39 protein-coding genes, 1 pseudogene and 2 riboswitches are annotated in these 43,733 nt (G+C 67.8%); of the genes and pseudogenes, 11 read left to right on the forward strand and 29 right to left on the reverse strand.

The annotated features are described in order from the left end of the window. Positions 1–376 precede the first annotated feature (376 nt). Positions 377–1,162: a gamma-glutamyl-gamma-aminobutyrate hydrolase family protein gene (locus tag D477_RS07735; protein ID WP_081608509.1), complete on the reverse strand. Its 786-nt coding sequence runs from the start codon at positions 1,160–1,162 to the stop codon at positions 377–379. Next, a complete protein-coding gene (locus D477_RS07740; RefSeq protein ID WP_005268459.1) occupies positions 1,159–2,226 on the reverse strand; it encodes a glutathione S-transferase family protein in 1,068 nt (355 codons plus the stop codon). Before D477_RS07740 ends, D477_RS07735 begins: the two co-directional genes overlap by 4 nt. A 182-nt stretch (positions 2,227–2,408) precedes the next feature. Between D477_RS07740 and D477_RS07745 the strand changes: the two genes are divergently transcribed. Then, positions 2,409–3,779, forward strand: coding sequence for a short-chain fatty acid transporter (locus tag D477_RS07745; protein ID WP_005268460.1), 1,371 nt, complete (start codon positions 2,409–2,411; stop codon positions 3,777–3,779). 20 nt (positions 3,780–3,799) lie between these two features. Here the strand turns inward: D477_RS07745 and D477_RS07750 are convergent, their stop codons facing one another. From D477_RS07750 to D477_RS07765, 5 genes are all read right to left on the reverse strand, one after another. Further along, the gene (locus D477_RS07750) at positions 3,800–5,104 is read right to left on the reverse strand and encodes an alkaline phosphatase family protein (protein WP_005268461.1); all 1,305 of its coding nucleotides are present in this window, start codon (positions 5,102–5,104) and stop codon (positions 3,800–3,802) included. Then, on the reverse strand, positions 5,101–6,789 hold the full coding sequence (locus tag D477_RS07755) for an alkaline phosphatase D family protein (RefSeq protein WP_005268462.1): 1,689 nt from the start codon (positions 6,787–6,789) through the stop codon (positions 5,101–5,103). Before D477_RS07755 ends, D477_RS07750 begins: the two co-directional genes overlap by 4 nt. Positions 6,790–6,978: 189 nt before the next feature. Next, on the reverse strand, positions 6,979–7,833 hold the full coding sequence (locus tag D477_RS07760) for an MFS transporter (protein ID WP_005268463.1): 855 nt from the start codon (positions 7,831–7,833) through the stop codon (positions 6,979–6,981). A 3-nt stretch (positions 7,834–7,836) separates the two neighbouring features. Then, the gene (locus D477_RS21110; protein ID WP_005268464.1) at positions 7,837–8,199 is read right to left on the reverse strand and encodes a hypothetical protein; all 363 of its coding nucleotides are present in this window, start codon (positions 8,197–8,199) and stop codon (positions 7,837–7,839) included. 203 nt (positions 8,200–8,402) lie between these two features. Beyond that, complete coding sequence (locus D477_RS07765) at positions 8,403–9,407, reverse strand: iron-siderophore ABC transporter substrate-binding protein (RefSeq protein WP_081608510.1); 1,005 nt, start codon at positions 9,405–9,407, stop codon at positions 8,403–8,405. A gap of 249 nt (positions 9,408–9,656) precedes the next feature. Here D477_RS07765 and D477_RS07770 point away from each other — a divergent pair, with 249 nt between their 5' ends. From D477_RS07770 to D477_RS07780, 3 genes are all read left to right on the forward strand, one after another. After that, on the forward strand, positions 9,657–10,157 hold the full coding sequence (locus D477_RS07770) for a methylated-DNA--[protein]-cysteine S-methyltransferase (RefSeq protein WP_005268466.1): 501 nt from the start codon (positions 9,657–9,659) through the stop codon (positions 10,155–10,157). 326 nt (positions 10,158–10,483) lie between these two features. Then, positions 10,484–10,663 (forward strand): universal stress protein, encoded by a 180-nt coding sequence (locus D477_RS23195; RefSeq protein ID WP_005268468.1) that lies wholly within the window; start codon positions 10,484–10,486, stop codon positions 10,661–10,663. Continuing rightward, positions 10,664–11,512 carry a DNA-3-methyladenine glycosylase family protein gene (locus D477_RS07780; RefSeq protein WP_005268469.1) on the forward strand — a complete coding sequence of 283 codons (849 nt, stop codon included), beginning with the start codon at positions 10,664–10,666 and terminating at the stop codon, positions 11,510–11,512. A gap of 52 nt (positions 11,513–11,564) precedes the next feature. On the opposite strand, the gene D477_RS07785 is transcribed toward D477_RS07780, so the two are convergent. The 6 genes from D477_RS07785 to D477_RS07810 all read right to left on the reverse strand — a co-directional run bounded on the left by D477_RS07785 (position 11,565) and on the right by D477_RS07810 (position 17,609). Then, the gene (locus tag D477_RS07785) at positions 11,565–12,476 is read right to left on the reverse strand and encodes an aldo/keto reductase (protein WP_005268470.1); all 912 of its coding nucleotides are present in this window, start codon (positions 12,474–12,476) and stop codon (positions 11,565–11,567) included. Positions 12,477–12,597: 121 nt separating this feature from the next. Then, positions 12,598–13,518 (reverse strand): carbohydrate ABC transporter permease, encoded by a 921-nt coding sequence (locus D477_RS07790; RefSeq protein WP_005268471.1) that lies wholly within the window; start codon positions 13,516–13,518, stop codon positions 12,598–12,600. Beyond that, entirely contained in the window at positions 13,511–14,473 is a 963-nt protein-coding gene (locus D477_RS07795) for a carbohydrate ABC transporter permease (protein WP_005268472.1), read from the reverse strand. The genes D477_RS07790 and D477_RS07795 overlap by 8 nt, the downstream gene beginning before the upstream one ends. Before the next feature lie 3 nt (positions 14,474–14,476). Further along, positions 14,477–15,865, reverse strand: coding sequence for an ABC transporter substrate-binding protein (locus D477_RS07800; RefSeq protein ID WP_005268473.1), 1,389 nt, complete (start codon positions 15,863–15,865; stop codon positions 14,477–14,479). A gap of 40 nt (positions 15,866–15,905) precedes the next feature. Further along, positions 15,906–16,214, reverse strand: a complete 309-nt coding sequence (locus D477_RS07805; protein ID WP_005268474.1) for a PRC-barrel domain-containing protein — start codon at positions 16,212–16,214, stop codon at positions 15,906–15,908. A 186-nt stretch (positions 16,215–16,400) separates the two neighbouring features. Further along, the gene (locus tag D477_RS07810; protein ID WP_005268475.1) at positions 16,401–17,609 is read right to left on the reverse strand and encodes an MFS transporter; all 1,209 of its coding nucleotides are present in this window, start codon (positions 17,607–17,609) and stop codon (positions 16,401–16,403) included. A gap of 147 nt (positions 17,610–17,756) precedes the next feature. On the opposite strand from D477_RS07810, the gene D477_RS07815 reads away from it, so the two are divergent. Both D477_RS07815 and D477_RS07820 read left to right on the forward strand, forming a co-directional pair. Next, positions 17,757–18,155, forward strand: coding sequence for a hypothetical protein (locus D477_RS07815; RefSeq protein WP_005268476.1), 399 nt, complete (start codon positions 17,757–17,759; stop codon positions 18,153–18,155). A gap of 219 nt (positions 18,156–18,374) precedes the next feature. Next, positions 18,375–18,707, forward strand: coding sequence for a hypothetical protein (locus D477_RS07820; protein WP_005268477.1), 333 nt, complete (start codon positions 18,375–18,377; stop codon positions 18,705–18,707). Between the two features lie 10 nt (positions 18,708–18,717). On the opposite strand, the gene D477_RS07825 is transcribed toward D477_RS07820, so the two are convergent. From D477_RS07825 to D477_RS07870, 10 genes and pseudogenes are all read right to left on the reverse strand, one after another. Beyond that, on the reverse strand, positions 18,718–19,614 hold the full coding sequence (locus D477_RS07825) for a glucose 1-dehydrogenase (RefSeq protein WP_005268478.1): 897 nt from the start codon (positions 19,612–19,614) through the stop codon (positions 18,718–18,720). A gap of 139 nt (positions 19,615–19,753) precedes the next feature. Next, entirely contained in the window at positions 19,754–21,169 is a 1,416-nt protein-coding gene (locus tag D477_RS07830) for an L-serine ammonia-lyase (RefSeq protein WP_005268479.1), read from the reverse strand. Between the two features lie 23 nt (positions 21,170–21,192). Further along, the gene (gene glyA, locus D477_RS07835; RefSeq protein WP_005268480.1) at positions 21,193–22,503 is read right to left on the reverse strand and encodes a serine hydroxymethyltransferase; all 1,311 of its coding nucleotides are present in this window, start codon (positions 22,501–22,503) and stop codon (positions 21,193–21,195) included. After that, positions 22,500–22,880 (reverse strand): glycine cleavage system protein GcvH, encoded by a 381-nt coding sequence (gene gcvH / locus D477_RS07840; protein WP_005268481.1) that lies wholly within the window; start codon positions 22,878–22,880, stop codon positions 22,500–22,502. The genes glyA and gcvH overlap by 4 nt, the downstream gene beginning before the upstream one ends. A 111-nt stretch (positions 22,881–22,991) precedes the next feature. Continuing rightward, positions 22,992–24,128 carry a glycine cleavage system aminomethyltransferase GcvT gene (gcvT, locus tag D477_RS07845; RefSeq protein WP_005268482.1) on the reverse strand — a complete coding sequence of 379 codons (1,137 nt, stop codon included), beginning with the start codon at positions 24,126–24,128 and terminating at the stop codon, positions 22,992–22,994. A gap of 20 nt (positions 24,129–24,148) precedes the next feature. Further along, positions 24,149–27,022, reverse strand: coding sequence for an aminomethyl-transferring glycine dehydrogenase (gene gcvP, locus D477_RS07850; RefSeq protein ID WP_005268483.1), 2,874 nt, complete (start codon positions 27,020–27,022; stop codon positions 24,149–24,151). A gap of 153 nt (positions 27,023–27,175) precedes the next feature. Further along, a riboswitch (glycine riboswitch) is annotated at positions 27,176–27,274 on the reverse strand. Between the two features lie 135 nt (positions 27,275–27,409). Then, a complete protein-coding gene (cycA, locus tag D477_RS07855; RefSeq protein WP_005268484.1) occupies positions 27,410–28,873 on the reverse strand; it encodes a D-serine/D-alanine/glycine transporter in 1,464 nt (487 codons plus the stop codon). Positions 28,874–29,279: 406 nt separating this feature from the next. Then, a riboswitch (glycine riboswitch) is annotated at positions 29,280–29,372 on the reverse strand. 95 nt (positions 29,373–29,467) lie between these two features. Beyond that, positions 29,468–29,983 (reverse strand): mycothiol transferase, encoded by a 516-nt coding sequence (locus tag D477_RS07860; protein WP_005268485.1) that lies wholly within the window; start codon positions 29,981–29,983, stop codon positions 29,468–29,470. 9 nt (positions 29,984–29,992) lie between these two features. Then, complete coding sequence (locus D477_RS23680; RefSeq protein WP_005268486.1) at positions 29,993–30,427, reverse strand: protealysin inhibitor emfourin; 435 nt, start codon at positions 30,425–30,427, stop codon at positions 29,993–29,995. Beyond that, positions 30,424–31,487, reverse strand: a pseudogene (locus D477_RS07870) (M4 family metallopeptidase). Before D477_RS07870 ends, D477_RS23680 begins: the two are co-directional and overlap by 4 nt. 70 nt (positions 31,488–31,557) lie before the next feature. Here D477_RS07870 and D477_RS07875 point away from each other — a divergent pair. After that, positions 31,558–33,543 (forward strand): MFS transporter, encoded by a 1,986-nt coding sequence (locus D477_RS07875; RefSeq protein WP_043846137.1) that lies wholly within the window; start codon positions 31,558–31,560, stop codon positions 33,541–33,543. Between the two features lie 16 nt (positions 33,544–33,559). Here the strand turns inward: D477_RS07875 and D477_RS07880 are convergent, their stop codons facing one another. Then, positions 33,560–34,213, reverse strand: a complete 654-nt coding sequence (locus D477_RS07880) for a GntR family transcriptional regulator (protein ID WP_005268490.1) — start codon at positions 34,211–34,213, stop codon at positions 33,560–33,562. 189 nt (positions 34,214–34,402) lie between these two features. On the opposite strand from D477_RS07880, the gene D477_RS07885 reads away from it, so the two are divergent. After that, positions 34,403–34,654, forward strand: a complete 252-nt coding sequence (locus tag D477_RS07885) for a hypothetical protein (protein ID WP_005268491.1) — start codon at positions 34,403–34,405, stop codon at positions 34,652–34,654. A 23-nt stretch (positions 34,655–34,677) separates the two neighbouring features. Here D477_RS07885 and D477_RS07890 read toward each other — a convergent pair whose 3' ends face one another. Continuing rightward, positions 34,678–35,763: a LacI family DNA-binding transcriptional regulator gene (locus tag D477_RS07890; RefSeq protein WP_237740732.1), complete on the reverse strand. Its 1,086-nt coding sequence runs from the start codon at positions 35,761–35,763 to the stop codon at positions 34,678–34,680. Between the two features lie 174 nt (positions 35,764–35,937). Here D477_RS07890 and D477_RS07895 point away from each other — a divergent pair, with 174 nt between their 5' ends. Next, complete coding sequence (locus D477_RS07895) at positions 35,938–37,821, forward strand: glycogen debranching N-terminal domain-containing protein (protein ID WP_005268493.1); 1,884 nt, start codon at positions 35,938–35,940, stop codon at positions 37,819–37,821. A gap of 89 nt (positions 37,822–37,910) precedes the next feature. Here the strand turns inward: D477_RS07895 and D477_RS07900 are convergent, their stop codons facing one another. After that, complete coding sequence (locus D477_RS07900; RefSeq protein WP_005268494.1) at positions 37,911–39,047, reverse strand: baeRF2 domain-containing protein; 1,137 nt, start codon at positions 39,045–39,047, stop codon at positions 37,911–37,913. Next, positions 39,047–39,286: a hypothetical protein gene (locus D477_RS07905; RefSeq protein WP_005268495.1), complete on the reverse strand. Its 240-nt coding sequence runs from the start codon at positions 39,284–39,286 to the stop codon at positions 39,047–39,049. Before D477_RS07905 ends, D477_RS07900 begins: the two co-directional genes overlap by 1 nt. A 211-nt stretch (positions 39,287–39,497) precedes the next feature. Here D477_RS07905 and D477_RS07910 point away from each other — a divergent pair, with 211 nt between their 5' ends. After that, positions 39,498–41,009 carry an acetyl-CoA hydrolase/transferase family protein gene (locus tag D477_RS07910; RefSeq protein WP_005268496.1) on the forward strand — a complete coding sequence of 504 codons (1,512 nt, stop codon included), beginning with the start codon at positions 39,498–39,500 and terminating at the stop codon, positions 41,007–41,009. Positions 41,010–41,102: 93 nt separating this feature from the next. Here D477_RS07910 and D477_RS07915 read toward each other — a convergent pair whose 3' ends face one another. Beyond that, entirely contained in the window at positions 41,103–42,287 is a 1,185-nt protein-coding gene (locus D477_RS07915) for a TerC family protein (protein ID WP_005268497.1), read from the reverse strand. 285 nt (positions 42,288–42,572) lie between these two features. Here D477_RS07915 and D477_RS07920 point away from each other — a divergent pair, with 285 nt between their 5' ends. Next, positions 42,573–42,899: a hypothetical protein gene (locus D477_RS07920; protein ID WP_005268498.1), complete on the forward strand. Its 327-nt coding sequence runs from the start codon at positions 42,573–42,575 to the stop codon at positions 42,897–42,899. Position 42,900: 1 nt separating this feature from the next. Here the strand turns inward: D477_RS07920 and D477_RS07925 are convergent, their stop codons facing one another. After that, on the reverse strand, positions 42,901–43,725 hold the full coding sequence (locus tag D477_RS07925; protein WP_052510717.1) for a glycosyltransferase family 2 protein: 825 nt from the start codon (positions 43,723–43,725) through the stop codon (positions 42,901–42,903). Between the last annotated feature and the right edge of the window lie 8 nt (positions 43,726–43,733).

The following is a 43,733-nucleotide window of genomic DNA, read 5'->3' on the forward strand; positions in this document are numbered from 1 at the left end:
ATGGCTCATCCGTCATGCTGGAAGTGCCTTTCCTTTCGTTGACCGATTGGGAAGCGACACGCCGGCCGGGTGGACAGACAAGACGGTAATGGGACTCTTTCGACAGGCTCCTATGAAGTCATGTCCGCCTGGCCGCCGCGTTTACGGTGGCACCGCCGGCGGACAGATCCAATCAAGGACAAGCTTGCGCTGTCAGCCAATAGTCGAGTCACACCGGCGGCACCACTCATTCCATCATTACCGCCTATAGTGGCTGCTTTGAGGGCTGTTTTGGGGCCCAAAGCAGCCACTACAGGCCAACGGATTCGGGGACGGAGCTCAGCGGCGGGACGCGGCGGAGACGGAGCTCAGCGCTGCGAGGCGGCGGGGACGGAGCTCAGCGGCGGGAGGCGGCGGCGACGTAGCGGCAGGCTTCCACGAAGGGCTCGAACAGCGCGGCGAGCTGGCCTTCGGGCGAACCGGGCTCCTCCGGGTGCCACTGCACCGCCAGCAGCCAGCCTTCGTCCGGGCGTGCCAGCTCCACCGCTTCGACCACGCCGTCGGGAGCGGTCGCAGACACGCGCAGCCTGTCGCCGAGCCGGCGGACGGCCTGGTGGTGGCCGGACTGGACGGTCACCTCCCCGGCGCCGAGGGCGTCGGCGAGCAGCGTCCCGGGCTCAACAGTCACGGTGTGCCCGATCATCGGCGGACGCTCCTGGTGAACCTTGTGCACGGAGTCCGGCCCGAGGTCCTCGATCAGCGAGCCGGCGAAGGCCACGTTGATCAGCTGCAGCCCGCGGCAGATCCCCAGCACCGGCCGGCCGTTCTCCACCGCCCCGATAACCAGGTCGATCTCGGTCTCGTCCGCCCTCGTGTCCACGCCGTGCACCGTCGGCTCGCCCGTGTTCCCGCCGTAGCGGGACGGATCCACGTCGCCGCCGCCGAGCACCAGCACCCCGTCAAAGTCCACTGCGCTGAACACGTGGCCGGAGGCGGAGTCAATAACGACGGCGTCCGCACCGACCGCGTCGAGGCCCGCCACAGCGTGCCGGGCCAGGTCCGCCAGCTCGTCGGAGAACCACTCCGGCTGCGAGGCAGCACGGTGGGCGTAGCTGACCGCGATCCGCGGCCGCCCGCCGTCGTTATTGCCCATGGCGTCCGTGCCGGGCGCTGCGGGATTCATGCCGGGTAGAGGGGGTTGTGGCCGGCGGTCACGCGCTCGGCCTCGGACACCGGGCCGGGGGCGGTGCCGTCGCCGAAGGGGCTGCCGCCGAGGCTCTCCCGGCCGTGGTCGCTGAGCCAGCTGGCCAGGTCCGGGCCCTGCGGCACGATCTGCGTGGGATTGATGTCCTCGTGCACGATGTAATAGTGCTGCTTGATCTGCACGAAGTCGATGGTGTCGCCGAAGCCGGGCGTCTGGAACAGGTCGCGGGCGTAGCCCCAGAGCGCGGGCATCTCGGCCAGCTTGTTCCGGTTGCACTTGAAGTGGCCGTGGTAGACCGGATCGAAGCGGGCCAGCGTGGTGAATAGCCGGACGTCGGCTTCGGTGATGGTGTCGCCCATCAGGTAGCGGCGGGTGCTGAGCCGCTCCTCGAGCCAGTCCATCGCGGTCCAGAGCCGGTCGTAGGCCTTGTCGTACGCCTCTTGCGAGCCGGCGAAGCCGCAGCGGTAGACGCCGTTGTTGACCTCGGTGAAGACGCGCTTGTTAACTGCGGCCATTTCCTCGCGCAGGTGCTCGGGGTACAGGTCCGGGGCGCCTTCGCGATGGTATTCGGTCCACTCGGTGGCGAAGTCCAGCGTGATCTGCGGAAAGTTGTTCGTGACGACGGCGCCGGAGGCCACCTCCACGATGGCCGGAACGGTGATGCCGCGGGGATAGTTCGGGAAGCGCTTGAAGTAGGCCTCCTGCAAACGTTCGATGCCCAGCACAGGGTCCTTGCCGCCGTCGTCAAGGTCGAAGGTCCAGCTGCGAACATCATGGGTGGGGCCGGGCATGCCGAGGGAAATTACGTCCTCAAGCCCGAGCAGCCGGCGCACGATGATGGTCCGGTTGGCCCACGGGCAGGCGCGGGCGGCAACCAGGCGGTAGCGGCCGGGCTCCACCGGCCAGCGGCCCTCGTTCGGGTTGTCGCCGCCGCGGACGATCCGGTCCTCGATGTAGTGGGTGTCCCGGTTGAACTCTTCGCCGGTGTGTACATAGGCGCCCTTGGTGCTGTAGTCGGTGGTCGCTTCACTGGTTTGGCTCATGCCTTCAGCCTATCGCCGTTGGCTGACAGTCTGCCCCGGAAGGGCGCGATTCCGGCACGCCGGGGCTTGGCCGGCCTCGGCCGCAAATGTGATCCGGGTCGCTAGAGTGGGCCACGTTGGGGACCCTTGTCCGCGGTGCCGGCGGCTTCGCCGGCCACACTCGCACCTAAAGGAGATTCTCCATGTCCACGGTTGACCAGAAGGGCCGGCGCAATCCCGTTGCAGCAGCCATGCGGCCGATCAACAATCTGGTGGAGCGCTTCATACCGAGCGCACTCGTCTTCGCTATCATCCTGACCCTCATCGTGGCGGTCCTGGCGCTCGTGCTGACCGGCGCCGGACCGGTCGAGGTGGTCAAGGGCTGGGGCGACGGGCTGGCGGGCCTGCTGGCCTTCATGACCCAGATGGCCCTGATCCTGCTACTGGGCCACATGCTCGCCAATACCCGCCCGGTCCGGAAGCTGCTGGCCTTCCTGGCCGGCCTGCCCCGCAGTCCTGTCCAGGCCTACGTCTTCGTATTCCTTGTGGCCGCCATCGCGTCGCTGATCACCTGGGGCCTGGGGCTGGTGGTCGGTGCGCTGCTGGCCAAGGAAGTGGCCGCCCAGCTGCGGGCCAAGGGCGTGCGGCTGCACTTCCCCATGCTGGTCGCCGCGGGCTTCTCCGGCTTCGTGGTCTGGCACATGGGCTACTCCGGCTCCGGCCCGCTCACTGCGGCCACCGAAGGTTCCTTCATTGCCGAGCAACTGGGCGGCACCATCCCGATCAGCGAGACCACGTTCTCCCCATGGAACATGCTGGCAGCGGTGGCCACAGTGATCGTCGTCGGCCTGGCGCTGGCTGCGGTAGCGCCGCGCGGTGACGACAAGATCATTGAACTCGAAAAGGATGCCCGGGACGCCGGCGTCGAAATCGAGGAAGACGTGGTCACACCTGCCGACCGGCTGGACGCCAGCCGCATCCTGACGGCCGTGGTGGGACTGGCACTCGCGGCCTACCTCGTGATCCACTTCGCACAGGGCGGGACGCTGACGCTCGACATCGTGAACTGGTCCTTCCTGGCGCTGGTCTTCCTGCTGGTCCGCAACCCGTTCGAGCTGATCGCGCTGACGAAGAACGCCGCCGCCAACGTGGGCGACATCCTGCTGCAGTTCCCGCTCTACGCCGGCATCCTCGGCATCATGACCGCCTCCGGGCTCGTCGCCGTCTTCTCGGACTGGTTCGTCAGCATTTCCACGCCGCAGACCTTCGGCGTGCTGGCGCTGCTCTCCGCCGGCCTGGTCAACTTCTTCGTGCCCTCCGGCGGCGGGCAGTTCGCCGTGCAGGCGCCGATCATGCTGGACGCCGCGGACCGGCTGGGCGTGGATCCGTCCGTGCCCATCATGGCCGTCTCCTACGGGGACCAGTGGACCAACATGATCCAGCCTTTCTGGGCGCTGCCGCTGCTGGCCATCGCCGGCCTCAAGATGCGTGACATCCTCGGCTACACCACGGTCACGCTGCTCGCCTCCGGGCTGGTCTTCGCCGTCACCCTGCTGATTGTCGGAGCCGGTTAGCCCCAGCCGGCGGCCGGCGGTCAGGCGAGTGCAAGGGCCCCGGTCCGCGGTGTTCCATCGTAGCCGCCCTCCGGAACGTCCAGCCCGAAGAGGGCGGCCACAGTCGGAGCCACATCCACCGTCCGCGCGGGCTCGGAGGACACCCCGGCGAGCACAGAGGGACTGCCGCCGCCGATGAAGAACGGGATCGGCTCAGTCGCCGGATGCCCGTGGTTGCCGGGAATCGGGTTCGAGAGAATGTAGGGGTCCGAGAAGCGCCACCCCGCCCGGCAGTACACGGCGAGGTCGCCGGCTTCCGGGCCGAGCCGCAGTTCGGCCGGAGGGTGCACGGACAGCACCCCGGGGTGGGCGGCTACCACTGCGGCCAGCCGCGCCACGGACTCCTCGCGCGCAGCTGCGTCCCCGGTCCAGTACAGCAGGTCCGCCCCGCCGTTCTGGGCGATCTGCACATTCCGCCGAAGTTCCGGGTGCAGCCACAGCTGGTTGTCGATGCTGATCACGTTGGTGGGCAGGGACCAGTCCATCGAATGGTCGGCCAGCACCATGACCACGCTGTTCTCCCAGGTCCCGCGCGCCTTCAGGTGCCGAATGAAGCGGCCCACCTGCAGGTCCGTCGAGGCAAGGGCGGCGGTCCGCGCGGCCTGCAAGGTGGTCCCCGTCAGGTCGGAATGGCCCATCCGGTCGACGTCCCCGAGGTTGGTGAACACCAGGTCCGGATCCGCCGAGTCCACCATGCCGATCAGGGCGTCCACGGTGGAGGCGTCGGGCGCATGGCCGGACACGGGAACGATCGGCGCCGGCTCCCACCGGTAAGTCGCCCGGTCGCCGAAGATACCGTACAGGTACTCCTTGCTGAGCACCGTTCCGGTGGTGAAGCCGGCAGCGTTGAGCCGTTCCAGCAGCGTTACTGCCCGCAGGTCCGACGGCCGGTCCAGCCTGCGCACCGCCCCCTCGGCCCGGTCATAGACCGAGTTGGCCGGCACTCCGGTCCGGTCGGGGCGCAGGCCGGTCATCATCATGACGTGGTTCGGGATCGTCTCCATGATGGGAAGGGACCGCGCCGCCGGAAAGTTGGCACCGCCGTCGCGCATTGCCGCCAGGTTCGGCGTGAGCGCCGCGGTGATCTCGTCGGGCCGGCAGCCGTCCACTACCAGCACGTAGACCTTGGGTTTGGGAAGGTCCCCGGACCCGGCGCCTCCGTTCCTGCCGGGCGCGGCCCAGCCGGCACCCGGGGCAGCGGAAAGCACGACGGCGGCGCCCGAGGCCGCGGCCAGCTTCAGGAAGCTTCGGCGGCCAGTGCGCCCGCTGGTCTGCGCGCCGCTCATGAAAGGATCCCTCCGCTGGCGGGGCGGACCTTCTGGGTGCCGGCAGCGACGGTCCAGGACGCCGTTCGGCTGGTCGCCGAGGCGGGATCCGTCCGGTCCGCCAACCGGTACCAGTCCATCCTCACCTCGGCTGGCGTCACCTCCAGCACCGAGAAGCCGTGCGAATCGAAATCCAGGTACTTGACGTGCGGGTTCAGCGTCCGGATACCGGACTCGACCGTCAGCGACGCGGTGCGCTCGGGCACCCGAAGGATGTCGTCCAGATTGTCGCTGGTCACGGACGTGCACACGAGCTCCGTAGCGGCGGACCGGCCGTTCAAGGGGTAGGTCAGCGGGTCGACGGGCAGGTCGCAGGCCCAGCCGGAGTGGATGTCCCCGGTCAGGAAGACGGTGTCGGTCACAGCGTTGTCCCGCAGGTGCCTCAGGACCTGGTTCCGGTCCGCAACATAGCCGTCCCACTGGTCCACGTTGTAGGGAACGCCGTCGATATTGCGGTCCCCCAGCAGTTCGCTCAGCGCGTGCATTTCCTGCGTGTTCAGGGTGGACGGAAAGCGCACCGGCGTGATCATGACCGGATTCCCCACCAGCTTCCACTGCGGCGCATCATTGCTGAGTCCGGCCAGCAGCCAGTCCATCTGCTCGGCGCCGGTGATCGTTCGGTCCGGATCGTCGATCGCCGGAGCCAACTGGCTGTCAGCCTGCTGGCTCCGATACGAGCGCAGGTCCAGCATCGACAGGCTGGCCAGTGAACCGAACTCCAGCCTGCGGTACAGCTGTCCTCCGGGCTCATAGCGGACCGGCATCCACTCCGCGTAGGCCTGCTGCGCGAAGCCGGAGCGCTCCTGCCAGGTCCCCTCGGCCGGCTCGGTATGGTTCTGCGCGCCGCCGGACCAGGCATCGTTGGCGGACTCGTGGTCGTCCCAGGTAACCACGAACGGTGCCGCGGCGTGCAGGGCCTGCAGGTCCGGATCCGACTTGTACTGCGCGTGCCGGCGGCGGTAGTGCGCCAGCGTGGTCATTTCGACGGCGGGATCTTGGGCACGTACGACGACGTCACGCGCCTGGTACTCGCCGGGGGCGTATTCGTAGAGGTAGTCGCCCAAATGCAGCACCAGGTCCAGGTCGCCGCGGTCGGCCAGGTGCCGGTAGGCCGCGAAGTAGCCGGCCTGGTAGTTGGCGCACGAGACCACACCCATCCGCAGCCGGTCCACTGCTGCGCCAGCTGCCGGAGCAGTGCGGGTCCGGCCAACAGACGAGTATTCCTGGCCGAACCTGAAGCGGTACCAATAGGTCGTGGCCGGCTCCAGCCCGGCGGCCACGACCTTGACAGTGTGGTCCCGCCAGGCGCCGGTCTCCGCCCAGCCTTGTCCGACGAGCCCGGTGAAGTCTGCGTTTCGTGACACTTCCCAGCGGACCCGGGAATCGGCACCCGCACCGGAGCCCGGCATGGCCGAGTCGGCAGGCGTCAGCCTCGTCCAGAGCAGCACGGAATGCGGGTAGGGATCTCCGGAGGCAACGCCGTGCCGGAAGAATCCGGCGGCGGCAGCCTGGGCCGGGGTGCCGGTGGCCAGCAAGCCAGGCAGGGTCGCCGCGGCGGCAAAGACACCGGCGGAACGCAGCAGTTGGCGGCGTGGCAGTACAGTGCCCGAAGGACCGGGCGGCGGGAAGGAGCGGGAAGCAGTCACTCGCAGTATTCAACCCTACCGCCGGGTAATAAAACCTCGGAACCCGGGGCACTTCACCGGCATTTCCCCAAACCTTCGCCGGTTCTTCACGGACGGGGTCGCACGCCAGCCCTCCGCCGCAGCCGTCCCGGCTTCGAACCGAACCGACCCCGGGCTTGCACCCGCCCAGGCTCACGTCGGCAAACCGGCTCAGGCGGCAAAGGCGAACCTGTCCCGCCCGACAAACAGGCCGGTAACCGCTTGCGTGGCTGAAGTGGCGCACAGCAGCGCCAGCGAGGCGAACCAGCCGCCGCTGGCACCGTACAGTGCCCCGAACAGCGGCGGTCCGGCGGCCGCCAGCAGGTAGCCGACGGACTGGGCCATGCCGGAGAGCGCGCTGGCTTCGCGGTGCGTGCGCGTCCGCAGCCCGAACAGCGCCAGCGCGGTGACCAGCGAGCTGCCGCAGCCGAACCCGGCGAGCAGCACCCAGAAGAGCATGGCGCCGGGCAGCAGCATCATCCCGATCACGGCTCCGGCCACCAGCACCGGCGGCAGGGCGGCCGGGAACCGCTGGTCCGGCCCGCGCAGGAGCAGCGGGGTCAGCAGGCTGGCGACGACGCCGATCAGCTGGAACATCATCAAATCCCAGCCCGAGGCCACCTCGCCGCGCCCGTAGAACCGCTCGATCGTCGGCAGCCAGGTAATGCAGATGTAGAAGACCATGGACTGCAGCCCCATGTAGAGCGTGACCTGCCAGGCGACGCCCGATTTCCAGACCGAGCCGCGGACCGGAGCCGGCCCGGTGGTGCCGCGGCGGGCAGCCAGCCCGTGCCGGTCGCTGCGCAGCCTCGGCAGCCACAGCAGCAGCGCCGGAACCGACAGCACAATGTAGGCCGCCAAGGCGAACCGCCAGCCTGCTGCTCCGCCGTCGAACTCCACCAACGACAAGGGAACGGACAGACCGGCGCCCAGGGATGCCACGCCTCCCAGCACCGCGGAATAGGCCCCGGTGAGCGAAGCCATGCGCTCCGGGAAGTCCCGCTTGAGGATCGCCGGCAGCAGCACGTTTCAGACCGCGATCGCCGAGCCGATGATGAACGTCCCGGTCCATAGGAACGCGATGCTCCCCGGAGCCGGGCGCAGCAACGTGCCGGCGGCGAGCACCAGGAGTGCGGCGAAGACGGTCCGCTCCACGCCGAACTTCTCGCTCAGCCCGTGGGCCAGCGGCGACACCGCGCCGAAGGCCAGCAGCGGAACGGCAGCCAGCAGGCCCAACGCCGCGGCGCCCAGTCCGGTATCGGCACCGATCTGGTCCAGCAACGGGCCGACGGCGGTGAGTACCGGCCGCAGGTTGGCGGCGACGACCAGGACGCCCGCAATCAGCAGGGCGCCCGACGCCGCACGCCGGGTTCCCCTCGCAGACTCCGCCACCGGGCCCTCCCTCTTTTGCGTGGCTCCACCCTATGCCAACCTCCGCACCTGCGTGCGCTGCGCGGGAGGTGCCTGCGGGCACGGCAAAGGGGACGCCCCCGCGCCGCCAATTGGCGTACGGGGACGTCCCCTTCAAGCGGCAGGGCCGCTCAACCGGCAGCGCTGCTAAACCGGCAGGGCCGCTAAACCGGCAGCGCCGCGGATCAGCTGGCGTCGGCGGCGTCCGCACCTTCGGCCAGCATCGGCAGGAAGGTATCCAGCGCCCACGGCAGGCTCAGCGGCGAGGCCGCGGAGATGGACAGTGTCAGGGTGTTGTCCGAATCGGCCACCAGCGCGCCGTTTTCGACGGCGGGAATCTGGCCGAGCAGCGGATCGTCCAGGACCTGCTGCTTGGTCTTGGCATCGGGCACCCACGTCACGAAGACGTCGGATTCGAGCTCGTTGGCCTTCTCCGCGGACCACGGGATGAAGAATTCCTTCGAATCCCCGGTGGCTTCGGTGACCACGTCGGCCTGCTTCATCCCGATGCTGTTCAGGAACTTCGGCCGGTTGTCGTTCGCCGTGTAGACGTTCACTCCGTCGCTGGCGGCCGGCTCGAGGTTGCCGTAGATGAAGGTCTTGCCGGCAAGCTGCGGGTACTCGGCGGCCTTGGTCTTGATGGTTTCCTCGGTGCTGGCGATCAGCTCCTCGGCCTCGGCGCTCTTGCCCAGCGCCTTGCCGATCATCTCGGTCGAGGTCTGCCAGTCGGTGCCGTAGGCCGTGTCCGGGAACGCGACCACCGGGGCGATCTTGGAGAGCGTGTCGTAGTCCTCCTGGGTCAGGCCGGAGTAGGCGGCCAGGATGACGTCCGGCGTCAGCGCCGCGATTTCGTCAAACGCGATGCCGTCCGCCTCCGAGTACTGTGCGGGCGCATTCTCCGAGCCGATGGCGGCGCCAAGCTCCTCCAGCTTGGCGTCCTTCCAGGGCGTGGAACCGTTTTCGTTGCCGCCCCACTCCACCTTGGGCATGCCAACAGGAACGACGCCGAGGGCCAAGGAAACGTCGTCGTTCACCCAGGAGACGGTCGCCACGCGTTCGGGCTGCTCCTCGATCACGGTTTCGCCGTAGGCGTGCTCAATGGTGACGGGGAAGGCATCGTTGGATGCCGCGGCCGTCCCGCCGCCGGAGGAGCCGCCCGCGGGTCCGGTGGAACAGGCAGTAAGGGACATCAGGACGACGGCGGCGGCCGCAGCCACCCCGCGCAGTCGGGAAAGGGCCAACGGTGGCCTCCTTGGTCAGGTGACAGAAACAGAAGTAAGGGTAGCCTAGGCTCAGCAGGATTACGGAAAGATTATGTTGCGTATTTAGTTCTGTGACGCCGCTTACCCGCTCGCGCGACGCCTGAGGCGCGCCATGCTCACGAACTCTCCTCCGCCGTCGTTCTTAAGGGAGAAAATGGAACGGGATTGAGGAGCATCATGAGCCGCACGCACAGCACCATGGCCACGCCGATCGGCGAGTTGACCCTCGTCGCCGAGGAGGGGGCGCTCACGGCCATCTACTTTCCCTCGCACAAGCGCCTGCCGGACGCCGCTGCCTTCGGTGAACGCACCGACGAAGGATTCGGCGAGGCCAAGCGGCAGCTGTGCGAATACTTCGCCGGCGAGCGCCGCGAGTTCAGCCTCCCGCTGGCGCCGAAGGGCGACGCCTTCCAGCTCAAGGTCTGGGAACTGCTCCGTGCCATACCCTACGGTCAAACCCGCTCGTACGGGCAGCTGGCGGCGGCCCTGGGCGACCCGCATTTGGCGCAGGCGGTCGGCAACGCCAACGGCCGGAACCCGCTGTCGATCGTGGTGCCCTGCCACCGGGTGGTCGGCGCCGACGGCTCGTTGACAGGCTATGCCGGCGGGCTGGAGCGCAAGCGGTTCCTGCTGGAGCTGGAGGAACCGGCGGAAACCAAGGCCGGGCGGCTTTTCTAGCTGACAGTGGCGCATGCCACAATGAGGACGGGTGCCCCGGTGCCAGCCGCGGGCATCCAAAGGGCGGCGAGGATGCCGTTCAGTGACGATGTGCTGCCGCTAAGGAGAAGACGTGACCATACTTGTCGCCTACGCCCCGCGCCCCGAAGGCCGCGCCGCCCTCGCCAAGGGCATCCAGATGGCCACCGCCCAGAACGAGAAGCTCGTGGTCGTCAATGCCAGCCCCGGCGGCCCGCACAAGGATCCGGCCCTCGCGGACAGCCATGACACCGAGTGGGTCCGGCGTGAAATGGCCGCCTCGGGCCTCGAGACGGAGTTCAAGCAGTTTGTCCCGCGGCAAGGACGCCGTGGAGGAGATCCAGGAGCTGGCCGAAAGCCTGCCCGCCTCGCTGCTGGTCATCGGGCTGCGGAAGCGGACGCCCGTGGGCAAGCTCATCATGGGCAGCACGGCCCAGGAGATCCTCCTGACCGTGGACTGCCCCGTGCTGGCGGTGAAAGCTCGCTAGATGCGGCTCCCGGTCACGGGCCCCTTCGACGGGACAGCGCTCCTGGCGGCCCTCGCCGCGCATGCCGTCCCGGGGCTCGAGGAGGTGGACACCTTCGCCGGGACCTGCACCCGCCTGTTCGACTCCCCTGCTGGCCCGCTCGCCGGCTCCGTCCGGATCGAGCCGGATGGAGTGCAGCTGGACCTGGACACCGGAGACGCTTCTGCCATCAGCACCATTACGACGGCGGTGCGGCGCTGGCTCGACCTCGATCTGGAACCTTACCGTGTGGTGACGGCGCTGGGAGCGGATCCGCTGGTCGGCCCGTTGGTCGCCGCCCGGCCGGGGCTGCGCATCCCCGGCTACCTGGACGGCTTCGAAGGCGCCGTCTGCACCGTCCTTGGCCAGCAGGTCTCGCTGCCGGCCGCACGGACCTTCGCCGGACGGCTCGTTGCGGCGTTCGGGACCGGCCACCCCTCCGGGCTGCGCAGTTTCCCCGCTCCCGAGCGGCTCGCTGCCGCCGGACCCGACGCCATCCAAGCCGCCGTCGGCCTGACCGGCGCCCGTGCGCGGACCGTGCAGGCCCTGGCCGAAGCATGCGCCGACGGCCTCGCGATCTCACCGGACGCCGACCACGCCCTGATCCGCCGGCAGCTGCTCCGGCTCCCCGGCATCGGCCCCTGGACGGCCGATTACCTCGCCATGCGGGCCCTGCACGACCGCAACGCCTTCCCGGAAGGCGACCTCGTGCTGCGGCGGGCCCTCGGCGCGAGCTCGCTCAAGGAAGTGCGCGCGCACGGCAGCTCGTGGACGCCGCTGCGCGCCTACGCCGTCTTCCACCTCTGGACGGACCACGCCTACATCCCCTGAGCGCCGGATGGGCGGCGCCGAAGCGCTGGACTGCCGGGTCTTCAGTGCGGGCTCAGGCGGCTTTCGCTCCGGCCCCGGCCAGCTCGATCCGCTGGAGCAGTCCGGCCGGCAGCTCGATCCCCGAGGCGCCAAGGTTCGTCTGCAGGTGCTCCGGCCGCACAGTGCCGACGACGGCGCTGGTGACGTTCGGATTGTTGAGCACGTAGGCCAGGGCGATCTCGCTGGCCTTCAGCCCCTCGACGTCGTTGATGAAGCGGAACTTCCGGCCCTGGATGAACTTGTGCCGGTGGTTCTTCAGCGCCCGCAGCAGGTACCAGACGTCGCTCGGCGCGGTGATCTTGAAAATGTCCCGCGAATACAAGGTCTGGGCCAGCGGCGACTTGACCATGATGCCCGTCCCCGCCGCGCCGGCGGCCTCGATAACCGGAGCGAGCGAGCGGTCCACCAGGTTGTACTCGACCATCAGGCAGTCGAATATGCCGAGCTTCAAGGCGCGCTTCGCTCCGCCCAGGCCGGTGGATACGCCGAGCGCACCGACCATGCCCTTGTCCTTGAGCTTGAGGACGGCCTCGACGGCCGGATCGGCAGGGTTCGGGTAGCCGTGGAAATGCAGCAGCGGCAGATGGTCCAGCTGCAGCCGGCGCAGGCTCTCCTGCAGGCTCCGCTCCATCGACTGGGGTGAGAAGTCCTTCACGTTGCGCCCGTCGGACCAGAGCGAGCCGACCTTGGTGGAGATGACCAGGTCCTGGGCGCGGCCCTTCAAAATCCGGCCCAGCCGCTCTTCCGCGTTGCCGCGGCTGTAGTTGGGGCCGGTGTCGAACAGGTTCACCCCGCCGTCGAGCGCCTGTTCCACCAGCCGGGCCGCCTGCCGTTCGTCGAAGGCCTTCATGCCCCAGTAGCCACCGGCCCCGAAGCTGATTTCCGATACCGACAGTCCGGACTTCCCGAGCGCCCGCTGCTTCATCACTCTCCCTCGCTGGCCGGAACCGCCCGTTGCGGCCTTTGCCAGCTTAGGGCACCGGCGATTCCCCGGGCGGCAGGCGCGCTGCCGCCGGAGGCCTACGCAGTCCTCCGCTGGACAGGCCTCAGCCCTTGCTGCCGGTGGTGGCGATGCCGCGGACAAAGTGCTTCTGGCCCAGGAAGAACAGGATGATCATGGGCACGGTGGTGATCACGCTGGCCGTCACCACGATCTCCCAGTGCCAGTTTCCGCCGAACCCGAACTGGTCCAGCAGCGCCTTCAGCCCCCGCGGAATCGTGAAGGTGGAGGAATCGCGCAGATAGATCAGCGGACGCATCAGGTCCGTCCAGGCCGCCTGGAACTCAAAGAGCAGGGTCACCACCAGCGCCGGCTTGCACAGCGGCATGGCGATCCGGGTGAACAGGTGCCAGTTGTTGGCCCCGTCCATCCTGGCGGCTTCGAACAGCTCGCGCGGCAGCCCGAGGAAGAACTGGCGCAGCAGGAAGATGTAGAACGCGCTGCCGAAAAGGTTGCCGGCCCACAGCGGAGTCAGCGTCCCCACCTGGCCCAGCCCGTTCCAGATCAGGAAGGTCGGGATCATGGTCACCGCCCCGGGCAGCATCATTGTCGCGAGCACCAGCCCGAACAGCAGGTCCCGCCCGCGGAACCGGAAGTAGGCGAAACCCCACGCCACCATGGCACTCGACAGCGTCACCAGCACGGCGGACAGCACGGTAACGACGGCGGTGTTCCCCAGCCAGAGGGCGAGCGGGGCTTCCTGCCACACCGTCAGGTAGTTCTCGAAGGTGAAGGTCTCCGGGATGAGCTTGTTGTCGAAGACATCGGACCGCGGCTTGAACGACGCGCTCACCAGCCACAGCAGCGGATAGGTGAACATGACCGTGGCCAGGCCCAGGCCGGCCCAGGTCAGGATGCGGGCCAGCGGATTACCGCGCCGGCGCCGCGGCGGCCGGGTGCGTGGGCGCTCCTTGGCAAGATCCGACGGCGGCAGCGCCACCGCCCGTTCCAGCTGGGTCTCAGCCATTGCCGTCTCCCTCGTAGTAGACCATCCGCCGGCCGACGACCATCTGGATGATCGTCACGACCAGCACGATCACGAACAGCAGCCAGGCCATCGCCGAGGCGTAGCCCATGTGCAGGAACTCGAAGGCCTGCTGGAACAGGTAGATGGCGTAGAACAGGGCCGCATCGTTCGAGTAGGTCGAATTCCCGGAGCCGAAGTAGGCCGTGTAGGCCTCGGTGAAGGTCTGGAAAGCGGCGATGGTGTTGACGATGGTCAGGAAGAACAGGCTGCCGCTGATCATCGGAAGCGTGATCCGCCACGTGGTCTGCCAGCTGTTCGCTCCGTCCACGCGCGCCGAATCGTAGAGTTCCTGCGGCACGTTCTGCAGCGCGGCGAGGAGGATGATGGTGGAGGCGCCCAGCGTCCAGAGGCTCATGATGATCAGGCCCGGCTGGATCCAGGCCGGATCCGTGGTCCAGGACGGGCCGGGTATCCCGAACCAGCCCAGCACACCGTTGACCAAGCCGTTCTGCCCGTTGAACAACAGCAGCAGCAGGATGCCGATTGCCACAGGCGGCGTCATCTTGGGGAGGTAGAACACCGTGCGGAAGAACCCGCTGGCCCGCCCGGTCACCCGGTTGAGCAGCATGGCCAGCAGCAGCGACACGATGATGTGCACCGGAACGGAAAACACCGTGTAGATGAAGGTGTTCCACAGCGCCAGCCGGATCTTCGGGTCCTCCAGCATCTGCCCGTAGTTCTCCAGGCCGATGAAGTTGGGATCGTTGATCACGTCGTAGTCGGTCAGCGACAAATAGCCGCTGTAGAGCACCGGCCAGAGCGTGAACACCAGGAAGCCGAGGATCCAAGGGCTGATGAACAGCAGCGCCGCCCGCAGGTTCCGCCGGCGGTTGCGCCGCTGTTGGGGCCGCAGTTCCTGGTCAGTGCGGCTGCGGCCGAGCGGGAGGACACTCATTGCTTACTCCCGCTGGTCCCACTGCTCCCACGCCGCGTCGAGGGCCTGTTGGGCTTCCTGCTGCGCCTGCTGGAGGGATTCGGCCGGTTCGGCCTGGCCATTGAGCACACGGTTGACGGCATCCAGCCAGGCCGTCTTGAACTCTGCGTCCGCGGGGTTGGCGGGCAGCGAGAACGAGTTCTCGTTGGCCTCATAGGAGGCGTTGATGGCGTCGTCCCACTTCGCCTCGTCCACCGGCTTCACGAACTCGGACCGGATCTGCTCATCCGCGGTCGCGTTGCCGGTAAAGAGCCCCGTGAACGGCTTTCCTTCCTCGGCGCGCACGTCCGCGCGAGCCTTGGCCGCGGCCATCCACGTGTCGGTCTGCGTCATCGTCTTGATGAACCGGCAGGCCGCCTCGGGGTTGGCACTGCCGGACGGGATGGCCCAGGCGGATCCGCTGGCGAAGCTCAGCGGCGTCCCGTCCTTGGCCTTGAACGGGGTGAAAGCCAGCGAAGCATCCGGCGACACGTCGTTGAGGATGTTGATGTACCACTGCTCCATCGGCATGGCTCCCAGGCTGTTGCTGGCGAACTGGTTGCCGGCTCCGAAGAAGTCCGCTGAATCGCGGAACGATTTCACGGCGCTGAAGCCGCCCTGCTCTTCGTAGATTCCGACGGCGAATTCCAGTGCTTCGACCACCTTGGGGTCATCCAGCTGCGCGGTCCGGCCGTTCGCCGAAATCAGGTCGGCACCGTTTGCTTTGGCCCAGAGCGGCAGGAATTCAGGCAGTTTGCTGTCGTAGCCGATGACGGACAGCTTGCCGCCGTCGTCCTTGGCCAGTTTTGCCGACGCCGCTGCGAGGCTGTCCCAATTCGAACCGTCCAGCTCCTCCAGCCCCACGCCGGCATCCTCCAGCAGCCCGGCATTGGCCATGACCACCTGCACCTGGTTGAACTCCGGAATGCCATAGACCTGGTCCTCCAAGGTCACCTGTGCGATCGCGGGCTCGCGGAAATCACCGATGGAGATGCCTTCGCCCTCGATGCAGCGGTCGAGGGGAATGATGGCCCCGCGGGAAGCAAAAGTGCCCAGCTGGTCGCGGTTGGCATAGATCAGTTCGGGCGGCTCTCCGGTGGCGACGGCGGAGAGGAACTGCTGGATGTCCAGATCCCCCTCCACCAGGCTGATGTCCACCTCAGGCAGGGCCTCCTTGGCGAGGTCCAGCCGGGTCTCGGCGATCTCGTCGTTCGTGCCGAAGCCCATGACGCTCAAGGCCCCCGCGACCTCGGCCTCCGGATCGAACTCGGCCTCGCTGGCTGTATCGGAGCCGCCGGTCCCGGTGGCGCAGGCCGTCAGCAGCAGTGCTGACGCGGCAACGGAAAGGATGGCTGCGGACGGTCTTCTGGACATCGGTGTCTCCCCTTCGAGAACGGTGCGGTGACTGGACGGGCTAGAGCCCGTAGTGGCTGGCGAGCATCGCTTCCTGCTCGGCGGAGAGGCCCTCTTCTGGATCCGCGTCGATCTCGGGCGAGTCCTTGATGGTTTCGTCGTCGTAGGCGACGAACACGTCCGTGCCCTCCACCCGCGCTCCGGCCATCGGAACGAAGCGCGGCTTGGTTTCCAGCAGGCCCAGGGCCACTGTGATCCACGTGATCCTGCCCGTGTCCCTGTCGCGGTGCACCTGGCCGACGAACCCCAGTTTGCGGCCTTCGCTGTCCCAGGCGGTGGCTTCCTGCAACTCGTGGATGTCCTGGCTCATTCGAATGCTCCTTCGGTCAGTGGCGGACGCCTTCCGAACTGGAAAGCAAGCTTCCTTCTGAACGTAGCAGTCCAGAAGCGCTTGTCAATGAATCCCGCCGTACCGCAGCCAGCCGCCGGCCATGGAACACCTTGGATTGGGGGCGGCCGCCCACGTGCCTGACCCTTCGGCCCGTCCGGAGCCGGATCAGCGCGGGACGCCGGCCCGGTTGCCGTGCCGGCGCAGGACCAGGGCGAGCAGCACACAGAGCAGGTAGCCGACGCCGACCAGCACCCAGCCAGGCCGGAAGCTTCCGGTGCTGTCGAGCAGCAGGCCCATCAGCAGCGGCCCGCTGGCGAACCCGGCGTACATGCCCATGGCCACCACGCCGGATGCCGAGCCGACCCGGGCTGCCGGCACGACCTTCATCACGCCGGCCATGACCACGACATTGGTGCCCAGCACGGTGGCTCCGTGCAGCGCCACGCCCAGCCAGAGCAGCGCCGGTGTCCCGAATTCGCCGGCAGCCAGCAGGGCGGCAGCGCCGAGCAGCGCTCCGGCGCCCAGCAGGATCAGCAGCGTCGACGCGCGCCTTCCCTTGGCCATCTGGCGTCCCCACATGATGCGCGAGGTGACGCCGACGATGCCGGAAACGCCGGCGGCGATGCCGCCGAGCAGCAGCGAAAACCCGAGCTCGCGGACGGTGAACAGCGGCAGGTAGACGTTGGTGGCCTGCATGCCCAGCCCGGTCAGCAGGGCGTACCCGGCAAACAGCCACACCGCCGGCGGAAACGCTTTGGCCTGGCCCGCCGCCGGTTCCCCCGCCGCCGCAGCGGGCACCGGCGTCGTTATTGGCCTGGGTTCCGGCAGGTGGCGCAGACCGTAGAACAGCAAGGCAAGTGCGACGACGGCAGCCAGCGCGGTGGCGCCCTGCCAGCCGATCCAGAGCGACACCGCGGGAAAGAACAGGCCCGCGAAGAGCTGGCTGCCCTGGACGCCGGACTGCTTCACGCCGATCCAGCCCGGACGCTTCGGGGGCGCCACATGGTGGATGATGACGCGGTTGGTGGTCGGGTTGGAGATGGCCTGGGCGGGTCCGGCGAGCAGCGCCGCGATGAGCAGCACGGCGTAGTGCTGGGCCAAAGCGCCGACGACCAGCGCGACGGCGGTGCCGGCGAAGATCAGGATCAGCTGGGCGCGATTGGAGATCCGGTCGCTGAGCTTGCCCAGCCACATGCTCGAGACGGCGGCGCTGGCGAAAATCGCCGTGGCCAGCAGCCCGAACTGCGCTTCGCTGATGCCCAGGTCCTCGATGATCAGCGGGCTCGTTGCGCTCAATCCGTAGTTCAGCAGCGGCCCGACGCCCATGGCACAGGTGAGGACAAACAATAAGGCGCCGGCCGGCTGCTTCGTCATGGTGCTGCGGATCTCCTGGTTCGCGGAGCGGAATGCCTCCTCATGCAGGGTACACGCGCCACGGCATCCGGCTGCCCGGAAATACCATGCCTGCCCGGCTAGGATCAAGCTGGTTCTGGTGGGGGCTTTCGGTTGGGGGACGATCACATGCACACAGGCAAGGCCACGGCTGCCGGCTCCCGGTCGCTCATGCGGTTCCGGCGGGCGCGCATGGTGCTGGCCCTGGTGGCCGCGTTCTGGCTCTGGCTGGGTTTCGGCGGTGCGGACGCAGTTGGTCTGCTCTTCGCTTCGCCCAAAGACCTTGTCCTGGCGCTCTATGCCGGAGCCGTCCTGGTGCCGGTCTCAGTCCTGGCCGGGCTCATGTCGGCCGCCATCGTGGTGGCCGACCGGCCGCGACGCGCTGCCCGGCCTCGGGTGGAGCCGCCGCAATCCCCGGACCTGCCGCATCGGGGTCAGGTGCGGATTCCCGCGAGGCCCATGAAGATTCCCGCGAGGCCGACGCGTCCCCCTGGCATCGGCAGGGGCGAGGACAGCATCGCCTCCTGAACGCGCGCTGCCTTCCGGCGGGGACCCAAGGAGCAGCTTCAGCGGCGGACGCGGCCGGAGCGGTGCCGGCGGTCACAGCAGGCTGAGGCGAAATTCACCCTCCGGGGTGGCAGGATTCACCGCGGAACCACGCGGATCGGTGCGGCGCCGATCCTACAATTGAAGTGCCCCCAACATCAAGGCAGGCACACTCTTTTACAAACTTTCCGGGAGACCCCTATGCTTCGTACCCGTCAGCGTGTTGGCCACGACATCCTGTTGGCCCGCCACGGCAACACCATCAGCAGCATGCGCCTCGACCGCCGCACCAACTCCGTGGTGGCCGTCCTGGACAACGGCACGGTGGACCGGGCGCCGAACCTGATCTCCCCGGATCTTCCGCAGCCCGTCGGCCCCTCGGGGCTCACCGCGGATGACCGCAAGCTCCTGGGACTGGTGACCGGAGCCTTCGCCGGCCTCGGCGCCGTGATGGTCGGCGGCGTGCTGGCCATGGCCCATTTTGGCCAGGAACTCGGCCTGACCGAGGCCGCCGCGTACTTCCCGGCCTACTGAGCCCGCGCGGCTACGGCGAGGGCATGCCTCCGTTGACGTTCAGCGTCTCGCCCATCACGTAGCTCGACTCCGAGGACGCCAGGAATACGTAGGCCGGCGCCAGCTCGGTCGGCTGGCCCGCACGTCCAATCGGCGTCGATTTGCCGAACTCCGGCAGCTTTTCCTTCGGCTGGCCGTCGCTGACCTGCAGCGGCGTCCAGAACGGCCCAGGCGCCACCGCGTTCACGCGGATGCCGCGCGGGGCCAGCTGCTGCGCCAGGCCCTTCGTGAAGTTGTTGATCGCACCCTTCGTGGCGGCGTAGTCGAGCAGCGTCGGCGAGGGCATGTACGCCTGGATCGAGGTCGTGTTGATGATAGACGATCCCGGCTGCAGGTGCGCCAGCGCCGCCTTGGCGATCCAGAAGAACGCGTAGATGTTCGTTTTGAAGGTCCGGTCGAACTGCTCGTCGCTCAGGTCTTCGAGCTTTTCGACGGCGATCTGCCGGCCGGCGTTGTTGACCAGGATGTCCAGGCCGCCCAGCCCGTCGGCCGCCTGCTGGACCACCTGGCGGCAGGTCGCCGCATCCGTCAGGTCGCCCGGCAGCTGCACCACCTTGCGCCCTGCCTTCTCGATCAGCTCCGCGACGACCTTGGCGTCCTCTTCCTCCTCGGGCAGGTAGGACATGGCCACGTCGGCGCCTTCCCGCGCGAAGGCGATGGCCACGGCGGCGCCGATCCCGGAATCCGACCCGGTGATCAGCGCCTTGCGGCCTTCCAGCCGGCCCGTCCCCCGGTAGCTGTCCTCGCCGCGGTCGGTCTGCGGGACCAGCTCCTTGTCCAGGCCCGGCTCGGGCTGGTCCTGCTTCGGCGGTTCAATGCTGGGATAGCGCTTGACGGGGTCCTGGAAGGTGTACTGGTCCTGGCCCATGGGGCATCTCCAATCCGATCGGGGGAATACTAAGCCTGCTTTCCACCCTACGGCCGCTGCCCCATGTGTCAACGCCCGGCAGGAAAAAGGCCCGGCCTCCGCAATGCTGCGGAGACCGGGCCTGAGGCGGACCTGCCGGTCAGCACTCCACGACGTTGACGGCGAGGCCGCCCATCGCGGTTTCCTTGTATTTGTCGCTCATGTCCTTGCCGGTCTCGCGCATGGTGATGATGACTTCGTCCAGCGAGACCCGGTGCGTGCCGTCGCCCCACAGCGCCATCTTGGCCGCGTTGACGGCCTTGGCGGCGCCGATCGCGTTGCGCTCGATGCACGGCACCTGAACCAGCCCGCCGATCGGATCGCAGGTGAGCCCGAGGTTGTGTTCCATGGCGATCTCGGCGGCATTCTCCACCTGGGCAGGGGTGCCGCCCAGCACCTCGGCCAGGCCGGCGGCGGCCATGGAGGACGCGGAACCGACCTCGCCCTGGCAGCCGACCTCGGCACCGGAAATCGACGCCTGCTCCTTGTAGAGCACGCCGACGGCGGCGGCGGCCAGCAGGAACTTGACCACCACGTCTTCCTTGTCCTGCTGCGTGGCGTTTTCCATGCCCGGCGCGTAGTGCGTGGCATAGAACATCACCGCGGGGATGATGCCGGCGGCCCCGTTGGTCGGAGCTGTGACAACCCGGCCGCCGGAGGCATTCTCCTCATTCACGGCCAGGGCGACCAGGTTGACCCATTCCTGCCAGTACTTCGGGTCCCGGTCCTTGTCCTCCTTGCGCAGGCGGGTGTGCCAATCAGGAGCACGACGGCGGACGTTCAGTCCCCCGGGCAGGGTGCCTTCGCGCTTGATCGCCGAATCCTTGCAGTCCTCCATGACCTGCCAGATATGCACCAGGCCCTCGCGGATCTCCGCTTCGGACCGGGAGGCCTTTTCGTTGAGCATCATGATGTCGCTGATGCCCAGACCGGTATTGCGGCAGTGCTCCAGCAGCCCGGCTGCCGTGCGGAACGGGTACGGCAACTGCTGCTTGGACTCCTCGAGTTCCTCGGCGGCGGCGTCCTCCTCGCCCTCGCGGACGATGAAGCCACCGCCCACCGAAAAGAACGTTGCCTCGTGAAGCACGCCGCCGGCGTCGTTCTTGGCCTGGAACTTCATGCCGTTGGTGTGCCGGGGCAGCACCGTCAGCGGATGCAGGACCATGTCCTCGACCTTGTAGCCGATGGTCCGGCCCTCGGTCCCCTCGACCTGGGAGCACAGCTGCAGCTTGCCGGTGGCCTCCATGTCGGCCAGCCGTGCATCGACCTCGTCCGGCAGGATCAGCTCCGGGTGGAAGCCTTCCAGGCCGAGCAGGACCGCCGTGAAGGTGCCATGGCCGCGCCCCGTGGCAGCCAGGGAACCGTAAAGGTCCACGCGCAGATCCGCCAGCTGGCCGAGGACTCCGGTGGAAACCAGCTCCTCGGCGAAGACGGCGGCCGCCCGCATCGGACCCACAGTGTGCGAACTGCTGGGCCCGATGCCGACGGTAAAGAGATCGAATACACCTACAGCCATGGTGGCCTCCTAGTGCCCTTCGGTTACTTGGAAACGGGAGCCAGGTCCGGGTACAGCGGATGCGCTTCGGCCAAGGCCTCGACCCGCGTCTTGAGGCCGGACAGGTCGGCCTCCGGACCGGCAATGAGGGCTTCGGCGATGATGTCCGCCACCTGGCGGAACGCCTCCTCGCCGAAACCGCGCGTGGCCAGCGCCGGGGTGCCGATGCGCAGGCCGGAGGTGACCATCGGCGGACGCGGATCGAACGGCACCGCATTGCGGTTCACGGTGATGTCGATCGCTGCCAGCAGGTCCTCGCCCTGCTGGCCGTCCAGCTCCGAGTTGCGCAGGTCCACCAGCACCAGGTGCACGTCGGTGCCGCCGGTGAGCACGGTGATGCCCTTGGCTGCGACGTCCGGCTGGGACAGGCGCTCGGCCAGGATCCGGGCACCGGCCAGCGTGCGCTGCTGCCGGTCCGCGAACTCCTCGGACGCGGCGACCTTGAAGGCCACCGCCTTGCCGGCGATGACGTGCTCCAGCGGACCGCCCTGCTGGCCCGGGAACACCGCCGAATTGATCTTCTTGGCGATGTCCGCATCGTTGGTCAGGATGATGCCGCCGCGCGGACCCGCGAGGGTCTTGTGCGTGGTGGACGTGACCACGTGGGCGTGCGGCACCGGGCTGGGGTGCAGGCCGGTGGCCACGAGGCCCGCGATGTGCGCCATGTCCACCATGAGGTAGGCCCCCACGGAGTCGGCAATGCGGCGGAACTCGGCGAAGTCCAGCTGGCGCGGGTAGGCGGACCAGCCGGCGATGATCAGCTGCGGCTTGTGCTCCTGGGCTAGGCGCTCGACCTCGGCCATATCCACCCGGTGGTCCTCTTCCGAGACGCCGTACGCGACGACGTTGTAGAGCTTGCCGGAGAAGTTGATCTTCATCCCGTGCGTCAGGTGGCCGCCGTGTGCGAGGTTCAGGCCCAGGATCGTGTCGCCCGGCTTAATCAGGGCGTGCATGACCGAGGCGTTGGCCTGTGCTCCGGAGTGCGGCTGGACGTTGGCGAAGCCGGCACCGAAGAGCGCCTTGGCGCGGTCGATGGCCAGCTGCTCGACGACGTCCACGTATTCGCAGCCGCCGTAGTAGCGCCGGCCGGGATAGCCTTCCGCGTACTTGTTGGTGAGTACCGAGCCCTGGGCCTGCATGACGGCCTGGGCGGTGTGGTTCTCCGAAGCGATCATTTCGAGCCCGCGCTGCTGGCGGCGCAGCTCGTTGTCGATCTGCTCGGCAATCTCCGGGTCAAGGGCACCGAGGTCAGCGTGCAGGCTGGCGCTGGTCACCGCGGTGTTTGCGGACGTCATGCGACTTCACCGCCGTTGGAGGAAGCGTAGTCCTCGGCGGACAGCAGCGGGCCTTCCTCGGATACCTCGACGGTGAAGAGCCAGCCCTCGCCGTACGGGTCGGAGTTCAGCAGCGCCGGATCGTCGATGGCAGCCTGGTTGACCTCGACCACCGTGCCGGTGACCGGCGCGTAGAGGTCGGAGACGGACTTGGTGGATTCAACCTCGCCGCAGGTCTCGCCGGCGGTCACAGCGGCACCGACCTCGGGCAGGTCGACGTAGACGACGTCGCCCAGGGCATCGGCGGCAACCTGGGAGATGCCGATCTTTGCCGGGCTGGCGTCGTCGACCCACTCGTGCTCGGCGGAGTAGCGCAGGCCGGACAGGACTTTACTCATAACAATGACCTTTCAGATGGTGCGGATCCATGACGGAACCGCGGGCGCGGTCCGTCGAAAGCGGTGGGAACGGGCAGGTGCGGCCAAGTTGCCGCACCTGCCCGTGGGCGGCTAGTTGCCGCGCTTGTAGAACGGCAGGCTGACGACCTCGAACGGCTCGGGCTTGCCCCGGAGGTCCACGTCGAGCTGCGTCCCGGGCTCGGTGAACTCAACGTCCACGTAGGCCAGGGCGACCGGGTAGCCGAGTGTCGGGCTCGGCTGTCCCGAGGTCACCTCGCCGACCTGGCGGCCGTCCTTGAGCACAGGGTAGTGCGAGCGTCCGGCGCGGCGGCCGAGGCCCTTCAGGCCGACCAGCTTGCGCTGGCTGCCCTTCTCCTTCTGGGCTTCCAGGGCGGAGCGGCCGACGAACTCGCCTTCCTTCTTCAGCGCGACGACGGGGCCGAGGCCGGCGTCATACGGGCTGACCTCAAGGGACAGCTCGTTGCCGTACAGCGGCATGCCCGCTTCGAGGCGCAGCGAGTCGCGGCAGGCCAGGCCCGCAGGGACCAGTCCGTGCGCCTTGCCGGCTTCAAGCAGTGCGGTCCACAGCGACACGGCGTGTTCGTTCGGCACGTAGATCTCGAAGCCGTCCTCGCCGGTGTAGCCGGTCCGGGCCAGCAGCAGCTTGACCGGGGCGCCGCTGATGGTGAAGGTGACCTCGTCCGCGGCGTAGTACTTCATGTCCGTGACCGTGGCTGCCTCGGCGGCCGGCACCAGCTGGAGCAGGATCTCTACGGAGTTCGGCCCCTGGACCGCGGCCAGCGAGGTGGCCGCCGAGGCGTTCTCCACCTCGACGTCGAAGCCCTTGGCCCGCTCGGACAGCGCCTCGAATACCGCGTCCGCATTGCCGGCGTTGGGGACCACCAGGAAGCGGTCCTCCGCGCGGCGGTAGCTGATCAGGTCATCGATAATGCCGCCGTCTTCGTTGCAGATCAGCGAGTACTTGGCCTTGCCCACGGCGACGGCGGACAGTTTGCCCACGAGGGCGAAGTCGAGGAACTTCCCGGCCTCCGGGCCGGTGACCCAGACCTCGCCCATGTGGGAAAGGTCGAACAGGCCGGCGGTCTTGCGCACCGCGTGGTGTTCGGCCAGTTCGCTGTCGTACTTCAGCGGCATCTGCCAGCCGCCGAAGTCGGTGAAGGAGGCTCCGAGCTTCTGGTGCTCTTCGTACAGCGCGGTGTGCCGCTGGGTGGCGGTTTCAGCGTTCATGGTCTCTCCGGAACCTTCCGTTAGTTGTCCGACTCGGCGAATTCTTCGATGGGCGGGCAGGAGCAGACCAGGTTGCGGTCTCCTGCGGCGCCGTCGATGCGGCCGACCGGCGCGAAGTACTTGTCATGCTTCAATTCCGGCACCGGGAAGACGGCCTGCTCGCGGGAGTACTTGCGGTCCCAGTCGCTGCTGATGGCAGCCGCCGCGGTGTGCGGGGCCAGGCGCAGCGGGCTCTCCTCGACGCTGAAGTCGCCGTTGATGACCTGGTCGATCTCGCCGCGGATGGTGATCATGGCTTCGATGAAGCGCTCGATCTCACCCAGGTCCTCCGACTCCGTCGGCTCCACCATCAGGGTGCCGGCGACGGGGAAGGCCAGCGTCGGGGCATGGAAGCCGTAGTCGATCAGGCGCTTGGCGACATCCTCCGCAGTGACGCCGGACTTCGCCGTCAGCTCGCGCAGGTCCAGGATGCACTCGTGCGCCACCAGGCCCTGGTTGCCCGTGTAGAGCACCGGGAAGTACTCGTTCAGCCGGGAGGCGACGTAGTTGGCGGCCAGCAGCGCGGTCTTGGTCGCCTGCGTCAGGCCCTCGGCGCCCATCATGGCCACGTAGGCCCACGAGATGGGCAGCACGCCGGCGGAGCCGTACTTGGAGGCCGAGACCGGCACGCCCTTGCCCTCGTGCTCGGCCAGTGCGGCGTTGCCGGGCAGGAACGGCACCAGGTGCTCGGCCACGGCCACCGGACCGACGCCGGGGCCGCCGCCGCCGTGCGGGATGCAGAAGGTCTTGTGCAGGTTCAGGTGCGAGACGTCACCGCCGAACTTGCCCGGCTGGGCCAGGCCGACCAGCGCGTTGAGGTTGGCGCCGTCGATGTACACCTGCCCGCCCGCGGCGTGGACCGCGTCGCAGACCTGGCGGACGTCGGCGTCGTACACCCCGTGCGTGGACGGGTAGGTGATCATGATCGCCGACAGGCTGTCCTTGTGCTTTTCGATCTTCGCTTCAAGGTCGGCGTGGTCGATGGTGCCGTCCGCAGCAGTGCCGACGACGACGACCTTCATGCCGGCCAGGATGGCGGACGCGGCGTTGGTGCCGTGTGCCGAGGCCGGGATGAGGCAGATGTCGCGCTGGTCGTCGCCGTTGGCCAGGTGGTAGCGGCGGATGGCCAGCAGGCCGGCGTACTCGCCCTGGGAACCGGCGTTGGGCTGGATCGAGACTCCGGCGTAGCCGGTGATCGCGGAGAGCCGGGCTTCCAGGTCCTCGATCAGTTCGCGCCAGCCGCGGGTCTGGTGCTCCGGGGCGAAGGGGTGGATGGTGGCGAATTCCGGCCAGGTCATGGATTCCATCTCGGCCGTGGCGTTGAGCTTCATGGTGCACGAGCCCAGCGGGATCATCGTGCGGTCCAGCGCCAGGTCGCGGTCCGAGAGGCGGCGCAGGTAGCGCAGCATCTGGGTTTCGGACCGGTGGCTGTGGAAGACCGGGTGGTTCAGGTAGGACGAGCTGCGCTGCACGGCCTCGTCCAGTTCGAAGCCCAGGCCGGAGCCGGCGGCCTCGGCGATGCGTTCGGCTGCGGACTCGACGCCGAAGGACTCGGCCACGGCAGCCAGGTGCTCCGCCGTCGTCGATTCACCGGTGGAAATGCCCACGCTGTCCGCGTCGATGACGCGCAGGTTAATGCCCTTGGCCTCGGCTGCGGAGATGACCTCCGCAGCCTTGCCCGGAACCTTGACGGTCAGGGTGTCGAAGAAGTGCTCGCTGGCCAGCTCCAGACCGGCCCCGCGCAGCACGGTGGCCAGGGTGCGGGCCTGGGCATTGGCGCGCTGGGCGATCGCCTTCAGGCCCTCGGGGCCGTGGTAGACGGCGTACATGCCGGAAACGATGGCCAGCAGCGCCTGGGCGGTGCAGATGTTCGACGTGGCCTTCTCGCGGCGGATGTGCTGCTCGCGGGTCTGCAGCGCCAGGCGGTAGGCCGGACGGCCGGCCGAATCCTTGGAGACGCCGACCAGGCGGCCCGGCAGCTGACGCTCAAGACCCTTGTGCACTGCCATGTAGGCGGCGTGCGGGCCACCGAAGAACAGCGGCACGCCGAAACGCTGGGAATTGCCGACGGCGATGTCGGCGCCCTGCTCGCCAGGAGGGGTGATGAGGGTCAGCGCCAGCAAGTCCGCGGCCACGGTGACCATAGCGCCGCGCTCCTTGGCGGCCGCGATCACCTGGCTGTGGTCGGCAACGTGTCCGGAGACCCCCGGCTGCTGCAGCACGATGCCGGAGATTTCGCCTTCGGGCAGGCCTGCGGACAGGTCCGCGACCTCGACCTCGAAGCCGAGGGCTTCGGCACGGCCCTTGACGACGGCGATGGTCTGCGGCAGCAGGTCCGCGTCCAGGACGGTCTTGCCCTCGGCGTGCTTCTTGTTGCCGCGGCGCATCAGCAGGACGGCTTCGGCCACTGCGGTCGCTTCATCCAGCAGCGAAGCGTTGGCGATCTCCAGGCCCGTCAGGTCCGAAACCATGGTCTGGAAGTTCAGCAGGGCTTCAAGGCGGCCCTGGGAGATTTCCGGCTGGTAGGGGGTGTAGGCGGTGTACCAGGCCGGGGACTCAACCACGTTGCGGCGGATAACCGGCGGGGTGATCGTGTCGTAGTAGCCCTGGCCGATCATCTGGACGGCGGTGACGTTCTTGGCCGCCAGCGCCCGCAGGTCGGCCAGCACCTCGGCCTCGGAACGGGCGGCAGGCAGGTCCAGCGGCGCCTGCTGGCGGATGTCCGCCGGAACGGCCGTGTCAACCAACTCGTCGAGGCTGGCGTAGCCGACCTGCTTCAGCATCGTTTCGGCATCGCTGCTGCGGGGACCGATATGGCGCTCGGCAAAAATTGCGATCGTGGGTTGAACCGTCATGAAAGGAACTCCATTGATTGGGCCTGCGTGCCAGGCACGCCGGGTGGATCGGGTTCCTCCCCACTCTGTATTGGACCTGAGAGATTCCGCGGACCGGATCCGCTTGCACCGTCGGTGAGCCGGCCATGCCGTCCGGCTTCTTTCCAGAGTTGCCTCTCCGCGGCGGTACAGGTGCCTGAGAGATTCCTGGGGAGGTATTGCTCCTACGGCGCCTGCTGACGGTTACCAGCAGGACTCTCCCGCCGCATGTCGAAGGCATAATTCAGTTGTTGTCGATGTGAGCATCGTAGCCGTTCCGCCGGAGCCTCCACAACCGGGATGCGTCGCGTGACGGCCTGTCCGGCCGGCTGCCGTGGACGGGCCCGCGGCAGCCGGATCCGGCCCGGTTTAGCGCTTTCCGGCAGGCGCCGGTTCGGTGGCTGCCTGCTGCTCGCCTGCCAGCTGCGCCTTGAACGCTTCCTCCCGTGCCATGTGGACGGGCCGGCGCCGCAGGAGGGCCCAGGCGATGCCCAGGACGACGAACCACACCGGGGTAACCAGCAGTGCCGTCAGCGTGTCGGGCTGGGTGGTCAGCGCCCAGAGAACGAAGGCGAAGAACGCGAACACCACCCAGACCATGACGACGCCGCCAGGCATCTTGAACTTCGAAGCGGCATGCAGGTGCGCGCGGCGCTTCCGGTACACCAGGTAGCTGGCCAGGATGATGGACCAGACGAACATGAAGCAGACCGCGGAAACGGTGGTCACCATGCCGAATGCTTGGCCGATGCTTTCGCCGGAGTAGAGGAGCACGATGCCGGACAGCAGCAGGACGCAGGAGAGGAACAGTGCGTTCCGCGGCACCTTGCGCGAGGAGAGCTTGGCGAAGACCGAGGGAGCGTCGCCTTCCTGGGCAAGCCCGTAGACCATCCGGGAAGTGGAGTAGATTCCCGAGTTGGCCGAGGACATGGCGGAGGTCAGGACGACCAGGTTGACCACGGTAGCGGCCATGCCGAGGCCTGCCAGCGAGAACATACCAATGAAGGGGCTCCGGCCGGCTTCGAATTCGGTCCACGGGGTGACAGCCATCAGGATGATCAGGGCGCCGACGTAGAAGAGCAGAACGCGGACCGGGATGGAATTGATGGCCTTGGGAAGGTTCCGTTCGGGGTTCTTGGCTTCCGCCGCCGTCGTGCCCACCAGTTCAATACCTACGAAGGCGAAGACGGCAATCTGGAAGCCTGCCACGAAGCCCATGAACTCCTGGGGGAAGAAGCCGCCGTGGCTCCACAGGTTGCTGAATCCGGCCGGGCCGGCGTCGGACTCGAAGCCCGTAAAGATCATGACGAGGCCGGTGACGATCAGCGCCACAATGGCGATGATCTTGATCAGGGCGAACCAGAACTCGGTCTCGCCGAACGCCTTGACCGTGGGCAGGTTGAGCACCAGCAGGATGGCCACGGTCAGCAGGCCCGGTATCCAAAGCGGAATGCCAGGCGCCAGTTCGCTGGCGTAGCCGGCGATGGCAATCACATCGGCGATGCCGGTCACCACCCAGCAGAACCAGTAGGTCCAGCCGGTGAAGAACCCGGCCCAAGGCCCCAGCAGGTCGGCGGCAAAGTCACTGAAGGACTTGTAGTTGAGGTTGCTCAACAGCAGTTCGCCCATGGCGCGCATGACGAAGAAGAGCATGAAGCCGATGATCATGTAAACGAAAATGACGGACGGTCCTGCAGCCGAGATGGTCTTGCCCGAACCCATGAAGAGCCCGGTGCCGATGGCGCCGCCGATAGCGATCAGCTGGATGTGCCTGTTGCTGAGCTGGCGCTCCAGATGGGGCGCCTGTTCCGGCGAGACGGGATCAGTTTTCAACGTACAACTCCTTGCATGGGGATGGACCGGATCCGGGTTGGCTTGGAAGCGGGCAGGCGGATGGAACCTGCCGCCAGCGTTGCCCGGACGGTCCAGCGGCTTGTGGCCGCAGTGGAACCAGGGATGGATGGCGGTTGTGGATTTGGAAACAACAGGGATCAGCGGGTGTCCGCAGATTCGCAGGCCTGATTTGCCCATGGCGGGGGCTGGGCGCCAGCCACAGTCATCGCACGGCTTCCGAGCAGGGTCGTCATGAGGAACTCCGTAGGTCGTGGCGCGGGTACGCCACAGCGGTCAGGTTCCTCCCCGCTCTGTATCGGACCTGAGAGATTTCGGACATGCGTATCCGCATCGTCCTTGCCCCGTCGGTGAGCCGGACCCCAGCCCGGCTGCTTTCCAGAGGTGCCTCGCCGCGGCGGTCCAGGGGCCTGAGAGATTCCCGGGGAGGGTTTGCTCCTTCGGCGCCTGCACACTGGCAGGACTCTCCCGCCGCAGATCAAAAGCTGCGCCACGGCTTGTGACGCGGTTCACAGAGTACCGCTTTTCCGATGCTCTTTTCAACTTGGGACATCGAATCGCTGCGGGTCATGGGCTTCAGGCTTCACCCCGCTGCAGCATGCCCTTGATGTAGGCGGCCTGGCCGCAGTGCTCGAGGCAGTCGTCCATGACGCTGACCAGCCGGACTCCGAGCGTGACGTGGGGATTCCAGCGGGTATCCACGACCCGGTCCAGGTCATCCTCCGTCAAGCCCCGGATGTATTCGGAGGTTGTGGCGTGGACGTCGTCGAAATACTCACGGAGCAATGCGGGCGAGGCAACGCGAACCTCGTCGACTTGGCTGGAGCTGTGTCCGAAACCGGTATCCGCGACGTCCAGCGGCAGGCCGATCCGGGCAGCATAGCCTCCCGCGGTCCAGCGCTGCTCGGTCCCGGCGACGTCGGCGATATGGTCGTCCTGGATGCGGGCCAGGTGCCAGATGAGCCAGCCGATGGAATTGCCGCCTCCGCCCGGCCTGGCAGCCAGTTGGTCAGGGGAAAGGCCGTCGAGGATGTCGTGCACACGCTCCTGGGCCCGCCCGTAGGCGTCGATCAGCAGGTCGTTGAATTCCATGGTGCAAGCCTACGATGGCTGCGGCGGACCCACGTCGTCGGATTCTTCCGGCCGGCGCGGGAACAGTCGGTTCCCGCGCCCGGTGATTGGCCGGGACGGTTCGGTGGCCAGCCGCTCCGGGGCCAGCACCTCGGCTTGCTCTTCTCCTGGCTGGTCCAGCGGAGCAGCTGCTTCCCTGTCGTGGCGGGCTGCGTCACGCGTTCTGTCGACCAGGTCGCGCCATGGTCCGGTGACTTCGCGTTCCGGCAGGGTGGCGTTCCGCTCCCCCGCGCTGATTGAGTACATGTACCGGTCGGGCTGGTTCGCAAGGTCAGGCACGTCCTCCCACGGGCAGGACTCGATCAGGGGCATCCAGATGTCGCCCAATTCGGGCTGGGTGACGTCCACTGCCCACCGCATAGTCAGTCCGGCGAATCCGCCGGTGCGCCTGACGGCAATCCTCATTCCAGTACGCCCACCTCGGTCCAGGCTGCCGTAACGGCCTTGAGTTCTTCCGATTCCTTACCGTAGCGGCTTTCGGCTGCAGATGCAGTAGCTGCCGCGAAGCCGGCGAAGTCGGTGTCCGTGTGCACATGGGAGCCAGTGATGGCGTCATACCAAATCCGGCCCGCGCGTTCCCAGGCATATCCGCCCAGCTGGACGGCCAGCAGGTAGAAGGCATGGTTGGGGATGCCCGAATTCAGGTGGACGCCGCCGTTGTCATCGCGGGTGTCCACATAGCCGTCCATCGTGGCCGGCTGCGGGTCCCTGCCCAGCACATCGTCGTTATACGCAGTTCCCGGCGCCTTCAGAGACCGGAGCGCGGTCCCCTCCACCTGGTCGGTGAATAGGCCTTCGCCGATGAGCCAGCCGGCCTCCTCCGCGGTCTGGCCCAGGTGGAACTGCTCCACGAGCGCCGCGAAGACATCGGAGACGGATTCATTCAACGCGCCCGGCTGCCCTGGTAGACAAAGTTGGCCGCATGCTGCTGGACGCCGTGCGTCAGTTCATGCCCGATCACGGTCAGGGACTTGGTGAAGCGGTGGAAGATCTGGCCGTCACCGTCGCCGAACACCATCCTCGAGCCGTCCCAGAACGCGTTGTCATAGTCCTGGCCGTAGTGGACAGTCGCGTGCAGAATGCCTCCGGCCCCGTCCAGTGAATCGCGCTCGTATGCCTGCGCATACAGCTCAAAGGTGCGGCCCAGCCCGTCATAGGCTTCGTTCACGGCCGGATCGGCAGCTTCGGGCTCGCCTTCGCTGCGGACGAGGACTCCGGGCAGACGCTCCTGGTTCTGCGCATCACTGATCTGCCGCGTCGGATGCAGTCCTGCCGCCCCGAGCCCCGCCGGCGGCAGGATGCCGGGCCGTTCAGCCATCCGCGCCCGCTGTACGTTGCGGTGCTGGCGCAGGACGGCATCATGTCCCAGGGCGCGCCGCGCAGCCTCCGCCGCCGGCAGGAAGCCGCGGTCCTCCAGCCCTGCGAGCCGGCGGAGCAGGTATGGCGGAACGATTGAGCAGTACATGCAGACCTCCTTGCGTCTGATTCCAGCCTAGGCACCGGATCGGACAATTTCGCACCGCTACTCTGGAGCCATGCCCGAGTCTGCCCCCACGCCCAAGCGAATCCCCACGTGGGCGGTCATCGCCGTCCTGTGCCTGTCGGGAACGACAGTGTCGCTGCAGCAGACCATGGTGGTGCCTCTGCCGGCCTTCCAGCAACTGCTCGGAGTCACGGCTGATGACGTTTCCTGGCTGGTCACGGCAACGCTCCTGACGTCCGCCGTCGCCACCCCGATCGTGGCCAAGCTGGCCGACATGTTCGGCAAGCGGTTGATGATGCTGGTCTGCATCATGCTCATGACCGCCGGCTCGATCGTCGCCGCCCTCGGGGGCGACTTCGCCACGATGGTTGCCGGCCGCTCCCTGCAGGGCTTCTCCTCCGCGCTGATCCCGGTTGGCATCAGCATCATGCGCGACGAGCTGCCGCGGGAGAAGGTCAGCAGTGCGATCGCGCTGATGAGCGCCACGCTGGGCATCGGCGGCGCACTGGGGCTGCCTCTGGGCGGAATCCTCTACCAGCAGGCCGGGTGGGCGGCAGTCTTCTGGCTCTCCGCCGCCGTCGGGGTTGCCATCCTGGCCGCGGTGTTAGCCGTCGTCTCCGAATCCGATGTCATGACCCGTGGCCGCTTCGACTTCCTCGGCGCCGTGATGCTCTCCGTCATCCTGACCGCGCTGCTGCTGGCCATTTCCAAGGGCGGCACCTGGGGCTGGGGCAGCGAGCGGACGATCCTGCTGTTCGTGCTCACTGTGGTGGGCCTGGCGCTGTGGATCCCGTACTCCCTGCGGGTCAGCCAGCCGCTGGTGGACCTGCGCACCTCGGCGCGGCGGCCGGTGCTGCTGACCAATATCGCCTCCGTCCTGGTCGGCTTTGCACTCTTCGCCAACATGCTGCTGAGCACGCAGCAGCTCCAGCTGCCGGTTGCCTCCGGCCACGGGTTCGGCCTGGATCCGGTGGTGGCCGGGCTGGCGATGATCCCGTCCGGCCTGGCGATGGTGGTCTTCTCGCCGGTCTCCGGTGCCATGATCAACCGCTACGGTGGCAAGGCGACACTGATTGCCGGTTCAGCCATCATGGCCGCCGGCTACATCGGGCGCGTGTTCGTGAGCGATTCGGTCGCCGCCATCATCGTCGGCTCCACCGTCGTCAGCGTTGGCTCAGCCGTAGCCTACGCCGCGATGCCGAGCCTGATCATGGCCAACGTCCCGATTACGGAGACCGCTTCGGCCAACGGCCTCAATGCCCTCCTGCGGGCCATCGGAACCTCATCGTCGAGCGCTGCGGTCGCGGCCGTCCTCGCCGGTGTTACCGTGACGGTCGGCGGCGTGGAGTACCCCGCCCTGGCGGCCTTCCAGAATGTCTTCTGGCTCGCCGCGCTGGGCTCGCTCGCGGCCTGCGCGGTGGTCTGGTTTGTCCCGCGCTTCCAGCACGAACCGGCGCCCGAAGGCGTGCCGGCGGATACCGCGGCACTGGCGGTCACACAGGCGGGCAACAGCGCCGAGTCGGTGGTCCATGGCAAGGTGCTGCACTCCGGCGGGCAGCCCATCGCCCACGCGGTGGTGACCGTGATGAAGACTTCCGGCGAACCGGTGGACTGGAGCCGGGCCAATAACGACGGCGAATTCTCCCTCGCGCTTCCCGGGCCGGACGAATACCTGGTGGTGGCCAATGCGGACGGCTGGATGCCGACGTCGAAAGTTGTCAGGTTCACCGGGACGGAACGCGACGCGCGGATCCGGCTGACCCAGCGCCTGACGGTCACCGGCTGGGTGCTGCGCGGCGGCACTGCGCTGCCGGGCGCGCTGATCGCATTGAGCTCCCACACCGGAGAGTACATCGCCTCGACACGCACCAACGACGCTGGCAGTTACGAGCTGCGGCTGCCGCCCGTGGGCCGCTACGTGGTCACCGTGGTGGAACCCGACACCCAGTTCACGCAGTCCCGCAAGCTGGTGCTGACCGCAGAGTCCACCGTCGTCAACTTCGACCTGGTCGGCGCCTCACGCGAAACCCTGCTCTGAGCCCGGCGGCGCTGCCTCAAGCGTCCGCCGACGACCCGGCACGCAGTTCCTCGGTGAGGATCCAGAACGCCTGCCGCAGCCGCCGGACCGCGGCGTCCGGCTCGTCCGCCTCCAGCAGGGCCACGCTTTCCTTCCACCCGTCAGTCCAGATGAAGTAGAGCTCGGCACGCCGGTACAGGTACAGCCTGCCGAGCGAACGCGCCAGCACATACTCGTTCACTGCCCGCAGCTCGTCGTGTTCGGCGGAGTCAAGGATGATCCGGATGAGCCCCAGCAAGGCCCGGTACGAGCCGGGCATATCGCCGCGGCCGATCGTTGCCTCCAGCTCCAGGGCGCGGGACCGCATCGCGGCAACCCCGCTCCTGCCGATCTGCGGCGCGGCACGCTCGAAGAGGGCCACGAGCACCACCTCGAGGACATCGAGCAGCTGGATCGCGTGGTGGTTGTCGACGATGGCGATCCGCCGGGTTTTGTCCGGCAGCGTTTCCAGCAGTCCCTCGGCCGCAAGGGCTGTGAAGGCGTCCTGGAGCGTTTCGGGATCCGTATCCAGCTCAGCGGCGAGGCCTGCGTCATCCACTGGCGTCCCCGGCTCCAGTTTGGCGGCCAGGATCTGCTGGCGAAGCTCCGCTGCTATGTCCTGGGCGGGCGTCGTGGATACTTCATCCCCCACAGTTGTCTCCTTGTCCTGGCTGGACGGCAGCTGGGTTGCGGCCCACGGGCACTGCCGTCCTGGTCATTGGCAAAGATGCATTCCTCATCCTAACCTAGTGAGACCCGCCTCACAGTGCGGGGGCTGGAACTGGAACGCTGGATCCGCCCGTCGCCGGGGCTGCCTCGACGGGACCGACGGGAGGAAAGGATGATCAGGAAGTACACCGCCTCCGCGGAAGCCAACAGCCGCCATCCACAGGACTGGGGCCGGGCCATGGCCGCCGCCATGACCGACCTCATCGAGCAGCGGCGCGAAGACGGCGGAATGGTGGACCACGAGGACCTCTACGGCGAGGACCTGAGGCTGGTCATCGGAGCGATCCGCGACGGCGTCGAGATCACGTTGACGTGGATGCCGGAAGGCGATTCCACGCCGGAGCGGAACAGCTACGACATCTGAGTCCCAGCCTCCACGGTTCCCGTTCAGCCCTTCCCGGGGCGGCCGCCGAGATTGTAGGGAGTGCGGATCACCAGCGCCGGTTCCAGGACCAGTTGCGGCCGCGGGCCCTGGTCCTCGGGGCGGCCGGACAGCCGGTGTGCCAGCACGGCCATGATGTGCCGGGCGGCTGCGGTGATGGGCTGCGAGACGCTGCTGAGCCCGATCGCGGCCGCAACCGGGGTGTCGTCGAAACCCACGACTGCCGGCTGCCGGCCGGGTGGCAGTGCAGTGCGCAGGTAGGCGAAAGCGCCGAGGGCCAGCGAATCGCTCGCGCACACCACGCCTTCCGCGCCCTGTTCCAGGAGCAGCCGGGCGGCAACTGCTCCGGCGGGTACCGTGTCCTCGGCTGCCGCCTGCAGCCCGTTGAGCTTGGCGGGCGGCAGCAGACCAGCCATTGCCTGCAGCCAGCCGGACCGGCGATCGTCGCCCGGGCCGTTATCGGGCGGCCAGCCGAGGAAGCCCACTGCCTGGCAACCGCTGTCCAGCAGTAACCGGGTGGCGGCACCCGTTCCAGCCGCCCCGTCGACGTCGACCCACGGGTAGTCCGCCGCGGCCGAGGCCGGACCCGCTCCGCGCGGCCGGCCGAAGCATGCGAACGGCACGCCCCGGTCCTGCAGCCAGGCCGCCCGGCGGTCCGCGGCGTTGCTGCCGGTCAGGACAAACCCATCCAGGTCGGCCGCGTGCAGCAGGTCATCAATGCGCGCAAGCTCTTCCTCGTCGTCGGCCGCGCTGTAAAGCGTCAGCCGGTAGCCCGCCTCCTGGGCGGCTTCCGTCAGGGCGTGCAGGAAGCGGTCCATCACGGCTCCGTTGATGCCGTCCGCTTCCGACCGCAGCCGCATGCCGAGATCCATGGACCGGCGGGTCCGCAACTGGCGGGCGGCAGCGCTGGGCCGGTAGCCGCTCTCTTCAATGGCGCGCAGGACCCGCTCGCGGGTGGCCGGCTTCACCCGCTCCGGATTGTTGAGCACATTGGACACCGTCTGCCGCGAGACGCCGATGGCCTCTGCGAGACTGACCAAGGTGGGCTTCTTCCGCACCATGCCCAATGCCCTTCCTGCCTCGCTCCCCATGCGGAGGCACCTCAGCCCCTTCAGCCAAGGGGTTGCATGAAAGAGGGATTCTGCCAAGATGTAAGCACCACAGTATGAACGTTCAAATAGGGTGTCAATGGCATCCTGCACGGCCCCGGCTCCTCCGTTGGCGCGCTGCCGGAGCCGGTGTCCGAGCGAAGGTGAGGAGCAGCGATGGCCTTCCGACAGCCCTACCTGCACGACCTCACCGGGGTGTTTGCCGCCCCGGTCCAGGCGTGGAGCGACCATCAGGGCCAGATCCGCGGCGACGGGGCGCAAGGCGCGTATTGCGGCGATGACCGGGTCCTGGCCCGGGCGGTCCTGAGGGTCGACGGCGCCGAGCCGGAGTGGATCTCCACGCAGGAGCGGTCGGCCGGAGAAGCGGAGTTCGTCTACACGGTCCGGGTGCCGGCGCCGGTGGCCGATCCGCTGGTCTCCGTGATCCGGGCCCGTTCGGCGTCGCCCGTGCGGCTCGCTGAATCCCTGACCTTCAAATCGATCCGGACGGACACGGTGCGCCTGTCCGTCGAGCTGGAGCTGGTGGCGGACTCGACGCCGATGGACCAGGTCAGAGCCGGGGCCGCTACGTCGTTCGGTTCGTTGGCACCCGGAGGCCCGCAGTGGCAATGGCGCGGCGAGGACACCAGCGCCACCTTGCAGGCCGAGGGGGCCCATTTCGAGTCCAACGGCAGCCAGGTGCTGCTCACGTGGCAGATCGAGCTCAACCCCTCTGACGCCGTCGTCCTTGAATGGTCGCTGGACCTGCGCAACGGAGGCTTTCCGGTGGTCGCTGCCGCCGGGCAGCCGCTGCGGACGCCGTCGGTCACGGGCGACCCGCGCCTGACGCGGCTGATGTCGCGGTCCATCAGCGACCTGAACGGGCTGCGCATCGCGGACCGGGACAACCCGCAGACTGCCTTCCTGGCGGCGGGCGCGCCGTGGTCGATGACGCTGTGCGGCCGGGATGCGCTGATGGCGGCGCGCATGCTGCTCCTGATCGATCCGCAGCTGGCCGCCGGCACGCTCCGGGCACTGGCCGCGCGGCAGGGCACGCACAGTTCGTCGGACTCGGGCGAGCAGCCGGGCAAGATCCTGCAGCTGGTCCGGCGCAGCACCTTCGAAACGGACGACGACGGCCGGATCCGGCAGGTGCCGCCGGTCAGCTACGATTCCATCGACGGCACCTGCCTGTGGATCATCCTGCTGCACGATGCCTGGCACAGCGGCATGCCCGAACAGCAGGTCCGCCAGCTGCTGCCCAATCTGCAGGCGGCGCTGGCCTGGCTGCAGGACTACGCGGATTCCGACGGCGACGGCTTCCTTGAATTCCCTGGCAACGGTCCCGGCGGCGGGACGCAGGGCTGGAAGGATTCGGCCGACGCCATCCGCTTCCAGGACGGCACGGTCGCGCGCGGGCCGATCGCGCTGGCCGAGGTCCAGGCCTACGCCCACGAGGCGGCCACTGTGGGTGCGGAAATGCTGGACCATTTCGGCCTGCCGGGTTCCGGGGAGTGGCGCGCTTTCGCCGCCGACCTGGCCGCCCGGTTCCGCGAGAAGTTCTGGTGCACGGACAAGGCCGGCCCGTACCCCGCCGTCGGCCTGGACCGGGACAAGAAGCCGGTGGACGGCATCTCATCCAGCATGGGGCATCTGCTCGGCACCGGACTGCTGCATCCGGAGGAGAAGGCCATCGTGGTCGAGCGCCTGATGGACCCGTCGATGTTCACTGGTTACGGGCTGCGGACGCTCGCGGACACCAACGGCGGCTACTGGCCAACGCGCCACCACGCCGGCTCGGTGTGGACCCACGATACGGCCTGGGTGGTGATGGGATTGATGCGGGACGGCTTCGAGGCCGAGGCCGCTCGGCTGGCCGGCGGACTGCTCGAGGCCGCCGAAGGCTTCAACTGGCGGCTGCCGGAACTGTTCTCCGGCCACGATTCGGACCGGATGTGGCCGCCGGTTCCCTACCCCACCGCGTGCCGGCCACAGGCCTGGGCGGCGGCCTCCGCCGTGCCGATTGCCCAGGCCCTCGGCGGCTTCAACGTGCTCGGCTGACCCGGGCGGGATATGGCTGCACCCGGGCCGGACACAAGGAAACGGCGCGGGCGGGAAGGCTTCCCGCCGGCGCCGTTTCCTGGCCGGTGTCAGGCGTGCGGCACGTCCGGGCCGGTCGGCCAGCGCAGCAGCGCCGCCACCTTGGTGCCCGGGTTCAGCACGCCCGGCGGAACCAGTGAAACCTTGGCATCCGTAAGCGCGGCTGCCCGGACCATAGCCGACGGGGCAGGGGTGCTGCCGAGCACGCGCCCGCCGAGCGCGTCGCTCTTCTGCGTGGCGATCCACGGCTCCTGGTCCAGCACGAAGGCGTCGTGGTCCACCAGCGAGGTATCTTCCAGGATCAGCCGCTCCACCTGCGCCTGCTGCAGTGCCGCGACCACGTTGCCGAACCCGGTGGCGGAGACCGGATGGCTCTGCCCCTGCTGTTCGGCCAGGCGGTCCAGGATCACCTGCTGCTGTTTCGCCCACACCTCGGCCACCAGGCGGCTGACCTCTTCCTGGAACGCCTTTGGATCCGCCCCTCCGGTGCGGGTATGGGACTCCACGGTGGCCTCGATCGCGCGGCTGGCCTCGGAGAGCTGGTCGACAACGAGTTCGCGCGCCCGGATGTCCCCGGCGACGATCAGCAGCCGCGCCCCGCAGGACCGGACCACCTTATCGATCGCGCCGGCGATTTCATCGGCGTTCTTGCGCCAGATCTCCTCGGTCCGATGCTGCCGGCGGCCCTGCTCCCAGCCGCCGGTGGGAACCTTCTTGAGGTTCTCGCGGTCCCCTTCCACGGCATGCTCTTCGGCCACACCGCTGCGGCGGGCGTACTGCAGGCGGATTTCGCCGCCGTCGCGCCCCACTTCCGCCACTACATAGGGAAAGTCATCCCCGCGCTGCTTGATCAGCGGGATCAGGTCCGGCACGGTCTCGACCGAGATCTTCTCCGGTCCGGTCATCGGCCCGGGCAGCACCTCGTTCACCTCGACAATGCCGTCCCGGACCAGCACGTAGCGGCTGACTGGAGCCGGAAGACCCGTGGCCGGCGCGATGGCCTCTTCGACCGCCCGCAGGTCCGGCTTGGAAACGCCCTGGCCGGAAAGCACCTCGCGGACCCGGTCCGGCAGGACATCGCCGGCCCGCAGGGTGTCCACCGTTCCCGTGCTCGCATCGACGTAGACGGTCGTCCAGGGCCCCGGCTTCTTGTACAGTTCCGCGTACGAATTGAGCTGTTCAGCCATCAGCTGTCCGCACCGCCCTCTGCCTGCTTCTGCTCGCGGCCCTGCTCAGCATTGCGCTTGGCCGAATCGTTCCGCATCGCCTCGAGCACCTCAGGACTGTCGGTCTCGTCCGGGAAGGGTTCGGTCTCGCGGAATTCCTCGGCGTGGCCTGGCTGGTTGCCTTGGATCAGGCCCTGGTCTTCGTGCTTCATCTGGTCATCCAGAGCGGGTCCGTGCTTGTTGCTGCCCCGTTCTTCCATGGCGATCTCCTTCCCGCGCGGCCTCAGCCGGGCGCTTTATCGATCCGTAATGTCACCGTAGCACCGGGTATCAGGGGGTGGAAGGGCACGCCGGACAACCGCCACAGTGCACTTCCGAAGGCCCCGCGGCTGCCTGCGCAGACACCCCCGAAAGCGGCCGCAGCAGCGGCCCGGTACTAGAGTTGTGGCGAACCCGAAGCGAAGGAGCACCATGCACGACCGTGTCCGCAGCGCCCGCCTGGCCGAGCGCATGATGTCCGCAGACGAAGCCGCCACGCTGGTCCAGCCCGGTATGACGGTGGCCATGAGCGGCTTTACCGGCGCGGGGTATCCGAAGGCGGTGCCGCAGTCCTTGGCCAAGCTGATGGCGCGGGAGAACGACGCCGGCAACACCTTCCGGATCAAGGTCCTGACAGGTGCCTCCACGGCGCCGGAACTGGACGGGGTGCTGGCCGAAGCCAAGGGCATGGAGCTGCGCCTGCCATTCCAGTCGGACCCGGCCCTGCGCAACCAGATCAATGCCGGCGAACTGGACTACATCGACATCCACCTGGGCCACGTCGCGCAGCACACCTGGTTCGGCTTCTTCGGACACATCGACCTGGCCATCGTCGAAGTCGCCGGCATCCTCGAAGACGGCCGGCTCATTCCCTCCTCTTCGGTGGGCAACAACAAGACCTGGCTGGAGCAGGCGGACAAGGTCATTCTCGAGGTCAACAACTGGCAGCCCGACGGCCTGGAGGGCATGCATGACGTCTATTACGGCACGGCGCTGCCGCCGAACCGCAAGCCGATCATGCTGGAGCAGCCGGACGACCGGATCGGCGACCTCTACCTCCATGTTGATCCGGCGAAGGTCGTGGCCGTCGTCGAAACCGATGCCCCGGACCGCAACTCGCCGTTCAGCCCGCCGGATGAAACCTCGCAGCGCATCGCCGGGCACATCCTCGAATTTTTCGAGCACGAGATCAAACGCGGGCGGATGCCGGAGAAGCTGCTGCCGCTGCAGTCCGGTGTCGGCAACGTGGCCAACGCCGTGCTGGCCGGACTGGCCACCGGCGGCTACGAAGGCTTGACCGCCTACACCGAGGTAATCCAGGACGGCATGCTGGACCTGATCAAGTCCGGTGTGCTGCGGATGGCCTCGGCCACGTCCTTCTCGCTCAGCGCCGCCGGGCTGGAGGAGTTCAACGCCAACGTGGACTTCTACCGCGAACGGATCCTGCTGCGCCCGCAGGAGATCTCCAACCATCCGGAGGTCATCCGGCGGCTGGGCTGCATCGCGATGAACGGCATGATCGAGGCGGACATCTACGGCAACGTCAATTCCACCCACATTGCCGGCACCAAGATGATGAACGGCATCGGCGGATCCGGCGACTTCGCCCGCAACTCGTACCTGTCCATCTTCATGTCCCCGAGCACCGCCAAGGGCGGCGCCATCTCCGGGATCGTGCCCATGGCCAGCCACGTGGACCACACCGAGCACGACACGATGGTGCTGGTGACCGAGCAGGGGCTGGCGGATATGCGCGGCCTCTCCCCCAAGCAGCGCGCCCGGCTGGTGATCGAAAAGTGCGCCCACCCGGACTACCAGCCGCTGCTCGCAGACTACTTCGACCGTGCCTGCCGCGACAGCCACGGCAAGCACACGCCGCATCTGCTCGGCGAGGCCTTGTCCTGGCATGAGCGGTTCGTCGACAGCGGCAGCATGCTCCCCTGACCACAGCCATTCCCTAAAACAACGACGGCGGGTGCGCACCCGCCGTCGTTGTTTTGGCTGCCGCCGGGCTACCGGCGCAGGTCCTCCCCCGGGCTACCGGGAGAGGTATTCCTCGTGCTGGCGGTGCGCCTCGCGCACCTGTTCGCGGATCTTGTCCACGTCCTTGGCCTTGTTGCGGTACTTCGGCTCCATCTGCTCGATCTGGCGTTCCTCCGCGACCAGGGCCCGGTAGATGCGCTCGCGCTCGGCCGAATCCGCGGTGTATTCGAGGTCCATGTAGTTGACCGCATGGCGCCGGGCGTTGTTGATGGCCGTCTGTGCCTTGCCCGCCTTGCTCATCAGCGATGCGATGACCGTGATGACCAGGACACCGATAATGACGGTCAGCGACAGGCCGATGCTGATCTCGACGACCGGGACCGGCTCGCCGCCGTTGACGAACGGCAGGTTGTTCTCGTGCAGCGCGTGGATGATCAGCTTCACGCCGATGAACGCCAGGATCGCGGCGAGGCCGTAGGAGAGGTAGATCAGGCGGTCCAGCAGGCCGTCGATCAGGAAGTACAGCTGGCGCAGGCCCATCAGCGAGAAGGCCGTGGCGGTGAAGACGATGTAGACGTTCTGGGTCAGCCCGAAGATGGCCGGAATGGAGTCGAGTGCGAAAAGGATGTCGGTGCCGCCGATGGCCACCATCACCAGCAGCATCGGCGTCATGACCTTCTTGCCGTTCTCCATGGTGAACAGCTTGTCGCCGTCGTAGTGGTCCGAGGTGTGGAAGAACCGGCGGGCCAGCCGGATGATGAAGTTGTCCGCTTCGTCGCCGTCCTTCTCGGGCTTCAGCAGGTTGCCGGCGGTGATCAGCAGGATCAGCCCGAAGGCGTAGAACACCCAGGCGAAGGAATTGATCAGCGCAGCGCCGAGGAAAATGAAGCCGGTCCGGGCGATCAGCGAGAACACGATGCCGAACAGCAGGACCTTCTGCTGGTCTTCGCGGGGTACCCGGAAGCTGGCGATGATGATCAGGAAGACGAACAGGTTGTCGACCGACAGCGCCTTCTCGGTGATGTAGCCGGCGAAGTACTCCGAGCCCATGGCGCCGCCGCCGTAGATCAGCACCAGGATGCCGAAGAGGATGGCGATGCCCACGTAGATGGAGGACCAGACGGCCGCTTCCTTCAGCGTCGGCACGTGGGCCTTGCGGATGTGGAAGAAGTAGTCGAAGGCCAGCAGGGCCAGGATGACAACAATGGTGATGCCCCAGATCAGGGGGGAAACAGTCATGAAAACCGCTTTCGTAAGGTGGACAGCAGTGCACCCGCAAGTCTCTCCGCCCGGCGTTGCCCGGGCCGCTGCATCCGGCCGGGCATCTGTGCCCTACGTGTTGACGGCTGCAGCGCTTTGGAATACTCCCTTACGCACTGTCCATTGTAACGGTGCCGCGCCATGGCCCCAACTTAGCAGCGGCGAACCGGCCTGTCAGCGGCGCATGCCGGGCCGGTCCCGCGGCGGCCCGGGCATTCGCCGCGGGCTCTATGCACGCAGGTCACGCTGTGACAGGCTGGCGCCATGTCCTATTACCTCGAGTACATCGTGCCCGCAGAGCAGGGAGAATCCGGCTACGACTTCCCCGTGAGCGAAGAGCACCGCGGCTACACCATCCCGTTGAATGAGACGGACGCCGAAATGGTCCACGTCGGCCAGCTCCCGGTCCGCAGTGAGGTCTACGGTGCCGGCCTGGACGAGGCCATGGCGGCGGCAGAGGAGATCCTCGGCAACAGCAAAGCCAGCCGGGCCGAGCTGTACGACGACCCGGACGACTCCTTGCAGCGCGGCTCCGGCACGCTGGTGGCCAGCTACACCGCCGGCACCGGCTGGCAGGAAGCGGCGCGCTGATTCACTCGCCGAGGACCACCTCGGAGGCTTCGGTGGAACGGTCGACGACGGTGGTCGGCGCTTCCAGATGGACCGCCCCGGAGGGCAGGATGCCGGCCCCGCCGTAGCGCTCCATCACCCGCAGCTGCGCCACGACATCCTCGCCGGCGTGCGCCGGGGGCAGGTCCCTCCAGAAGGCGAAGCCGCCGCAGTCCAGCAGGGCCTGCCGGTCATAGAGGACGCAGCCGCCAACCCATGCCACCCGGTACAGCCGCCAGCCGCCGGCCGGGATCCCGAGCCGGGCGGCGATGTGGGTCAGGTTGGCCGCGTTGTGCAAGGTCCAGCGCTGGAACTGCGGGTCGCCGCGGCGGATCCGCTCCGGCACCACCGGCCCCTCCCACAGTTCGAAGGGCCGCTGCTCGTCCGGGCGCTCATCGTCCAGGTAGGACAGCCCTTGCACGGCGGCGCCCACGAAGCCGCAGCCGGCCTCGCGCAGGGCGCCTGTCATCCGGGCGAGCATGTCCGGCTCCAGCCAGACGTCATTGTCGAGGAACAGCACCAGGCCGGCTTCCGCCAGGCCCAGCAGGAAATCGCGCTGTTCGGCCATGCCCCGGCGCGGCAAGTGGTGTTCCAGCCGCACCGGGCGGCCCTGGGCCTGCAGCACCCGGACCATCGCTGCGACCGCCGGATGTTCCCACGCGGGTTCGGGCTCCGTCTGGTCGCTGATGATGACGCCGAAGGACGGCCCGTCCTGCGCGGCGAGGCCGGACAGCGTGACCGCCAATTCGGCCGGACGTCCGAAGTTGGGGATCAGGACCTGCACCTCGGGCGTCGGGGCAGGCGGCAGCGGGCTGG

Source organism: Arthrobacter crystallopoietes BAB-32, assembly GCF_000328305.2.
In the GTDB taxonomy this organism is placed as follows: domain Bacteria; phylum Actinomycetota; class Actinomycetes; order Actinomycetales; family Micrococcaceae; genus Crystallibacter; species Crystallibacter crystallopoietes_A.

Bases quoted from the DNA above. Each gene is read 5' to 3' on its own strand.
- D477_RS07735 (WP_081608509.1), bottom strand. From the start codon at position 1,162: ATGAATCCCGCAGCGCCCGGCACGGACGCCATGGGCAATAACGACGGC.
- D477_RS07740 (WP_005268459.1), bottom strand. From the start codon at position 2,226: ATGAGCCAAACCAGTGAAGCGACCACCGACTACAGCACCAAGGGCGCC.
- D477_RS07745 (WP_005268460.1), top strand. From the start codon at position 2,409: ATGTCCACGGTTGACCAGAAGGGCCGGCGCAATCCCGTTGCAGCAGCC.
- D477_RS07750 (WP_005268461.1), bottom strand. From the start codon at position 5,104: ATGAGCGGCGCGCAGACCAGCGGGCGCACTGGCCGCCGAAGCTTCCTG.
- D477_RS07765 (WP_081608510.1), bottom strand. From the start codon at position 9,407: ATGTCCCTTACTGCCTGTTCCACCGGACCCGCGGGCGGCTCCTCCGGC.
- D477_RS07770 (WP_005268466.1), top strand. From the start codon at position 9,657: ATGAGCCGCACGCACAGCACCATGGCCACGCCGATCGGCGAGTTGACC.
- D477_RS07780 (WP_005268469.1), top strand. From the start codon at position 10,664: ATGCGGCTCCCGGTCACGGGCCCCTTCGACGGGACAGCGCTCCTGGCG.
- D477_RS07785 (WP_005268470.1), bottom strand. From the start codon at position 12,476: ATGAAGCAGCGGGCGCTCGGGAAGTCCGGACTGTCGGTATCGGAAATC.
- D477_RS07790 (WP_005268471.1), bottom strand. From the start codon at position 13,518: ATGGCTGAGACCCAGCTGGAACGGGCGGTGGCGCTGCCGCCGTCGGAT.
- D477_RS07795 (WP_005268472.1), bottom strand. From the start codon at position 14,473: ATGAGTGTCCTCCCGCTCGGCCGCAGCCGCACTGACCAGGAACTGCGG.
- D477_RS07800 (WP_005268473.1), bottom strand. From the start codon at position 15,865: ATGTCCAGAAGACCGTCCGCAGCCATCCTTTCCGTTGCCGCGTCAGCA.
- D477_RS07805 (WP_005268474.1), bottom strand. From the start codon at position 16,214: ATGAGCCAGGACATCCACGAGTTGCAGGAAGCCACCGCCTGGGACAGC.
- D477_RS07810 (WP_005268475.1), bottom strand. From the start codon at position 17,609: ATGACGAAGCAGCCGGCCGGCGCCTTATTGTTTGTCCTCACCTGTGCC.
- D477_RS07815 (WP_005268476.1), top strand. From the start codon at position 17,757: ATGCACACAGGCAAGGCCACGGCTGCCGGCTCCCGGTCGCTCATGCGG.
- D477_RS07820 (WP_005268477.1), top strand. From the start codon at position 18,375: ATGCTTCGTACCCGTCAGCGTGTTGGCCACGACATCCTGTTGGCCCGC.
- D477_RS07825 (WP_005268478.1), bottom strand. From the start codon at position 19,614: ATGGGCCAGGACCAGTACACCTTCCAGGACCCCGTCAAGCGCTATCCC.
- D477_RS07830 (WP_005268479.1), bottom strand. From the start codon at position 21,169: ATGGCTGTAGGTGTATTCGATCTCTTTACCGTCGGCATCGGGCCCAGC.
- glyA (WP_005268480.1), bottom strand. From the start codon at position 22,503: ATGACGTCCGCAAACACCGCGGTGACCAGCGCCAGCCTGCACGCTGAC.
- gcvH (WP_005268481.1), bottom strand. From the start codon at position 22,880: ATGAGTAAAGTCCTGTCCGGCCTGCGCTACTCCGCCGAGCACGAGTGG.
- gcvT (WP_005268482.1), bottom strand. From the start codon at position 24,128: ATGAACGCTGAAACCGCCACCCAGCGGCACACCGCGCTGTACGAAGAG.
- gcvP (WP_005268483.1), bottom strand. From the start codon at position 27,022: ATGACGGTTCAACCCACGATCGCAATTTTTGCCGAGCGCCATATCGGT.
- D477_RS07860 (WP_005268485.1), bottom strand. From the start codon at position 29,983: ATGGAATTCAACGACCTGCTGATCGACGCCTACGGGCGGGCCCAGGAG.
- D477_RS23680 (WP_005268486.1), bottom strand. From the start codon at position 30,427: ATGAGGATTGCCGTCAGGCGCACCGGCGGATTCGCCGGACTGACTATG.
- D477_RS07875 (WP_043846137.1), top strand. From the start codon at position 31,558: ATGCCCGAGTCTGCCCCCACGCCCAAGCGAATCCCCACGTGGGCGGTC.
- D477_RS07885 (WP_005268491.1), top strand. From the start codon at position 34,403: ATGATCAGGAAGTACACCGCCTCCGCGGAAGCCAACAGCCGCCATCCA.
- D477_RS07890 (WP_237740732.1), bottom strand. From the start codon at position 35,763: ATGGGGAGCGAGGCAGGAAGGGCATTGGGCATGGTGCGGAAGAAGCCC.
- D477_RS07895 (WP_005268493.1), top strand. From the start codon at position 35,938: ATGGCCTTCCGACAGCCCTACCTGCACGACCTCACCGGGGTGTTTGCC.
- D477_RS07900 (WP_005268494.1), bottom strand. From the start codon at position 39,047: ATGGCTGAACAGCTCAATTCGTACGCGGAACTGTACAAGAAGCCGGGG.
- D477_RS07905 (WP_005268495.1), bottom strand. From the start codon at position 39,286: ATGGAAGAACGGGGCAGCAACAAGCACGGACCCGCTCTGGATGACCAG.
- D477_RS07910 (WP_005268496.1), top strand. From the start codon at position 39,498: ATGCACGACCGTGTCCGCAGCGCCCGCCTGGCCGAGCGCATGATGTCC.
- D477_RS07915 (WP_005268497.1), bottom strand. From the start codon at position 42,287: ATGACTGTTTCCCCCCTGATCTGGGGCATCACCATTGTTGTCATCCTG.
- D477_RS07920 (WP_005268498.1), top strand. From the start codon at position 42,573: ATGTCCTATTACCTCGAGTACATCGTGCCCGCAGAGCAGGGAGAATCC.